The sequence below is a fragment of the Kosakonia sp. genome, assembly GCF_032104925.1.
In the GTDB taxonomy this organism is placed as follows: domain Bacteria; phylum Pseudomonadota; class Gammaproteobacteria; order Enterobacterales; family Enterobacteriaceae; genus Kosakonia.
Genome location: NZ_DAMCGF010000005.1, coordinates 1 through 56,429, shown reverse-complemented (window position 1 = coordinate 56,429; position 56,429 = coordinate 1). Strand labels below are relative to the sequence as shown.

The window sequence follows — 56,429 nt, the reverse complement described above, 5'->3', positions numbered from 1 at the left end:
ACGAGATATTATTCATTTGCTCCTGATTATTCTCACCGAACAGCCCCCAGCGCTTTGGCGTGCCACGCAGACAATGAATCTCCCGCAGTGTGTTTTTAGCCGGTGGCGCATATAACCCCCAGAGCCCGGCAGCAAGCAACATCACGCCACCGCCCGCCAGCCACGGGATAAAGACATCGGGCGAGGCCAGACAGAAGAAAAACAGTAAAAACGAGACCGAAATCAGCAGCGCTTCGCGCATGCCGTCCGGGCGGCTTAATGCATATTCTTCCGATGTTTCCCGGCGAATATTCAGCAGCTCAATTTGCTCGCTTTCTTCGCCACGGATGGCGGATTGACTCGACGAGACGCGTTCCAGTTCACCGCCGCGCTCTTCGCTCATGTATTCGCTAAGCGTATGCCCGTTAAGCGAAATAACCAGCGGCATTGAGTCGGTGCGGATCAGTTCAACATTGTTTTCGTCGGTAATGTACTGCTCCCATGAAGGGGGCAAGTGCACTTCGACGGAATCAAGGTAGTAGCGCCATTTATTCGGGGCGTCAGTGGTGATGCCATAGCGGGTGATCGGGTGCGTGACATACAGCACCGTGTTGCTATGTGCGTTAAGGCTGATGGAGACAGGGGCGGCAGTCGCGCCCGTCGGGGCGAGATTGTTTTGCGTGCGGGAGAGCGTTTCCAGATAGCGTTCCGCCGTTTCACGCTCTTCAGGTGTTAATTTACGGGTAGTCGCGCCGGTGAATGCCTGCAAATAAGGCAGTCGATACCGACGTTGCGACCTGAACCTGAAAATCCATCCGGCGAGGAATGCGCAGGCCAGCATAGCAGCGAAAAAAATCAAAATGGTGCTCATGCTTTCCCCATCTTACTTTTTCTAACAGGTGTAGTCAGTTGCACCCTTCCCGTAACAATCTAATGTGGTTGGCCTTTTAAGCAAGCAATTAACTTGAGTATTTTTAAGCGCATACCAATGTCAAAGAGAATAGCAAAACCACCCTAACGGGAATATCAGCAAATTCTTAGTTTTATTTCAAGCTATTGACTTTTGGGTTAAATTGGGAATTGATTTCGAAGAGGTTGCAGGAATGTAAATTAGCGGCAAAGTACATTGCCCAAACAGTGCGTAGTGTCGCACAATAACGAAAGTTTCTCTGCAAAGACCGATAATAATGAGCGAATCATTGCAAAAACCCACCATTCTTAACGTAGAAACGGTCGCGTCTTCACGACTTTTTAACGTAGAACGTGTGGATCTGGAATTCAGTAACGGCGTGCGCCGTGTTTATGAACGTATGCGCCCCTCTACGCACGAAGCCGTGATGATTGTGCCAATTGTTGACGATCACCTAATCCTGATCCGCGAATATGCGGTTGGCACTGAATCCTACGAACTGGGATTTTCCAAGGGTCTTATCGATCCGGGTGAGAGTATATACGAAGCAGCGAACCGTGAACTAAAAGAAGAAGTCGGATTTGGCGCAAAAGAGCTTACTTTTCTGAAAAAACTCAGTATGGCGCCTTCTTACTTCTCCAGCAAAATGAACATTATCGTGGCAGAAGATCTCTATCCTGAGTCGTTGCCGGGTGATGAACCAGAACCGCTACCGCAGGTACGCTGGCCGCTGAAGCATTTGATGGACCTGCTGGAAGATCCTGATTTCAACGAAGCCCGCAATGTCAGCGCGCTGTTTTTGGTTCGCGAATGGCTAAAAGGCCAGGGGCGGCTCTGAACGCACAAAAGAATAAATGAAAAGGGCGCATTCGCGCCCTTTTTGCTGTCTGTCAGCCGGGACAAGCCTGGCTCCGAGTTAAAACAGCTCGTGAGACTCACCGTTATCCATTAACGTGGTGCCCACTTCATGGACGGCTTGCTGCGTTGGCTGCGTCCCTTCGATAAAGTACTCCTGGCGGCTGCTACCACCGTTCGCCAGTTGGCCGGTGCTGCGGTCGATATTCACCGTCACTATGCCCGGTGGCGGGGTTAATGGCTCTTCAGGAACCCCATCCAGCACGACTTTCATATACGCATCCCAGGCAGGTTGTGCGCTTTTCGCACCGCCTTCGTAGCCGGAAATCTGATCTTTAATCGCGCCGGAGGCGGTAGTACGCCCCAAATCCCTGCGATGATCGTCAAAGCCGATCCAAACGGAGGTCACCACACCCGGGCCATAACCCGAGAACCAGGCATCTTTCGAACTGTTCGTGGTCCCGGTTTTACCGCCAATATCATTGCGTTTGAGATCACGTCCTGCGCGCCAGCCTGTGCCCTGCCAGCCGGGCTCGCCAAAGATGTTACTGTTCAGCGCGCTTTTGATCAAAAACGACAGCGGAGTGCTGATAACATGTGGCGCGTACTCTTCGGCGCCGCTTCTTTGCACCAGCGCCTGGTTGGCTTGCTCAAGCTGCGGCTGCGGTACGGCTGCGTTCTGCTGCTCTTGTGAGGTGGCGACGTTTTCCATGTCTTTGTTTTCCAGCACGTTCGATTTCGGCGTATCGCCGTAAATCACCGGAATATCACAATCGGCACAGGCGATTTTCGGACGTACTTCAAACAGCACGTTGCCCTGATCGTTTTCGATTTTGGTAATGAAATACGGATCGATCAGGAAACCACCGTTCGCCATCACCGAATAACCGCGGGCAACCTGCATTGGTGTAAAGGAAGCAGAGCCCAGCGCCAGCGATTCGGTGTGAACAATGTTTTGCGCCGGGAAGCCGAAACGCTGCAGATATTCCGCCGCGTAATCCACACCCATTGCGCGCATTGCACGCACCATCACCACGTTTTTAGACTGCCCCAAACCCTGGCGTAAACGAATCGGACCGGCATACTCGTCCGGCGAGTTTTTTGGTCGCCAGTCGGAGCCTGCGCCCGCGTCCCAGCGGGAAATTGGCGCATCATTCAGAATGCTCGCCAGCGTCAGGCCCTTATCCATTGCTGCGGTGTAAAGGAACGGCTTGATGTTAGAACCCACCTGGCGCAGCGCCTGTGTCGCGCGGTTAAACTTGCTTTGGTTGAAATCGAAGCCGCCCACGAGCGCCAATACGGCGCCGTTACGTGGGTTGATGGAAACCAGCGCCGAGTTAACGTCCGGCACCTGTGCCAGCCACCACGCGTCATCCACCTGGCGAACCCAAATCTGCTGTCCGGCCTGCACCACGTCGGTGACTTTGCGCGGCGTTGCGCCTTGTTGCGTATCGGAACGATAAGGACGCGCCCAGCGCATGCCTTCCATGCGCAAAGAGACCGAGGTGCCATCGGCCATCATCGCCGTCGCTTCTTGCGGATTGGCACTGGTCACCACTGCTGGCGAGAGCGGGCCATAAGACGGCAGCGTTTTCAGGGAATCGGTGATTTTTTTACTGTCCCACGCCGCTTCGCCCACTTTCCACAACACATTCGACGGGCCGCGATAACCGTGGCGCATGTCGTAATCCATCACGTTATTACGCACGGCGGCCTGCGCGGCCTGCTGCACTTTACGGGTGATGGTGGTGTAAACGCGGTAGCCATCTTCGTAGGCTTTATCGCCATAGCGATTGACCAAATCCTGGCGCACCATTTCGGAAAGGTAAGGCGCGGAAAAAGCGATTTCCGGCGCATGGTAATTGGCATCGATAGCTTCGCCGCGCGCTTGATCATACTGCTGCTCGGTGATGTAGCCTTCGCTCTCCATACGTGCCAGCACCACATTACGGCGCGCGGTAGCGCGATCAAGTGAATAGAGCGGGTTAAACGTAGACGGTGCTTTCGGCAGACCGGCAATCACCGCCATTTCACTCAGCGTTAACTGATCGACCGATTTCCCAAAGTACACCTGTGCTGCAGCGCCCACGCCGTACGCACGGTAACCGAGGTAGATCTTATTGAGATAAAGCTCAAGGATCTCATCTTTGCTCAGCAACTGTTCAATGCGGATCGCCAGGAAGACCTCTTTAAGCTTACGCATCAGCGTGCGTTCCGGACTTAAGAAGAAGTTACGTGCCAGCTGTTGGGTAATCGTACTTGCGCCCTGCGACGCACGTCCGGAAAACATCGCCACGCTGGCGGCGCGGAAAATCCCCACCGGGTCAACACCGTGATGTTCATAAAAACGGCTATCTTCCGTGGCGATAAACGCTTTAACCATTTCAGGCGGGATTTGATTCAACGTCAGCGGAATACGGCGTTTTTCACCATATTGCGCGATCAATTCGCCGTCAGCGCTATAGACCTGCATCGGAATTTGTAGCCGCACGTCTTTCAGCGTGGCGACGTCAGGTAGCTGTGGCTCAATATATTTGTACAGACCGTAAATCGAGCCTGCTCCCAGCAGAATGCAACATACTGCAAGGATGAATAAATACTTTACGAACTTCACTGGAGATTTCCCATTTAGAGTCATTTGGGCAGTTTATAAACAACCGCGCGGTAGTATAAAGGCAAGCCTGATGCATTGATATAGCGTCATCCAGCGAGACGATAAGGAGATCGGGAATTATGGCATTCAGGCACTGGCAAATTGGTTTGCATATTCAACAAGATGGCATCTTCATTGTCGCCCTTGCCGCCGGGCGTCGCGGCCAGGCGCTGCGCCGTTGGTGGCACCTTCCGCTATCCCCTGGCGTCGTGGTGCAGGGGCGAATAAAAGCGCCAGAAGAACTGCTCAATGTTTTGCGGCCCTGGCGGCAAACCCTACCGCAACGCCATTGCGTACGCATGGCATTTCCTGCGGGGCAAACCCTGCAAAAAAAGCTGCCGCGACCGGCAGTCACGCTGCGCGAACCTGCTTTAACAAGCTGGGTTTCGCAGGCAATGGCGCGTGAACTGGAGATGGCAGAAAACGATCTCTGTTTCGACTTCACCGAAGATGAACCCGGCAAAGCGTACGGCGTTACTGCTGCACAAAATAAAGATGTGGCGTCACTGCTGGAGATAGCACAGACATTATCTCTTCATCTTTCCTCTATTACCCCGGATGCCAGTGCATTACAGCCATTGTTACCCTGGCTTACTCCACCGGCTCGTTGTCTGGCGTGGTGTGATGAGCGCCAGTGGCTGTGGGCCACGAGAGAGAGCTGGGGGCGACGTGCGCGCGAAGAGGCTGAAAATGCCGCCCGGCTTGCCGCCGTGCTTGGGCTGCCCGCAGACGAAATCGCGCAGTGTGGCGGGATGCCCGGAGGATTTGACTGCTGGAGCGCGATCCCGTCGCGCCAGGCACCATTACCCGATAGCGGAGAACGCTACGCGATAGCGCTGGGACTGGCTGTTGCCAGGGGATACTGATGCAGCCCGTCGTGAATTTTCTCCCCTGGCGGCGTCAAAAGCGGTTGCGCTGCATTCGTCGCTGGTGCGCGGTTTTTATCGCAACAGCGGTGGTGATTGTGCCAGGCGGCGCATTATGGCGGGCATCCGCTGTGGCTGGTCTGCGCCAGGCCACGCTGTGGCAGCAATCTGATGCCGCCTTACTTGCAGGGTTGCACGCCGCCGAGCAGCCGTTGCAGCTTCGACACCAGCGCTGGCAGCAGGAGCAGGCGCAGCGATTACGGCTTCAGCGTACCGAGGCGTGGCGACAGACGTTGCTTACCCTGGCGGAAAATCTGCCGCCCAATGCCTGGCTTACTGCTCTGCGCTGGCAGCAAAACCAGCTTGAAATCACTGGCCTGGCCGGCTCTTTTAACGCATTAAGCGAGCTTGAGCAACGGTTGCAGAAAACGGCAGGGTTTCAGCTGCAACCCGCAGGCACCGTAGAGCGTGATGCGCAGGGGCGCTGGCAATTCCACTACCAACTGAACCGGGAGCGTGATGATGCTCAACCCTGATGTTTGGTTTGCTTTATCACTACGAACGCGGGTGCTTTGTTGGCTACTCAGCTCACTTTGCGCGCTGGCACTTTTATGGTGGCTGGCGATAAGTCCAGTCAAAGAGACGCAAATGCGGCTGGTTGATCAACAACAGCAACAAAACATGAAGCTGCGCGCGCAGTGGCAAAAGTTACATGCGCTGGTGCCGCCGTCAGAATCCGTGATCTTGCCGCAACGTCGGGCATTTAGCCCGCTGGATTTTCAGTCGCAGGGGCGCCAGCTTGCCCGCTGGCAGCCTGCTCAGGGTGGTGGAGAGTTAGTGCTTGCGACCGGCTGGGAAGGCGTGGTTGAGACGTTTTCACTGCTAACGGCGAGCGGCATGCTGGTTCCTGCGTTTTCATTAATGGCCGGTGAAGGCGCGCTGAATTTTACGTTGCGAGTGGAGCAGGACAATGCGAATTAGTCGTCTGTTACTGGCCGCGCTGCTCAGCCTGTTTCTGTGCGGCATGCGCGACCCTTTCCAGCCACCGCAGGATATCTGCCGAACTGCCCAGCTCAGCAACTGGCATTTTCACGGCGCGGTGGCGGGGGATCAACCGATAGGGATCGTGCGTGATGCCGCCGGGCGCTGGTATCGCCTTATTGTCGGCGAAACGCTGCCCACCGGATGGCGCGTTGTCGCCATTCACCAGGACGAAATGCTGATTGAGATTGGCGAAGAGTGCACACCAGCGCAATGGCGCTGGCAACGAGAAGGAACTCAACATGCGAAAATGGATAGCGAGCGCGATGCTCTTTAGCTTGCCGCTTGCCGGCGCGCAGACATCACGTGTCGTCACAATGACCGTCGACGACGTGCCTGTCACCCAGGTATTGCAGGCGCTGGTTGCGCTGGAGAAGCAGAACATGGTGATTTCACCTGAGGTCAGCGGCACGGTGTCGCTGAATCTCAAAGAGGTCCCCTGGCAGCAGGCGCTCCAAACCGTTGCCGCCAGTGCCGGATTAACGTTACACCAGCAGGGCAACATCTGGCAGGTTCATACGACGGCATGGCGGCAGCAAAAGCAGGCGGAGCAGGAGGCGGCTCAGCGCCAGCGCAAGCAGAACATACCCTTGCAAACACGCAGTTTTGTGTTGCGCTATGCCGACGCGGTAGAGCTGGCAAAAGCCGGAGAAAAACTGCTCAGCCCACAAGGGGCGATGACGGTTGATGTGCGGCTTAACCGGTTACTGGTGCGTGATAATAAAGAAGGGCTCGCCGCACTGGAAAAATGGGTCACGCAGATGGATCTACCGGTCGAGCAGGTAGAGCTGGCGGCTTATATCGTCACCATCAATGAAAAAAGCCTACGCGAGTTGGGGGTGAAATGGGGACTGGCGCAGGATAAACCCGCAGCGCGTGGGCGACTTAGCGGTGTTTCTGCCGATCTCTCGGTTCCGGATGCCAGTACGCGCGTCAGCTTTAATATCGGCAGTATCAACGCCCAACTGCTGGAGCTGGAGTTGTCAGCCCTTGAGCAAAAACAGCAGCTTGAAATTATCGCCAGCCCACGCTTGTTGGCTTCTCACCGCCAGCCGGCGAGTATTAAGCAGGGGAGCGAAATACCTTATCAGGTTGCCAGCGGCGATAGCGGTAGCACGGCGGTAGAATTTAAAGAGGCGGTGCTGGGGATGGAAGTTACACCGACGGTGCTGCCCGATAACCGTGTGCGGCTGAAGCTGCGCATTAGCCAAAATATGCCAGGCCAGGTGCTACAGCAAGCAGGGGGCGAGGCGATGGCGATTGACAAGCAGGAAATTGAAACGCAGGTAGAGGTTAAAAGCGGCGATACGCTGGCGCTTGGTGGGATCTTCTCACAAAAGAACTCCGCCGACAGGGCGCAGGTTCCTGGTTTAGGCTCAATTCCAGGTATCGGCAGGTTATTTCGCCAGGACGCCAAAGATAATGAGCGGCGCGAGCTGGTGGTGTTTATTACGCCCAGGTTGGCGGCGGTACATTAAATCTGCCGTAACTCCCCCTTTTTCAATGGAACTTGGTTCATGTGTTTGACGTGAGACATGATTTAGCTTACAAGGAGTACCGATTTGAGCGTCAGTGGTCTCCGTCGAACAATGAGCAGCATGAAGGATTGCGTGTTTATTCAGTTGCCAAACAAGCCGGAGTACTGAGATAATTTTCGATCTGACTCTCGCACTATCGCATATGAGGTTTCAGTTCATGTCCTGCTACGCCGAGTCTTTGCGAAGCGGGTTTATCATCAACGAATAGTCTTAGTAGTACCGAAAAAATGGCAGAGAAACGCAATATCTTTCTGGTTGGGCCTATGGGTGCCGGCAAAAGCACTATTGGGCGTCAGTTAGCTCAACAACTCAATATGGAATTTTACGATTCTGATCAAGAGATTGAGAAACGAACCGGAGCTGATGTGGGCTGGGTCTTCGATGTTGAAGGTGAAGAAGGCTTCCGCGATCGCGAAGAAAAAATCATCAATGAGCTGACGGAAAAACAGGGCATCGTACTGGCGACCGGCGGTGGCTCTGTGAAGTCTCGCGAGACCCGTAATCGTCTCTCCGCCCGTGGCGTAGTGGTTTACCTGGAAACCACTATCGAAAAGCAATTAGCTCGCACTCAACGTGACAAAAAACGCCCGCTTCTGCAGGTGGATACACCGCCGCGCGAAGTACTGGAAGCGTTGGCCGACGAACGTAATCCGTTGTATGAAGAGATTGCCGACGTGACCATTCGCACCGACGATCAGAGTGCTAAAGTGGTGGCAAACCAGATTATTCATATGCTGGAAAGCAACTAATTCTGGCTTAATTCACACGCCTGCGGGTTTAAGCAACTAAGGTGGATGTCGCGTCATGGAGAGGATCACAGTCACTCTCGGGGAACGTAGTTACCCTATCACCATCGCGGCTGGTCTGTTTAACGATCCAGCTTCCTTCTCGCCCCTGAAGTCTGGTGATCAGGTTATGCTGGTCACCAATGAAACACTGGCTCCGCTCTATCTTGATAAAGTCCGCCATGTTCTTGAACAGGCTGGCGTGAAAGTGGATAGCGTGATTCTGCCGGATGGCGAGCAGTACAAAAGCCTTGCGGTGATGGACACGGTCTTTACCGCATTGTTGCAAAAACCCCATGGGCGCGATACCACACTGGTCGCGCTGGGCGGTGGAGTGGTGGGCGATTTGACCGGCTTCGCGGCCGCCAGCTATCAGCGCGGTGTGCGCTTTATTCAGGTGCCGACCACGCTCCTTTCTCAGGTTGATTCCTCTGTTGGCGGCAAAACAGCGGTGAACCACCCCCTCGGCAAAAACATGATCGGCGCGTTTTATCAGCCTGCGTCGGTGGTTGTCGATCTTGATTGTCTGGCTACGCTTCCTGCCCGCGAATTATCGTCCGGCCTCGCGGAAGTGATCAAATACGGCATTATTCTCGACGGCGAGTTCTTTGACTGGCTGGAACAGAACATGGATGCGTTGCTGCGCCTTGATGGTCCGGCGATGGCGTACTGTATTCGCCGTTGTTGTGAGCTGAAAGCAGAAGTTGTTGCTGCTGATGAGCGGGAAACAGGCTTACGTGCTTTACTGAATCTGGGGCATACCTTCGGCCACGCTATTGAAGCGGAAATGGGCTACGGGAACTGGTTGCACGGTGAAGCTGTCGCGGCAGGTATGGTGATGGCGGCGCATGCATCTGAACGTCTTGGCCAGTTCAGCAAAGCGGATACGCAGCGTATAAAAGCGCTGCTGAAACGCGCAGGTTTGCCGGTACAAGGCCCGCAGGAGATGTCTGCGCAGGCTTATTTACCGCACATGATGCGCGATAAAAAAGTGCTGGCGGGAGAGATGCGTTTAGTGCTCCCGTTGGCAATAGGGAAGAGTGAAGTTCGCGGCGGAGTGCCGCACGACGTAGTACTTGGCGCTATTGCTGATTGCCAGCAGGCGTAACTATTAGAAAGGTCTGGTCACGCACCGCGTGGCGTTTAACTTCGGGCGGGATGCATGATGTGGCATACGCCTTTGTGTGGGGTGTTAAATGGATGAATTCAAACCAGAAGACGAGCTGAAACCCGATCCCAGCGATCGTCGTACTGGTCGTTCTCGCCAATCTTCCGAGCGTGTCGATGAACCGCAAATCAACTTTGATGATGTTGATGTCGATGCGGACGAACGCCGCCCTTCTCGCAGCCGCCGGGCGCGTGATGAGCGTGAAGAAGAGAGCTATGAAGAAGATGAAAACGCGTATGACGAGGAGCGCGAAGAGCGCCGTCCGCGTAAACGTAAGAAAGCGGCAGCCGCGAAACCCGCTTCCCGTCAATATGTGATGATGGGCGTCGGCATTCTGGTTCTGCTTCTGTTAATCATCGGCATCGGTTCCGCGCTGAAATCCCCCGCACCGACAACGAGTAATGAACAAAACGCACCGGCGGAGAAAAGCATCGATCTCTCTGCGGGCAATAACAACGCCAGCAATACCGGTGCCGCAGATCAGGCAAATGGCGCACAGCCAGCACCTGCTCAGCAACCCACTTCAGGCAATGCACCTGCGCAGCAGGATGTCTCGCTGCCACCGATTTCTTCTACACCATCACAAGCTGAAGCTCCTGCCGCGCCTGCGGGCCAGCAGCGTGTTGAAGTGCAGGGCGATCTGAATAACGCACTGACTCAGCCACAAAATCAGTCGCAGATGGATAACGCGGTGAATTCGACGCTGCCAACTGAACCTGCAACAGTTGCGCCGGTACGTAACGGCAATGGCGCTGCTGCGCGTCAGCAACAATCTGCTGCAGCTCAAAGCCATACCGCTGCGCCGCGTGCTGAACGCAAACAGATGGTGATCGAGCCGAAGGCGGTTGCTAAAGAGCCAGTGGCGAAAGCAGAACCGAAAGCCGAATCCAAACCGGTTGCTCAGCCGCCGAAACGCACTGAAACCGCCGCGACCTCGCCGGTAAAAGCGCCTGCGGTAACATCGTCACCAGTGCAAACTCAGGCTAAAGCCGCGACTGCACCTGCAGCCAGCGCCGCGCCTGCGGCAAGCGCTGCTGCCGCCACCGGGAATGTTGGAGCGTTAAAATCTGCGCCGGGTAACCACTACACGCTGCAGCTGAGCAGTTCCTCGAACTCTAACAACCTGAATGCATGGGCGAAGAAAGAGAATCTGAAAAACTTCGTGGTTTACCAGACAACGCGTAACGGCCAGCCGTGGTACGTGCTGGTGAGCGGTGTGTACGCATCTAAAGACGATGCGAAACGCGCTGTCGCGGCGTTGCCGGCAGACGTACAGGCGAAAAATCCCTGGGCCAAACCGATACATCAGGTTCAGGCCGATCTGAAGTAATGTATAAAGCGCAGGATGCTGTCGGAGCTTTCTCCACAGCCGGAGAGAGTGTAAGTAATCAGTCAGCATGAAAAAGAATCGCGCTTTTTTGAAATGGGCAGGGGGGAAATACCCCCTGCTGGACGATATCGGAAGGCATCTGCCGCAGGGTGAATGCCTTATCGAGCCGTTCGTCGGCGCGGGTTCGGTGTTTCTCAACACGTCGTTCTCCCGCTATATCCTCGCTGATATCAACAGCGATTTGATTAGCCTCTATAACATCGTTAAAGACCAGCCTGACGAGTATGTGCGCCAGGCGCGGGCGTTGTTTGCCCCTGCGACAAACCAGTCCGTGGTTTACTATCAGCTACGCGAAGAGTTTAACCAGTGCCAGGATCCTTTCCGGCGTGCGCTGCTGTTTTTATACCTCAATCGCCATGGCTACAACGGCCTGTGCCGCTATAATTTGCGCGGTGAATTCAACGTGCCGTTCGGGCGTTATAAGAAACCCTATTTCCCGGAAGCGGAGTTGTATCACTTCGCCGAAAAAGCGCAGAATGCCTTTTTTTACTGCGAGTCTTACGCAGATAGCATGGCGCGCGCGGACGAGAACTCCGTGGTCTACTGCGATCCGCCTTACGCCCCGCTATCGGCGACGGCCAATTTTACGGCGTATCACACCAACAGTTTCAGTCTTGAGCAGCAGGCGCATTTGGCGGCGATTGCCGAAAGCCTGGTGCAAAACCGGATCCCGGTATTGATTTCCAACCACGACACGCTATTAACGCGTGAGTGGTACAGTCAGGCAAAATTGCACGTGGTAAAAGTGCGGCGCAGTATCAGCAGTAACGGTGGTACACGTAAAAAGGTGGATGAGCTGCTGGCACTCTATCGCCCGGCTCCGCGATAATTCGCATTCACCGCGCTGCCTGCCGAACCCTACTTTCTCAAGGAGATGCGGATGAAACAGTATTTGATTGCCCCTTCGATTCTGTCGGCTGATTTTGCACGCCTCGGCGAAGATACCGCCGCCGTACTGGCTGCAGGTGGTGATGTGGTGCATTTCGACGTGATGGATAACCATTACGTGCCGAATTTGACCATTGGCCCGATGGTGCTCAAAGCGCTGCGTAATTATGGCATCACCGCGCCTATTGATGTTCACCTGATGGTGAAACCGGTTGATCGGCTGATCCCGGACTTCGCCGCCGCTGGCGCAAGCATTATCACCTTTCATCCCGAAGCCTCCGAACACGTCGATCGCTCCCTGCAGCTCATCAAAGAACACGGTTGTAAAGCGGGACTGGTGCTTAACCCGGCAACACCGCTCAGCTACCTGGACTACGTGATGGATAAACTGGACGTGATCCTGCTGATGTCGGTAAACCCCGGCTTTGGCGGCCAGTCTTTCATTCCACACACGCTGGATAAGCTGCGTGAAGTGCGTCGTCGCATTGATGCCTCAGGCTTTGATATCCGTCTCGAAGTCGACGGAGGTGTGAAGGTGAGCAATATCGGTGAAATTGCCGCAGCGGGCGCGGATATGTTTGTCGCAGGCTCGGCAATTTTCGATAAACCGGATTACAAACAGGTTATTGATGAAATGCGTAGTGAACTGGCAAAGGTAAGTCATGAATAAAATGCAGTCGATTCAGGGTATTGCTTTTGATCTCGACGGTACGCTGGTGGATAGCGCGCCGGGTCTGACCGCTGCTGTTGATAGCGCGCTGTATGCGCTTGAGTTACCGCAGGCGGGCGAAGCGCGCGTTGTCACCTGGATTGGTAACGGCGCGGATGTGTTGATGGAGCGGGCGTTTAACTGGGCTCGGCAGGAGCGCACCAGCCAGCGCGCGGCGCAAGGTAAGCCGGATGTGGGTCACGACATTCCACAAGAAGAGCAGATACGCATGCTGCGTAAGTTGTTCAACCGTTATTACGAAGAGACGGTGGAAGAGGGCAGTTTTCTGTTCCCGGACGTGGCACAAACACTGGCAGCTCTGCATGCTAAAGGCTTGCCACTGGCGCTGGTGACCAATAAGCCGACGCCGTTCGTGGCACCGCTGCTGGAGGCGCTGGGTATTGCGCAATATTTCACCTTTGTGATCGGCGGCGATGATGTGGTAAACAAAAAGCCGCACCCGGAACCGTTGCTTCTGGTGTGCAAAAAGCTCAATATTCAACCTCATGAATTGCTCTTCGTCGGTGATTCGCGCAATGACATCCTGGCGGCAAAAGCGGCTGGAAGCGTCTGTGTCGGTATGACTTACGGTTATAACTACGGCGAAGCGATTACCGCCAGTGAGCCGGACTACGTGTTCGATCACTTCAAAGATTTACTGCCCGCACTCGGGCTTTCGCACAGTGAAAATCAGGAAACGAAAAATGACTAAGCCCATCGTCTTTAGTGGCGCACAGCCCTCAGGTGAATTAACCATTGGTAACTATATGGGTGCGCTGCGTCAGTGGGTGAACATGCAGGACGACTATCACTGTATCTACTGCATCGTTGACCAGCACGCGATTACCGTGCGCCAGGATCCGCTAGCGCTGCGTAAGGCGACGCTGGACACGCTGGCTCTTTACCTGGCGTGCGGCATCGATCCGCAAAAAAGCACCATCTTCGTTCAGTCCCATGTGCCGGAGCATGCACAGCTCGGCTGGGCGCTGAACTGCTACACCTATTTCGGTGAACTGAGCCGCATGACTCAGTTCAAAGACAAATCTGCGCGCTATGCGGAAAACATTAACGCCGGTCTGTTTGATTACCCGGTGCTGATGGCGGCAGACATTCTGCTGTATCAAACCAACCAGGTGCCGGTGGGTGAAGACCAGAAACAGCATCTGGAACTGAGCCGCGATATCGCCCAGCGTTTTAACGCGATTTATGGCGATATCTTTAAAGTGCCTGAGCCGTTTATTCCAAAATCTGGCGCACGCGTGATGTCGCTGCTGGAGCCGACCAAGAAGATGTCCAAGTCGGACGATAACCGCAACAACGTTATCGGCCTGCTGGAAGATCCGAAATCGGTGGTGAAAAAAATCAAACGCGCGGTGACCGACTCCGACGAGCCGCCTGTGGTTCGCTACGACATCGCCAACAAAGCCGGTGTTTCCAACCTGCTGGATATTCTCTCTGCCGTAACCGGCCAGAGTATTGCCGAGCTGGAACAGCACTTTGAAGGCAAAATGTATGGTCATCTGAAAGGGGAAGTGGCGGATGCCGTTTCCGGCATGCTGACCGAGCTGCAAGAGCGTTATCATCGCTATCGCAATGATGAAGCCTTCCTGCAACAGGTGATGAAAGACGGCGCGGAAAAAGCCAGCGCGCGGGCATCGGAAACCCTGAAGAAAGTCTACGAAGCGATTGGTTTCGTTGCTAAACCGTAATCGTTGACACCATTAAAAAGGGCAGGTTTACCTGCCCTTTTTCTGTTTTTAAAACCATTTAAGCTTATCGCGCAGCCCCACTACGCGACCAACGATGATCAGCGCCGGGCTTTGCACCTGATGTGCCAGTTCGCCCAGTTGCGTCAAATCACCACTCACGACTTTCTGTTGTACCGAGGTGCCGTTTTCCACCAGCGCTACCGGCATATCTGCCTGCATTCCATGCTCTATTAATTGCGCCTGAATCGTCGCAGCCTGATTCAGCCCCATATAGAACACCAGCGTTTGCTTTTCCGCAGCCAGATTGGCCCAGTCCAGCTCACCACCGGTTTTCAGGTGCCCCGTCACCAGCCGCACGCTTTGTGCGTAATCTCGGTGAGTTAACGGAATGCCGGAGTAGGCCGAACAGCCGGATGCCGCCGTAATGCCTGGCACCACCGAAAAAGGGATACCCGCGTGGCAGAGCGTTTCCAGCTCTTCGCCGCCGCGACCGAAAATAAACGGGTCGCCGCCTTTGAGCCGGACAACTCGCTTACCGCTTTGCGCTTCGCGCAGCAGGATCTGATTGATCTCCTCCTGCGGTACACAGTGATAGCCCGCGCGTTTGCCAACAAACACCCGGTCAGCGTCGCGGCGCACCAGGTTCATGATCTCATCGGAAACCAGCCGGTCATACACCACCACATCGGCTTGCTGGATCTGCTGCAAACCTTTTAAGGTCAGTAGCCCGGCGTCGCCAGGCCCCGCGCCAACCAGTACCACTTCACCACGATTATCCAGTGGCTCGGCCAGCAGTTGTTCGGTTATTTTTTCCACGGCGTTGGTGTCCTGGTTCGCCAGGGATTGCGCCAGTCGGTCGTTGACAAACAATTTTTCCCAGAAGCGGCGACGCTCGCTCATGCTGGCGAACTGTTTCTTGACCCGGCTGCGTAGTTTGCCTGCGTAATGGGCGACGTGGCCCAGATGCTGCGGTAACAGCGATTCGAGTTTTTCACGCAGCAGACGCGCCAGCACTGGCGATGTGCCGCCAGAAGAGACCGCCACCATCAACGGCGAGCGGTCAATGATTGACGGCATGATAAAGCTCGCCTGTTTGGGCGCATCGACAACGTTACAGAAGATACGGCGCTGCTCTGCGGCATCGCTGACGCGCTGATTAACCGCTTCGTCATCCGTTGCGGCAATCGCCAGCCAACACGCGTCTAACAGCGTTTCGCTAAATTCGCCTTCAACCAGCGTCAGCATGCCTTCTTCGGCCCAGACGGTGAACTGAGGAACAAACGTGAGCGCGTTAACGGTAAGCCGTGCACCCGCATCCATTAACAGCCGGGCTTTACGTTCTGCGACATCGCCTCCACCGACAAGCAGGCACCGGCGATCGCGTAGCTGGCAAAAAATTGGCAAATGGTCCACGACATTACCTCAACATTTTAGTTATTCGCTGTAGCCTGGCTTGCCACGCGGGTGACCGCAGAAGGACGCTCAGATTTCGGCGTAGCATACCAGTAACCTAACCCCATAAATACCGCACCAGAGAGAGTATTGCCAAGCGTTACCCACAGCAGGTTATGACCGATACCAGAGAGGGTATACGCCTCGCTGTGATGACCAAACCAGGAGAGGGCAAAGAGCGTCATATTGGCGATGGAGTGTTCGTAACCCGAGGCGATAAACGCCAGCAGACACCACCAGATAGCGAGGAATTTTGCTGCGCCTTCGGTACGGATTGCCATCCAGATAGCCAGGCACACCAGCCAGTTACACAGCGCCCCCTTAAAGAACAACACCGTTGCTGGCGCACTGGTTTTCGCCAGCGCTACCGCATGCACCAGACTCGTATCCACCGGTAACAGACTGCCGCCGCCCCAGCTATACAGTAACGCGACGAACACTGAGCCGAGCAAATTACCGAGCCAGGTTTGCGGCAAAATAGCCCACATTTGCCCGTGGCTGATGGTGCCCGCTTTGACGCCCAGCGTCAGAAACATGGTGTGACCGGTAAACAATTCAGAACCGGCGATAATCACCAGTGTTAAGGCGATACCGAACGTCGCGCCCATCACCAGCGGGCGCAATGTTGGATCAAGCAGGTTACCAAGGGTAAAAATCAGGATGATGCCGAGGCCAACATAAGCGCCCGCCATGGCAGAGCTTATCCAGAAACCCAGCGGATTTTGTGAAGAGAGGCGAGCGATACGCGCAGCATTAGCCGCGCACTTATTAATAGTGTCGGTAAACATGATGTTGATTATCCAAAGTTAAAAGAAAATGTTTAAAAGGAAAAAATGAAAACGAAAAAGTGAAACAGCGGGAGCATTGCGCCCCCGCAGGGGTATTACGCTTTAATCTGTACTTCGCCGTCTTTCACGCGCGCATCGAAATGCGCGACAGAGCGGCTTTCATCTTCCATGCATACGCCGTCGCGCAGGCGGAAGCGCTGTTTTTTCAGCGGGCTGGCAACCCATAACTCGCCCTGATGTTCAGCGATAAGGCCGCGAGAGAGCACGCTGGACTCAAAAAACGGGTCGATATTGCTGATGGCATACACTTGATCATCATGGCGCGGGCGGAAAATCGCGACTTGCTGACCTTTCACCAACGCACACACACCGGTCGCCGGGATGATGTCGTCGATTTTGCAGACCGTGTTCCACTGGCTCATGCGTTATCCTCCACTAACACCACCGGAATTCGTTCATACGGGGTTGCCGGGCGATGTTGCTGACGCTCTGGCACTACCTGCACGTTCGGATCGCGGCGGTCGCTGTTGATAAAGTGTTTGAAGCGAAGCTGCGCAGAAGGCGTGTTCACCGTTTCAGTCCATTCGCAGACTACCGCTTCACGCAGGCGGGTCATCTCTTCTTCAAGCTGCGCGTCAAAGCCCAGTTTGTCATCGATAATCACGCTCTTCAGATATTCGATGCCGCCTTCCATGCTGTCGAGCCAGGAGGCGGTACGCGTCAGTTTGTCGGCGGTACGGATGTAGAACATCATAAAGCGGTCAAGATAGTGCAGCAGGGTTTCGCGATCGAGATCCGCCGCCAGCAGGTCCGCGTGGCGCGGTTTCATGCCGCCGTTACCGCACACATACAGGTTCCAGCCTTTTTCCGTGGCGATGATCCCCACGTCTTTACCCTGTGCTTCGGCACATTCACGGGTACAGCCAGAGACGCCGAACTTCATTTTGTGCGGGGTCCGAATCCCTTTGTAGCGGTTTTCCAGCTCAACGCCGAAGCCCACACTGTCACCCACACCGTAACGGCACCAGGTCGAACCGACACAGGTTTTCGCCATACGCAGCGCTTTGGCGTAGGCGTGCCCGGTTTCAAAGCCCGCGTTAATCAACTGACGCCAGATTTCCGGCAGGTCGTCTTTTTGCGCGCCAAACAGGCCAATACGCTGAGAACCGGTGATTTTGGTGTAGAGATTGAATTCACGGGCAATACGGCCCACTTCCATCAGCCCTTCCGGGGTGATTTCGCCGCCTGCGGAGCGCGGGATCACGGAATAGGTGCCATCTTTCTGGATGTTGGCGAGGAAGTTGTCGTTGGTATCCTGCAACGGTGTGTGCTGCGGTTTCAGGATGTACTCATTCCAGCAGGAAGCCAGCAGTGAACCGATGGTCGGTTTACACACTTCGCAACCATAACCTTTGCCATATTTTGCCAGCAGTTCGTCGAAGGATTTGATGCCTTCCACGCGGATCAGGTGGTACAGCTCCTGGCGTGAGTAAGCAAAGTGCTCACACAGATTATTGGTTACTTCGATACCCTGTTTCGCCAGTTCGGCGTTCAGCACCTGGGTTACCAGTGGGATACAACCGCCGCAGCCCGTACCGGCTTTGGTTTCTGCTTTCAGCGCCGCAACGGTGTGACAGCCTTTGTTAATCGCGGCAATCAGGTCGCCTTTGGTGACGTCGAAGCAGGAGCAGATCTGCGCGCTGTCCGGCAGCTTATCCACGCCGATAGAGGGTTTACCGCCTGCCGCATGGGCCGGCAGGATCAGCGCATCCGGGTTTTCCGGCAGTTCAATAGCGTTCAGCACCAGTTGCAGCAGGTTGCCGAAATCACTGGTGTCACCCACCAGTACCGCGCCGAGCAGGGTTTTGTTATCCGGGCTGACAATCAGACGCTTGTAAACTTCTTTGCTTTCGTCGAGATAGACATAGCTGCGTGCGCCTGGCGTACGACCATGCGCGTCGCCGATACCACCAACGTCGACGCCGAGCAGTTTCAGTTTGGCGCTGAGGTCTGCACCTTCAAAGGCGTTGGCGGTGCCGAGGATATGATCCACTGCCACCTGCGCCATTTTGTAACCTGGCGCGACCAGACCGTATACGCGGTTGTTCCAACTGGCGCACTCGCCGATGGCATAGATATTCGGATCCGAGGTCTGGCAGCTATCGTTGATCACGATACCGCCGCGCTGCGCCACTTCCAGGCCGCACTGGGTCGCCAGTTTGTCGCGCGGGCGAATACCGGTGGAGAAGACGATAAAGTCGACTTCCAGTGCGCTACCATCAGCAAAATGCATGGTTTTACGCGCTTCGGTGCCTTCCTGCACAATCTCTTTGGTATTTTTGCTGGTGTGCACGCGCACACCCATGCTTTCAATTTTGCGCTTCAGTTGCTCGCCGCCCATCTGGTCGAGCTGTTCTGCCATCAGCATTGGCGCAAATTCAATGACGTGGGTTTCCACGCCTAAGTTTTTCAGCGCTCCGGCCGCTTCCAGACCGAGCAAACCGCCCCCGACGACCGCGCCGCGGCGGCTGCGACGGGCGCAGGATTCAATGGCGTTCAAATCTTCAATGGTGCGATAAACGAAGCAGTCTTGTGTTTCGGAACCTTTGATCGGCGGGATCCACGGATAGGAACCGGTAGCCATGATCAATTTGTCGTAATAAACCGTGCGTCCGGCGCTGGAGTGGATCACTTTTTCCTGACGGTTGATAGTGATAGCGCGCTCGCCGACCAGCACTTTTACGCCGTGTTTCTCGTAAAAGCCTTCGCGAACCAGCGACAGCTCTTCAGCCGTATGGTGGGAAAAATAGGAAGAGAGGTGGACGCGGTCGTAGGCTTTACGCGGCTCCTCACAGAAGACGGTAATATCGAACTGGCTGGCGTCGGCTTTATCGAGGAGATCCTCAATAAAACGGTGACCGACCATGCCGTTACCGATAATAGCGAGTTTGACTTTGCTCATTTTTGCCTCGATTTCTTTTCTACTACCACCTACCTTAACGATTCAGCTACCCGGCTTATTGATGTACATCAAATACACCTTCGCATACCACTTAATGGGTAGATATTTGATTTTTATTGGTTTTTATAAGTCGCGGATATCACTGGTTTTTATGGTTTGCGGAATTTGTGTACAAAAAAAGAGGGTTTTTGCACGCACGTCTGATACAAATTATCGGAGGGAAACAGAGGGAGTCACACTATGTCGGCAGCACCGATTTGGTTAGTTCAGAATGTGCATTTACCCGATCGCGAAGGGTTATGGCAAATCGCGATTGAGAATGGTCGCTTCGGTGAAATCACTCCGATGAATGAAACACACAGCGATAGCCTGGAAGTGCTGAATGCGCACGGTGGGCTGGCGCTACCGCCGTTTGTCGAACCGCATATTCACCTGGATACCACGCAAACTGCCGGAGAGCCGAACTGGAATCAATCCGGCACGCTGTTTGAAGGCATTGAGCGCTGGGCGGAACGCAAAGCGCTGCTGAGCCACCAGGATGTCAAAGCGCGCGCCTGGCAAACATTGAAGTGGCAAATGGCCAACGGCGTGCAGCATGTGCGGACCCATGTTGATGTTTCCGATCCCAGCCTGACGGCGCTGAAAGCCATGCTGGAAGTAAAAGTCGAGGTCGCGCCGTGGATTGATTTGCAAATCGTCGCTTTCCCGCAGGAAGGAATTCTCTCCTATCCCAACGGCGCTGCATTGCTGGAAGAGGCGCTCCAGCTTGGCGCGGATGTGGTTGGCGCGATCCCGCACTTTGAATTTACCCGCGAATATGGCGTTGAATCGCTGCACATTGCGTTCGCACTGGCGCAAAAATATGACCGCCCGTTGGATATTCACTGTGATGAAATTGACGACGAGCAGTCGCGATTTGTCGAAACCGTTGCCGCGCTGGCGCTGAAGATGGGCATGGGCCCGCGCGTCACCGCCAGCCATACCACGGCGATGCACTCTTACAATGGCGCATACACCTCGCGGCTGTTCCGTCTATTAAAGCTTTCCGGCATTAACGTTGTCGCTAACCCGCTGGTAAACATTCACTTGCAGGGGCGCTTTGACGATTATCCAAAGCGCCGGGGAATTACGCGGGTGAAAGAGCTCCTGGCGGCGGGAATAAATGTCTGCTTTGGCCATGACGATGTGTTTGATCCCTGGTATCCGCTTGGCACCGGCAATATGTTGCAGGTGCTGCATATGGGGCTGCACGTTTGTCAGCTGATGGGCTACCAGCAAATTAATGATGGGTTGCGTCTTATCACGCATAACAGCGCCAGAACGTTTGGTTTAACGCAGTACGGGATTGAAACGGGTAACCCGGCGAACATGGTCATTTTGCCCGTTGAGAGCGGTTTTGATGCGGTGCGCTGCCAGTCGCCGGTACGCTGGTCGATTCGACAAGGGCGGATCATTGCCAGCACGCAACCTGCGCAAAGCTGGATTCAGATGGATAACGGTGGTGAAGCGGTGCTTTTTAGCCGTTATCGTTCAGGTATGTAGCCTTCGTGAAGCGGGTTGTGAGCGGTCTGGCGTTACATCTGTTACTAAATACGTAAAATTAAGTAAAAGGCTGGCCTGCTGGCTGACTGCTCTTTAGAATCAAGCCACTCGCTTTCTTTACTGCTCTTCGTTAAGGAAACCTTATGGTTAAATCGACTCTGGCGGCTGTTGCGGCTGTGTTTGCCCTTTCTGCTTTTTCTTCTGCTGCGCTGGCGGCAAAAGGCGATCCTCATGTTCTGCTCACCACTTCCGCCGGTAACATTGAACTGGAGCTGAACAACCAGAAAGCCCCTGTGTCGGTGAAAAACTTCCTTGATTACGTAAATAACGGTTTCTATAACAACACCACGTTTCATCGTGTGATCCCGGGATTTATGGTGCAGGGCGGTGGTTTCAACGAACAGATGCAGCAAAAGCAGCCTAACCCGCCTATTAAAAACGAGGCTGACAATGGCTTGCGTAACACGCGTGGCACCATTTCGATGGCGCGCACTGCCGATAAAGACAGCGCAACCAGCCAGTTCTTTATCAACGTGGCTGACAACGCTTTCCTCGATCATGGCCAGCGCGACTTTGGTTATGCGGTGTTTGGTAAAGTGGTGAAGGGCATGGATGTCGCCGACAAAATTTCCCAGGTACCGACGCACGATGTCGGGCCTTACCAGAATGTTCCGTCAAAACCGGTCGTTATTCTCTCCGCGAAAGTGCTGCCGTAAGTTTCCCCGCACGGGGTATTCACCCCGTGCTTCCTGAGCTTCCCTGCGTAACCTGTCATTTCTGCTTATAATTTGGGCACCGACATGTGAAACAGGGAGGCGCTATGGCCAAAAAACTCACCGACCGGCAAAAATCCCGTCTCTGGGAACAGCAGCGCAATGCCAATTTTCAGGCCAGCCGGCGGCTGGAAAATGTCGACAGCGAACTGGTGACGCTAAGTAGCGCGGAAGCCGATGAGCGCCTTGAAGAACTGCGGAGGCACTATGAGCGATAAATTCGGCGACGGGCGCGATCCGTACCTCTATTCTGGCCTGAATGTGATGCGCAATGAGCTGGGGCTTCGCCAGGCGCAGAAACTGGAGCAGGCGGCTTATCAGTTCACCGCCTTACGCGCCGCCACACTGGATCTTGGCCCGATGGTGCGAGGCCTTCCTCATTTATGCGCCATTCACCACCATCTTTATCAGGATGTGTTCGACTGGGCCGGGCAGATCCGTGAAGTGGATATTTACGAAGGCGATACCCGGTTTTGCCACTTCGAGTATATCGAGAAAGAGGGCAATGCATTGATGCAGCAACTGGAAGATGAAGAGTGGCTGTGCGGGCTGGAAAAAGCAGCGTTTATTGAGCGGCTGGCGCACTACTACTGTGAAATCAACGTGCTGCACCCGTTTCGCCTTGGCAACGGCATCGCTCAGCGCATCTTCTTTGAACAACTGGCGCTGCACGCGGGTTTTTCACTCGACTGGCGTGGCATCGATCCTGATGAGTGGCGCGAGGCAAACCAGGCAGGCGCAATGGGCGACTTAGCGCCGCTTTGCACCATCTTCAGCAAAGTGGTGAGCGAAGCGGTCGAAAGCGAGTAAACTAGCGCGGTTTCCGACACCAGAGGCCGCTATGATCCTGCTTATCGACAATTACGACTCCTTTACCTGGAACCTGTATCAATATTTTTGTGAACTGGGGGCAAGCGTAGAGGTGCGGCGTAACGATGAGATCGCGCTTGCCGATATTGCTGCGCTGGCACCGGAAAAGATCGTGATTTCGCCCGGTCCTTGTACGCCGGATGAGTCCGGCGTTTCACTGGCGGTTATCCGCCATTACGCGGGGAAATTGCCGATTCTTGGCGTTTGTCTTGGTCATCAGGCGATTGCGCAGGTCTTTGGCGCGACTATCGTTCGTGCGGCAAAAGTGATGCACGGTAAGACATCGCCTGTCACCCACAACGGCACTGGCGTATTTAGCGGGCTTAATAATCCGTTAACCGTCACCCGTTACCATTCCCTGGTTATCGATCCGCCTACGTTACCGGCATGCTTTGAGATTACCGCCTGGAGCGATAGCGGCGAGATCATGGGCATTCGCCACCTGGAGTGGGATCTGGAAGGGGTGCAATTTCACCCGGAAAGTATCCTGAGCGAGCAGGGACATCAGTTATTGAAAAACTTCCTCGAACGCTGATTTGTGGTTGCCATTAACTGATTTTTTATGCATATTTCGTGATTATATTTTCATAATCAATGCAACGTAAAACTGGATGGGCAAGCCATGGCAACTCAGCAAGACGCGGTAACGCGTGCAAACTTCGATGACGTTATTCTGCCAATTTACGCACCGGCCGAGTTTATCCCGGTAAAGGGTAAAGGCAGCAGGGTGTGGGATCAGCAGGGTAAAGAGTACGTTGATTTTGCAGGTGGAATTGCGGTTACTGCGTTAGGACACTGCCATCCGGCGCTGGTGGAGGCGCTGAAAACGCAGGGCGAAACGCTGTGGCACACCAGCAATGTTTTTACCAACGAGCCTGCTCTGCGCCTGGCGCGTAAACTCATTGACGCCACGTTTGCCGAGCGTGTGGTGTTTATGAACTCCGGCACTGAAGCTAACGAAACAGCATTCAAGCTGGCGCGTTTTTATGCATCTACGCGTCACAGTCCATACAAAACAAAAATCATCGCGTTTCATAATGCCTTCCACGGCCGTTCGCTGTTTACCGTAAGCGTGGGCGGCCAGCCGAAGTATTCCGATGGCTTTGGCCCGAAACCGGCGGACATTATCCATGTGCCGTTTAACGATCTGCATGCGGTTAAAGCGGTGATGGACGATCACACCTGCGCGGTAGTGGTAGAGCCTATTCAGGGCGAGGGCGGCGTTACTGCCGCCACACCGGATTTCCTGAAAGGTTTGCGCGAGCTGTGCGATCAGCACAACGCTCTGCTGGTGTTCGACGAAGTGCAGTGCGGTATGGGCCGCAGCGGAGAGTTGTTTGCTTATATGCACTACGGTGTGACGCCGGATATTCTGACCAGCGCCAAAGCGCTCGGCGGCGGTTTCCCTATCAGCGCGATGCTGACTACACATGAAATTGCCAGTGTCTTCCACGCCGGTTCACACGGCTCTACTTACGGTGGCAACCCGCTGGCCTGCGCCGTCGCAGGAACCGCATTCGACATTATCAACACGGCGGAAGTGCTCAGCGGCGTGAATGAAAAACGTCAGTTGTTCGTTAAACATCTGCAGCAAATTGGCGAGAAGTTTGACCTGTTTAGCGATATTCGTGGCATGGGGCTGCTGATTGGTGCTGAGCTGAATCCGCAATATAAAGGCCGCGCGCGCGACTTCCTCTACGCCGCTGCCGATGCGGGCGTCATGGTGCTGAATGCTGGCCCGGACGTCATGCGTTTTGTGCCTTCGCTGATTATTGATGCGCAGGATATCGAAGAAGGGATGAAGCGCTTCGCGAATGCGGTGGCGAAAGTGGTCAACGGTTAAGGCGGCGGTTTAACCAAATGCCATGATGCGGGCGCTGACGCCATGCTACCGACGAAATGGTGTGCATGGTGTTCAGATGCCCGATAATCCGCTGTAAATGCTGCTCCAGCGTGCTCATTGGCCCGTGCGTTAATGCTTCCGGGGCTTCGAGAATATTCACATCGCCGGATCCTCCCGGCCCGTCATACTCCAGCCGCTGCTGGCAGCGCTGCAGGGCAATTTCGCAGGATTGCAAATAACGTTGCGCCAGCTCCGGCGTCAACATCGTATGTTCACGTGCCAGCGTCGTCATTGCATTAATATGCTCAACGATAAACTGGCTGTGCGTTACCCACAGTTTCATATCTTCCAGATAACGCGTATTGAAGCCCGGTTCCTGCATCGCCTGGTTTAGCGAGTTAAACAAAGCGTTATGCGCCTGGTTTACGCGCATGCGCTGCCAGGCAAGCGGAGTGGGCTGCGGGTTATCGCTTAAGATCAGGCGAATCGCTTCCTGATCTGTTTCCAGCGCATCGTGCGCATTCTGGCGCAGCAAGCCACTTTGCCACTGCGGCCACAGCCAGACCATGCCGCCGAAAGCGATCAGGCAACCAATCAACGTGTCGATAAGGCGGGCGACAATAAACTCCTCACCATTTAGCGTCAGCAGTTGCAAGGTGTAGACGGCGGTAATGGTAAAACCCACCATCGCCCAGCCGTAGTTTTTCCGAATAATGAGATAACTGACCAGCGTAATCATCAGCATCGCGGCCAGCGTAAAACCGAGTGGAACATGAAAGTGCAGCGTCGCCCCGGCAATCACCAGTCCCGCAATGGTGCCCGCCGCCCGGTGGACAATGCGAACGCGCGTTGCGCCATAGCCGTTTTGCGTGACAAACATCACCGTCATCATGATCCAGTAGGGTTTTGGTAAATGCAGGGCGCTGCCCATCAGGCTGGCGATACTGAGCATGACGCTGATTCGCGCGGCATTACGCAGCGCCGCAGATTTCAGTGATAAATAGCTTTTTAGCGCCGGGAAAAGGGGCAAGCGACGCTGCTTTTCCGCCATCAGATCGCGGGCATAGAGCGGGCGCTGAGTGCGCAAGACGCGCGCGATACGGCTAAAATGCCAGGCGCAGAACTGCCCGACCGGGTTATCCGGGTGCTGGCGGGCGATTTTTTCCAGCGCGCCAATCTGCTTATCCATGTTGAAGCGCGTGGGATAGCGGTGATAGAGAATGTCATCTGCCAGCACGCGCAGGCGAGCGGCGACGGTTTGCGCGTTCCAGCGGATCACCTGTTCGGCGTGGGTTTGTTCCACCAGTTTTTGCACTTCTTCCGGCTGGTGCAAACTCACCGAAATGTGCTCTTGCAAATCAATCCCTACCTGGAAAACCCGCAGTAGCCGTTTGTAATCGTTGTGTTTATTGGCAGCCAGCATATGCAGTTGTTGATAGCACTGGCTTATCATATCCACCGCTTTCTGCTGGCGGGCAAGCAAAGGCGGCAGCGCTTTTTCCGGATCGGCGTGCTGCGTCAGCAAGCTGTATTTCGCCTCGCAGTAGTCTGCCAGTTGCCGGTAGAGCAGGCTGAGCGATTCGCGCAGCGGTTGCTCGCGCCACATCCAGAACCAGAACCAGTTGAACAATCCGTACCACAGCGTGCCCAGCGCATAGATAAGTATCGGCTCCCATACCGGCATGTTACCGGCGAGGCTGAGCGTAAAGATGGCGGCAATGAGCGAAGCCGGGAGCAGGCGACCGTGCAGCGCACTGATTTCGGCGGTTACGCCTAAAACCAGCGTCAGCCCGGTGAGGATCAGCGGCAATGGAAGATCTTTCGCCAGCAATAGCTGCACCGCCAGGCTGCTGCCTGCAAACAGCGTTCCGCCAATGATCAGGCGTTTGAAAAAACGTTTATGTGGCGTATCAAGCCCGGCAATGTTGCAGCAGGCGGGAACGAGGGAAAACAGCAGACCTTGTTGCAGATGACCAGTAACCAGACCAATGGCCACAGGTAAACATAACACCAGCGTTTGTCGCAGTGCGTAGTTGATTTCGGGGTGATAAATCAGCCTGCGCCACATGAGGGAAGAAAAACGACGCAGCGCGTAAGCTGCGCCGTTTTACAGATTAACGCGTTCCGTATACGACGATGGTTTTACCGTGGGCGGAGATCAGGTTCTGATCTTCGAGCATTTTGAGAATGCGGCCCACAGTTTCACGGGAGCAACCGACGATCTGACCAATTTCCTGGCGAGTAATTTTAATTTGCATGCCGTCCGGATGGGTCATTGCATCTGGCTGTTTCGCCAGGTTTAACAGCGTTTGCGCGATACGGCCGGTTACATCCAGGAAGGCGAGGTTACCCACTTTTTCTGAAGTGACCTGCAGGCGACGCGCCATTTGCGAGGAAAGACGCATCAGGATATCCGGGTTAACCTGGATTAACTGACGGAATTTTTTGTACGAGATTTCAGCCACTTCACAAGCAGTTTTAGCGCGTACCCATGCACTGCGCTCCTGACCCTCTTCGAACAGGCCCAGTTCACCGATAAAATCTCCCTGGTTCAGGTAGGAGAGGATCATCTCTTTACCCTCTTCGTCCTTGATCAGCACTGCCACTGAGCCTTTAACGATGTAATACAGCGTTTCCGCTTTTTCACCCTGGTGAATCAGCGTGCTCTTCGACGGGTACTTATGAATGTGGCAATGAGACAAGAACCATTCAAGCGTCGGGTCTGTTTGTGGTTTGCCAAGCACCATGCGCGATTATCCTCTGTTATAAGCTGTCTCAGACACAGGATGAGCCCCTACGTCTGGGGTTGCAATCTAAGCTTCCCGCATCCAGGGAAGTGGACCGTCAGCGTCATCTGCGGTCTCTAAAGTATGATGTCATGCATACATGCGTAACATCCATTTATCTCTGTAGCATCCAGAGTGTTTTAGCATAGCTTTTACCGCCTGTCTCCTGGTGTCTCGCTTCAGCATGACGCAGGTCGCCTTCCGTTGCGAGTTTTGTTATGTACGCGTAATCTGTAAAGAAAATTGCCACTCCGGAGTGAAGAAAATGCAGGCACGTGTGAAATGGGTTGAAGGGTTAACGTTCATCGGTGAGTCCGCATCGGGCCACCAAATCCTGATGGACGGCAACTCCGGCGACAAAGCGCCAAGCCCGATGGAAATGGTGCTGATGGCGGCGGGCGGATGCAGCGCCATTGATGTGGTTTCTATTTTACAAAAAGGGCGTCATGACGTGACTGACTGCGAAGTGAAGCTGACCTCAGAGCGCCGTGAAGAAGCGCCGCGCCTGTTTACCCACATCAATTTGCACTTTATCGTCACCGGTAAAGATCTGAAGGATGCTGCGGTTTCCCGCGCGGTGGATTTATCCGCGGAGAAGTATTGCTCCGTGGCCTTGATGCTCGAAAAAGCGGTGAACATCACCCACTCTTACGAAGTTATCGAAGCCTGATGTGAAAAGCCCGGTAAGCAGCACACCACCGGGCTTTCTGCTTTATTTGATCTTTTTACCTTCCATCAGCCGTTGCACCAGCGGCGTCATAATCAACTCCATCGCCAGCCCCATTTTTCCGCCAGGTACCACCAGCGTATCCATATGCGAGATAAACGAGCCTTGCAGCATTGCCAGCAACCACGGGTAATCAATGCCTTCCAGATTACGGAAATGGATCACCACAAAACTCTCGTCCAGTGAGGGAATGCCTTTCGCGGCAAACGGATTGGACGTATCCACCGTTGGCACGCGCTGGAAGTTAATGTGCGTACGGGAAAACTGCGGCGTAATAAAATTGATGTAATCCTCCATCGAACGCACGACAGAATCCATTACCGCTTCCCGCGAATGCCCGCGCTCGCTGGTATCGCGGACAAGTTTTTGAATCCATTCCAGATTGACGATCGGCACCACGCCCACCAGCAAATCCACATGACGCGCGACATCGTTTTGCGGCGTTACCACGCCGCCGTGCAGACCTTCATAAAACAGCACATCGGTCGGCTCCGGCAGCGGTTGCCACGGCGTAAACGTGCCTGGTACCTGGTTCCAGGGAACGGCTTCATCGTAGGTATGCAGGTATTTGCGCGCCTGGCCTTTGCCGGTTTGGCCATATTCGATAAACGTCTGTTCCAGCAGGCCAAAATCATTGGCTTCCGGGCCAAAATAGCTGATATGCCGCCCAAGATCGCGGGCCTTACGGATAGCCATATCCATTTCCGGGCGGGTATAGCGATGGAAGCTGTCCCCTTCCACTTCTGCCGCGTGCATATTGAGCTGGGCGAAGATCTTACGAAAGGCGAGGCTGGTGGTGGTGGTTCCCGCGCCGCTGGAGCCTGTAACGGCGATAACCGGATGTTTGGCGGACATAGCAACTCCCTGAATAAACGATTATTTCAGTATAGCCAGCCGCCATGTACCTGTTCAGTCGTGGAACTGCCCGCGCGGCATGATATTGACCGTCTCGTGCAGTTCCGACCACACCAGTACGGCTTCGCCGCGTTGCAGCTGCCGTTTAACGTCGGCGACCTTTTGCTCAAGTGAACGCTCATGTTCACCATAATCAGTGCCTTCGCGCAAGACAAAGCTCTCAATCAGATTGTCCAGCGTCTGCGCATCAATCTCTTGCCAGGGAATAATCATCGTCTTTCCAGGTAAGCGGATAACCAATCCGGAATGCGTTTTTCCAGCCACATTTCCGGGTGGCGCAAGGTTCCGCCAACAAACCCGACATGGCCGCCGTGTTCCGTCAGTTGGTATTCAATATTCGCCGGCAAATGTCCGGCATCCGGGATCACATTGTGATCCATAAACGGGTCATCTTTCGCGTGGATAATCAGCGTCGGTTTACGAATATCCGGCAAAACCGGCATCGCGCTACAGCGGCGATAGTAATCCAGCGCGTCGGCAAAACCGTGGATTTTCGCGGTGATCAGATCGTCGAACTCGCGAATACGGCGCAGCTTACGCAGCGCCGGCAAGGTGGTTGGCAGCGAACCAGGATAAGCGCGTAATTTGCGCGCGGCGTTCGCTTTCAGCAAATTCAACAAATAGCGCTGATAAACACGGGAAAATCCCTTATCCATATGATAACTACAGGCTTCCAGCACCAACGGAGCAGAGACAATCACCGCTGCATCGACGGGCAAGTCGTCATCGGCTTTTGCCAGCAAACAACCGAGCATGTTCCCGCCGAGCGAATAACCCACCGCTGCGGTTGGCGCGGGTCCGAATTCCTGATGTAACCAGTGCAGGAACCAGGTGCCATCTTCGGTTTCGCCCGAGTGATAAATCCGGTTCAGACGATTCGGGATGCCGCTACAGCCGCGAAAATGCATGACCACGCCAAGCCAGCCGCGCTGTTTCGCCGCATGCACCAGTCCATGCGCATATGGGCTGTGCAGGCTGCCCTCCAGTCCATGGAAAACCACCAGCCGCGGTTTATGTTTCGCCTGATTCGGCTCTTCGCTCCATGCCAAATCAACAAAGTCACCATCCGGCAGCTCAAGGCGCTGCCACCAGGGTTCAAACTGGAGGCGTCGACGTAAAATGCGTGGCAGCATCGTTTGTAGATGCGGATTACGCGCACCTGGCATTGGATGAAAGTTAAGCGAGTCTCCCTGATTTTCAAGGAAATTTGCAGGTGTAATATCTGCCATCTTGTCAATAAACGTAAGTAAATAGACGATTATTATACTTGTTAATAAATGGGCTGTTTAATACTTTGCTGCTGTTGTACCGTATATGCCTTTGCAGTCGGCCCGATAACTTTCTAAGAAATCTATTACTTTCATTGGATTACTGCCGTCTGCTTTTAAATCATTGAGGATGTATTAGATGACAGACAATACCTCGCGTGACCTTGCAGCGTCACCGTCCCTGGGCCAAACCATCAACGACTTACCCGGTAGTAAAGATTTAACGCCAGCCGAACAGACGCAAATCCAAAATATTGTCGACGAGATTAATATTAACGACCCGGTGTTTTCGCTCTCTTTTGGCGCGAAAACTATGAATAGCATTTCGCAATTCTCTGATTCGCTGATGCAAGAAGTTCGCGCAAAAGACGCGGGTGTTATCGGTGCGCAACTGACTGACTTACTGATGAAAATCAAACAGGTAGATATCAGTCACTTTGAGCAGAAACCGGGCTTTCTTGCCTCGCTTCCGCTGCTGGGTTCGCTGTTTAATCGTATTGAGCGCACCATGCTGGAGTATCAGACGCTGGCGAAGCAAGTCGATACCATCACCGAAAAACTCAATCAGGCAATGGTGGATCTGCTGCGAAATATCTCTGTACTGGAGATCCTCTTTGAACGTAACCGCGATGTTTTCCAACAAATCACGCTGCATATCATTGCCGGTAAGCAAAAGCTTGAGGAGATAAAGCGGAATGAAGTGCCCGCATTACAAGCTCAGGCGTCTGATCCAATGAACGCACAGCGTTTGCGCGACCTGATGGAGGGTATCCAGCGTTTTGAACGTCGTCTGCATGACTTAATGCTGTCGCGCACCATTGCTATGCAGAGCGCCCCGCAAATTCGTCTGATGCAAAGTAACAGCCAATCGCTGGCGGAAAAGATCCAGAGCAGCATCCTCTCCACCATTCCTGTCTGGAAGAGCCAAATAGCGCTGTCGATGTCGCTACAGACTCAGCGTCAGGCAGCGAAACTGCAAAAAGACGTTGCTGATACCACCAATGACCTGCTTCGTCGTAATGCGGAAATGTTGCAAACCGGCACCCTGGAAACGGCGCGAGAAGTTGAACGCTCTATTGTCGATATCGAGACTTTGCGCGACGTACAGTCACGCCTGCTGAACACCCTTGAAGAGTCAGTGAAAATTGCCTCTGATGCGCGCCAACGTCGTGCAGAAGTAGAAAAAGAGCTGGTTACGATGGAAAACGAAATGCGCACTCGCCTGGCTGACATTGCCAGCAGCAAGGCTGCACAGCCGTAAGAGAAACGGAATAAGTTATGTTACAGAAATTACTCCTCCCCTTTGATCACATACGTGACAGCCGATGGATGCGCGTTTTTTTCCATTTGTTCATTTTCATTCTGGCAATGATGTTTCCCTCCTTCTTTAGTGCCATACCTACAGACGTCCAGCCCACGTTGCTGGAGAACGCACAGTGGAAAGGTGCATTAAGTACGCTGTACTGGTTTGCGTTCATCATCTTATGCAGGGGGCTTATTTACGATCGCTCCTCACTGGTTATGGGCATCATCGCTGGAACAATATGGTTATTTTTTGGTGATGCGGCAGCCATGCCTTTCTGGGCGGCAATAACAACGCTGGTTTTTCATTTTTGCCGAAGCCGACACAGTCTCATGAATGTTCATGGGTGGTATCTTTTCGTCGGCGTACTTATGTTTATGGCCTACCAAAAACTTTTTGTTTTCAACGTACCTCCCCTTTTCCTGATCCTGTATGGCCTGATGTTCGTTTCCCTCTTTTTAATAAAAAAATATGCGCAGTACATTGAAGTGCGTAACCAGCAGCGGCTCAAAATCAAACAAGCCCAGGTTAAGTTTGAAGAGCAGCGCGAGCAGGAAGTAAAAAGTGCGTTGAGTAGGCAGATTTCTCGTCTGGAAGGCATCGGTCATCTACCTGTCGCATTAAAAAAAGAGCTGAACGTCATTACTAACACCGCGCGGTTAATTGAACTTTGTATGCAGAGAGATGAACGGGATGAACAGCCAGGACGGTTATTTCTTGAGCGTTATTTACCGATGGTTGAAACGATTGTTACTAAAGGGCTCTCACTCTCCAACCAATTGAAAGAAGATCAGCAGCAACAGTCGCTTAACGAGCAACTGGAGGCGTTAAGAACGTTAGGTCTTGCCTTTCAGGAGAAGCACCAGGAGCTGTTAATAAACGATCAAACTGATTTAAAAACAGAACTCTCCACACTGGATAAAATGCTAAAAACCGACGGTTACCGCAAGTGACCCTCGTGTGGCGCCCGCACTTTTGCGGGTGCCGATAGCGTTACCCATCCGCCAACAAATTCCGCGAAAACAGATGTATGTCGACGCCAGGTTTGCGCCGCCATAAACGCGCTTTACGCGCGCCGGTCGCCACGCTTTCTCCGGTCTCTTCAAACATGCCGGAGGCTTCAAAGCGGCGAATCAAACTTTTACGCTGAATCGGCTGACCAAGGATTATCTCCGTCGCTTCCTGCAATTGCGCCTGGGTAAAGCTCTCTGGCAAACAGTAAACCGGCAGTAACGAATACATGGTTTTCTGCCGCAGCCGGTGCAGCGCCGCCTGAATAATTGCCCGATGATCAAAAGCCAGCTCAATGGTATCTAGCTCACTCACCGGCACCCATTTCGCATCGCTAACGCTTGCGATATGCGGCGCGCAGGAGACCCACGAAATCAGCGCAAACCAGGCGATGGTCAGGCTCCAGCCACGCGGATCGCGCTGCGGCCCGGAAAAGGTATCCAGCTGTTCCAGCCACGATGGGGAAACGCCGGTTTTTTCCGTCAGTTTGCGCAGCGCCGTGGCGCGCGTGGAATCATCCTGCGCCATATCGATAAATCCGCCGGGTAATCCCCAGCGCCCTTGCTGCGGCTGGCTGGCTCGCTGAACCAATAACACGCAAAGCACCTGCTGATGCAGCGTAAACAGCACGCTATCCACCGTCACCAGCGGTGAGGGGAAACGGCTGGCATCATACGTTTTCAGATACTCTGCTTCACTGATCATCGCTTACTCGCTCCTTTTTACACGCCACAAGTTTATCAGCCTGCCCTGGTGCGGCAAGTTAACTTTTATCTGATTAATTTTCAAAGAGTTAACTATTTAATTTATGAATACATAAAAAAACGCTTGCCTAATAAGTGTCTTATAGACAATATTAAAAGTGTCCAAAGGACATTAATCATTGCGTCGAGGTGAAAGATGGCGAGCAGAATCGAATTATTCATTGATAACGAACAGGTTGCACTGAGCCATGGCGTTTTTCCGGACGGAGCTGTCTGGCTCAAAGTGACCGGTAAACTTCCTTCATTCGGCCAACAGATGCGGGTGCGTGTTGCGGCGATGCGCGATATGAACGACTTTATGCTGCTGGCACAATTGGTCGACGCCGTTCGTCACGCCGCCGATATCACAGTGAGCCATCTGGAGCTGGCGTGGTTGCCGTGGGCGCGTCAGGACAGGCATATGGTGCCCGGCGACAGTTTCGCGCTGAAAGTGTTCGCCAACTTCCTCAACACACTCAATTTCAACAAAGTTTTTGTAATCGACCCGCACAGCGACGCCGCTGCCGCAGCCATCACTAACTGCGTAGCCATTGCGCAGGAAAGCTGCTTAATGCAGAGCGAAACCCTGCGTCGCGCCATTAGCAAAGGCGAGCTGATGCTGGTCGCGCCGGATGCCGGTGCGCTGAAGAAAATCCATAACGTGGCAAAAGCCAGTGGCGCGCAAGAGTACGCCATCCTCACGAAAGAGCGTGATGTCGCCACCGGAAACCTGACCGGCTTTGCGTTGGTGGCTGGTGATGTGGCGGGAAAAGATGTGCTGATTGTTGACGACCTTTGCGATGCAGGCGGCACATTTATTGGTTCAGCCCAGGTGCTGCGCGATGCCGGTGCCCGCAGTGTTAGCCTGTATGTCACGCACGGTGTCTTTTCCAAAGGGGTTGAGAACCTGCTCAATAACGGTATCGACGCGATTTACACCACCACATCCTTCACCTCGCCTACGCTTGCGGATCCGCGAGTTGAACTGATCGACATTGACGCTATTTTTCGCGCCTGAGGGAGACAACATCATGAATATCAATCCGATTCTGGCTATCGACGGTTACAAAGTTTCACACCGCGTGCAGTACCCGCTGGGGACAACGCAGGTTTACTCCAATTTCACGCCGCGCAGCGACCGCTTTTTCCAGTCGCCGGTAGCCGACGGCAAGCTGGTGTTCTTCGGTCTGCAGGGTTTCCTGAAGTGGTTTATGGTCGATCTTTTCAACGACGGCTTTTTTGCCCGCCCGGAAGAGGAAGTCGTTAACGAATACAAGCAGGTGATGGATAACTATCTCGGCAGGGACGCCGTGGCGGTCGATCACATTCGCGCGCTGCACCGTTTGGGCTATCTGCCGCTGCACATTAAATCGCTGGATGAAGGCAGCAAAGTGCCGATGAAAGTGCCGGTTCTGACCATTACCAATACCCAGGATGAGTTTTTCTGGCTGGTGAACTACCTGGAAACGGTGCTTTCCGCCGAGCTATGGAAAGCCTCCACCAATGCCACCATTGCGCACCACTACCGGAAAATTTGCGAACAATGGGCGGCAAAGACCTGCACGGATTTGTCGCACCTCGATTTCCAGTGCCACGACTTCTCGTTTCGCGGCATGGCTGGCCTGCACGATACGGCGCAGGCGGGCGCGGGGCATTTACTGAGTTTTAAAGGCACCGACAGCATTCCCTCACTGCTGTATGCCCGCGATCACTATACCGGTGGAGAAGCGTATTTTATTGGCGCCAGCATTCCGGCGACCGAGCACAGCGTGATGTGCATGGGAGAACACGACCACGAAATCGAAACGTTCCGCCGTCTGATTGCCGACCTCTACCCGCAGGGATTTGTTTCTATCGTCTCCGATACCTGGGACTACTGGCGCGTATTGACGGAATATACCCGCGAACTGAAACAGATCATTCTGGGCCGTGACGGGCGCGTGGTGTTCCGTCCGGACAGCGGTGATCCGGTAGAGATCCTTTGTGGTACAGGCGCGGATGATGACACGCGGGCAGAACGTAGCCCGGAGGAGAAAGGCTCGGTCGAAGTGCTGTGGGAAATCTTTGGCGGCACGGTCAATGAGAAGGGCTACAAAGTGCTGGATCCGCATGTCGGCCTGATTTACGGCGACTCCATTACCCTGGCGCGCGCCAATGAGATCCTGCGCCGTCTGGAAGCCAAAGGCTTCGCCAGCTCTAACGTGGTGTTCGGCGTCGGCTCATTTACCTATCAGTACAACACCCGTGACACCTTTGGTTTTGCGATGAAAGCGACCTGGGGCGCGGTCAACGGTGAAGGACGGATGATCTTCAAAGAGCCGAAAACCGATAACGGCCTGAAACGCTCGGCGCGCGGGTTATTGCGCGTGGATCGCGATGCGCAAGGCGAACTGCAACTGCACGATGAGCAGAGCTGGGAGCAGGAAAAAGGCGGGGAGCTGAAAACCCGCTTCCTCGACGGCAAGCTCTACCAGACCGAACATTTTGAACAGATTCGCCAGCGCCTGGCGAACCAGCATTAATCCTCAGCTGGCGGTACGCTCGTACCGCCAGCGCCATAAACCTTTCTTTCGATGTCGAAATTGACGCACATCACAATTACTTTCCTTTGATTATTACTCTCAGGCTAATGATTTAGCCGCCTCCTTAATTGATGGCTTTCGCATCACGGCGCACACTGAGTTCAGTGTTAAGCAAGTCAAAATGATGAGCTGAATCAGGAGGTTAATAATGTTATCTGGGCAAACGCCAGCACAGGTATGGAACACGCGGCGCAGCGAGAAACAGCGCCGCCTGGCGTCCATTCCCGTGCAGGGCAAGGTACTGCCGACCGGCGACCTTGTCGCCATGCTGGAAAAGCTGATTGCACCGGGCGACCGTGTGGTGCTGGAAGGGAACAACCAAAAACAGGCGGATTTCCTCTCGCGAACACTTGCCGAAGTCAATCCGCAGAAAGTCCACGACCTGCATATGATTATGCCGAGCGTCGGGCGCAGCGAACATCTGGATATTTTTGAAAAGGGCATTGCCCGCAAGCTGGATTTCTCCTTCTCCGGCACCCAGAGTCTGCGCATCTCGCAACTGCTGGAAGATGGCCTGCTGGAAATCGGCGCGATCCATACTTACATCGAACTTTACTCCCGCCTGTACGTTGACCTGTGTCCGAATGTGGCGCTGATTGCCGGTTATAAAGCGGACCGCAAAGGTAACCTTTACACCGGCCCAAGTACGGAAGATACCCCGGCGCTGGTGGAAGCCGCCGCCTTCCGCGACGGCATCGTTATCGCCCAGGTCAATGAGTTGGTAGATGACGAATGTGACCTGCCGCGTGTTGATATCCCCGGTTCCTGGATCGACTACGTAGTGGTCGCCGACAAACCGTTCTTTATCGAGCCGCTGTTTACCCGCGACCCGCGCCTCATCAAGCAAGAACACATTCTGATGGCGATGATGGCGATCAAAGGCATCTACGCCGAGCATCAGGTGCAGTCGCTCAACCACGGTATCGGCTTTAACACCGCGGCGATTGAATTGCTGCTGCCGACCTACGGTGAGCAGCTCGGCCTGAAAGGCAAAATCTGCAAACACTGGACGCTGAACCCGCACCCGACGCTGATCCCGGCGATTGAAAGCGGCTGGGTGGAAAGTGTGCACTGCTTCGGCGGCGAGTTGGGGATGGAAGAGTACATCCGTGCCCGCCCGGACGTGTTCTTCACCGGTTCCGACGGCTCCATGCGTTCCAACCGCGCGTTCTGCCAGTTAGCAGGTCAGTACGCGGTCGATATGTTTATCGGCTCGACGTTACAAGTCGATGGCCTGGCAAACTCCTCGACCGTGACGCGCGGTCGTCTCTCGGGCTTTGGTGGTGCGCCAAATATGGGCCATGACCCGCACGGTCGCCGCCACGCAACACCGGCCTGGCTGAACATGATCACCGAACCTGACCCGATGCAGCGCGGTAAAAAACTGGTAGTGCAGATGGTGGAAACTTTCCAGGCCGGTGCGAAACCCACCTTTGTGGAAAAACTCGACGCCGTGGACGTGGCGAAAACCTCCGGCATGCCGCTGGCTCCGGTGATGATTTATGGCGATGACGTGACGCACGTGCTGACCGAAGAGGGGATTGCTTACCTCTATCGCGCTGAAAGCCTTGAAGAGCGCCGGGCGATGGTCGCGGCGGTGGCGGGGATCACCGATATCGGTCTGGGCGTTGACGCCAAACGTGTCGCCCAGCTTCGCCAGAGCGGCAAAGTGGTCTACCCGGAAGATATGGGCATTCGCCGCACAGACGCCACCCGTTCACTGCTGGCTGCCAGCAGCGTAGCGGATCTGGTGGAGTGGTCCGGCGGGCTGTACAACCCACCTGCGAAATTCCGGAGCTGGTAATGAAACTTCTGCCACGGATTGACGCTGAAGGCGGTGCCGAATGGTTGGCGCGAACCGCCACACTGTGTCTGATTGACGAAGCACGATTAAGCCCGAAGCCCGGTCTGGTGGACAGCCGGGGGAACGGCGCGCATCACGATTTAACGCTCGAACTGATGGAGCGTTCCGCGCATAGCCTGACCCCCACGTTTCAGGCGCTGGCGCAACAAAGCTGGCGGCGGCCAGCGGATGTGGCGCTCAGACAAACCATTGGGCGATTAGGTCGGGAAGGTGAGCAGCAGATGATGGCGGCCACCGGTGGCGTGAATACCCATCGCGGCGCGATCTGGGCATTGGGGCTGCTGGTGAGCGCGGTCGCCATGTCGGGCGGTAGCGCACCGGCACAGGCGATTGCCGCCACGGCCGCGAAGCTGGCGCAACTGCCGGATGACGCAGCGCCGAAGCTCTTCAGTAAAGGGCTGCGCGCCACGCACCGTTACCGGGTGCCGGGCGCACGTGAGGAGGCGCAACAAGGCTTTCCGCACATCATCAAGCTGGCGCTACCACAGTTGCAGCACAGCCGCCAGCGCGGCAGCAACGAAGCGCAGGCCAGGCTTGATGCGCTGATGGCCATCATGACCTCGCTCAGCGATACCTGCGTGCTTTCCCGCGCGGGTCTGGAGGGGCTGGATGCGATGCGCCAGGGGGCGAGTGCGGTGCTGCAAGCCGGGGGCGTTGCGTCGAAGGCCGGTCAGCAAGCGTTAGCCGAACTGGATGCGCGGATGCTGGCGCTGAACGCGTCGCCGGGCGGCGCGGCAGATTTACTCGCGGCGACACTGTTTCTCGATCGCATGACCACGCCTTATTTAGCGAATTAAGAGGAAGTTATGGAACACATTACGATAACCGTGCCTGCTGGCCGCGCAATACGCGGTAAAGCGCTGGCGGGCGTTGTGGGCTCCGGGGATATGGAGGTGTTATTCACCGCCGACCAGGGGCAAACACTGACAATTGAGATCACCACCTCCGTGGATAACAGCCGTGGACGCTGGGAAGCGTTGTTCAACCGTCTCGGTCTGGTAAGCACGCTGCCTGCGGGCCAGCTTGTGATCCACGATTTCGGCGCGACGCCCGGTGTGGCGCGCATCCGTATCGAACAGGTATTCGAAGAGGTGAGCTATGCGTGACGATCGCAGTTTTATCGAACTCAAAGCGCGCCAGCGCGCACAGGCACTGCTCGATGACGGCAGCTACCGCGAATTGCTGGATCCGTTTGAAGGCATTATTTCGCCATGGTTAGGCCCGCAGGGCATTGTGCCGCAGGCCGATGACGGCATGGTGGTCGCCAAAGGCACCATCAACGGTCAGCCGGCGGTTGTGGTGGCGATTGAAGGCGCGTTCCAGGGCGGCAGCATGGGCGAAGTTTCCGGCGCGAAAATGGCGGCGGCACTTGAGCTGGCGGCGGAAGATAACCGTAACGGCATCCCGACTCAGGCGGTGCTGTGCCTCGAAACCGGCGGCGTGCGCTTGCAGGAAGCCAACCTTGGGTTGGCGGCGATTGCCGATATTCACGCGGCGATTGTTGACCTGCGCCGTTACACGCCGGTTATCGGCATCGTTGCCGGTACGGTTGGCTGCTTCGGCGGGATGTCTATCGCCGCTGCGCTCTGTAGCTACCTGATTGTGACGCGCGAAGCCCGTCTTGGTCTGAACGGCCCGCAGGTTATCGAACAGGAAGCCGGGATTGAAGAGTACGACTCCCGCGACCGTCCGTTTATCTGGAGCATGACCGGCGGCGAAGTGCGTTATCGCAGCGGGCTGGTGGATGCGCTGGTCGGCGATGGCATCCATGCGGTGAAACAGGCGATGAATGAGGCGATTGCCAAAGGCGTACCGGCCAAACATCGCACCGATAACTACGACGATTATCTGCAACGTCTGACCCACTTCGACACCCGCAAACAAGCGGATGCCGAACAGATCAGCGCGTTGTTTGCCGGGGAGGGGAAAGCATGAGTACGACAGTAAGCCGCGGCGCGTTATGGCTGGAAAAACTGGCGCCGAATGCAACACGTCTGAGCGGGCTGTGCCCGTCTGTGCAGGCAGCCGATGGCAAGGTTAATGGCGAAGCGGTGCGTTTCATTGCCGTGGTGCCGGATGCCAACAACCATTATCCGCGTGCGGCAAAAGGTGAAGTCGGTCTGCTGGAGGGCTGGACGCTGGCGAAAGTGGTGAGCGAAACCGTTGCTGCCGATGCCAACAACAGCGTGAAGCGCCCAATCATTGCGGTGATTGATGTGCCAAGCCAGGCCTATGGTCGTCGTGAAGAAGCCTTTGGTATTCACCAGGCGCTAGCCGGTGCGGCTGCGGCTTACGCCAATGCGCGGCTGGCTGGGCATCCGGTGATTGGTTTGATCGTCGGTAAAGCGATGTCCGGGGCGTTTCTGGCCCACGGTTACCAGGCGAACCGCCTGATCGCCTTTAACGATGCCGGTGTGCTGATCCACGCCATGGGCAAAGAGTCGGCGGCGCGCATTACCTTGCGTACCGTGGAAGCGCTGGAAAAACTGGCGGCCACCATTCCGCCGATGGCTTATGACATCAGTAACTACGCGACACTGGGGCTGCTTGCCGATCTGCTGAACATCAGCAACCCGGACGCGCCGTCAGACGCCGACCTGGCGCAGGTGCAGAGCACCTTACACCAGGCCATCAACGACGCTCGTCAGGACACCACGTTGAAAAACCGTCTGGGTGCCGACAACCGCCGCAGCTCCGCTCTTGTGCGCGAACGCATGAAAGCGAGCTGGTAAGTAAAAAGAAACCTGCCAGATAGCAACGCATGGGCGCGCACGCCGCGCTCATGCGCTACTGAAAATAATAACCATCGCGCTAGTGCTATTTCTTTTTCTTTTAAAGGCTTACAGGTGATTTATGACTTACGTAATTGTTCATGCCCTCGCACCGATATTCGTCATCATGTTGCTGGGTTTCTGGGCGGGAAAGGCCAAAATGGTCGACAACAAAAACGTTTCCTTGCTGAATATCTTTGTAATGGATTTTGCTCTGCCCGCTGCGCTGTTTAGCGCTACTGTGCAGACGCCGTGGACCGGGATCATCGCGCAGTCACCGCTGATTCTGGTGCTGACCCTCTCCATGTGGATTACCTATGCCGCCATCTATTTTCTGGCGACCTCGGTTTTCAAAAAATCGCCGCAGGATGCCGCCGTACTGACGCTGACTGTCGCGCTGCCGAACTACGCCGCGCTCGGCCTGCCAATTCTGGGCAGCGTGCTGGGTGAAGGTTCGTCGACATCGCTCTCCGTTGCAGTTTCCATCGCCTGTGGTTCCGTGCTGATGACGCCGTTCTGCTTACTGATCCTTGAGCGTGAAAAAGCGCGAGCCGCGGGTGACAACACCGGTTCTACGCTGGCCATGCTGCCGGTACTGATGTGGCGCTCGGTGAAAAAACCGATTGTCTGGGGGCCGCTGCTGGGCGTGGTGCTCTCCGCTATCGGTATCAAAATGCCGGAACTGGTACTGGCATCCATCAAACCGCTTGGTCTCGCTGCGACGGCTGCGGCGCTGTTCCTGACCGGTGTGATCCTCTCGGCGAGAAAACTGGCGATTAACACCATGGTTATTTCTGCCACCATCACCAAACTGCTGATCCAACCAGCGATTGCGTGGGGGATTGTGCTGGTGTTGGGTCTGCACGGTTCGGTGGCAATCACCGCTATCCTGATGATTGCCCTGGCGGCAGGTTTCTTCGGTGTGGTATTTGGTAACCGCTTTGGCGTGCAATCGCCGGATGCAGAAGCCGTGCTGCTGTTGAGCTCTGTGCTCTGTATCCTGTCGCTGCCGCTGTTTATCTCGCTGACTTCAGGAATGTAATCATGACCGCAACATTACGCCCGCACGATCTGCTCTGGCTTCGCGCACAAGATGCGCTGGAAGGGGTAACCGAACCCTGGGTCGCAGAGATCTGGCACGCCGGTTTACCGGTGGTGGTGCGGCGTGATGTTGCCCAAAACGGACGCATCCCCGTTGGCGTACGCGGCCTGCGCCGCGACCAGCGCGCGGCGGGGTGGGTAAAGCCTGAACAGGTTATCCGTGTGGCCTCACCCGAACAACTGGTCGCACCGCAAGAACTGCCGCGTTCGCCGTTTATCTCCCAGCCGCCGGTACAACTGGCGCTGCAACTGGCGCAGTTTAGCTGGCCGTGGACGTGGGGAGTGACCGGCAGCAGCGGTTATGCGCTGGCGACCGGCATTCCGGTTATCCATGCGACCAGCGATCTCGACTTGCTGATCCGCGCGCCGGAACCGCTCTCCACCCGCGATCTGGCCCGCTGGCAACAGCAGCTTAGCGGCGGGCTTTGCCGGGCGGATACCCAGGTGGAAACGCCGAACGGCGGCTTTGCCTTAGCCGAGTGGCTGCGTGACGGGCGGGTGATGCTGAAAACCAACCACGGGCCGCGTATGGTGAGCGATCCGTGGCAAAGGGAGGATTCATGAAAATCATCTTTACTTTTCCGGGGCAGGGGACACAACGCCCGGGAATGTTACAAGCGCTTCCCGGCAGTGAAATGGACCAGGCCCGTGACCTGCTGGGCGCGGAAATCGACACCCTCGATACCGCCGAATCGCTAAAGCATACCCGCGCGGTACAACTGGCGCTGCTGATTGCCGGTGTCGCCTGGGCGCGCGAATTACAGCGGCGGGGCGTGCAAGCGGATATCACCAGCGGCCTGTCAATTGGCGCTTATCCGGCGGCGGTCGTGGCCGGCGCGCTCGATTTTCAGGATGCGCTGCGCCTGGTGGCCTTGCGTGGTGATTTGATGGAACAGGCGTATCCGCACGGTTACGGGCTGACGGCGATCATGGGGCTGACGTTGCCCACGGTGGAAACGCTGATCGAAGGCAGCGGAGCCTATATCGCTAATCTCAATGCCGAAACGCAGATTGTTATTGCCGGCAGCGATGAGGCGATGGCGCAGGTAGCGCAACAGGCATTAGCAAAAGGAGCCAGCAAGGCGCAGCGCCTCGCGGTCAGCGTACCTTCCCACTGTGCATTGCTGGAAAAACCCGCCGAAAAACTGGCGCAGGCGTTTGCAGATGTGACGCTCCGCCGCCCGCAGTGCGCTTATTTAAGCGGTAGCACCGGGCGCGTGTTGTGGCAGCCGGAGAAAATCGCTGACGATCTGGCGTGGAATATGGCGCGCACCGTGCGTTGGCAGGAGGCGGTCGTTGCCGCTAATGAACGTGACGCGCGGCTGGCAATTGAAATGCCGCCGGGCGGTATTCTGACTTGCCTGACCCGGCAAGCCACGTGGAACGGCGAAAGCATTTCGCTGGAGCGCAGCGGTGTGGATGTGGCGGTACATCTGGCGAATCGCCTCAGGATGCAGGCGTAATGTTTTCTTGCAGGCTGCGGGCGTACATGCGGCCTTCCGCCGCCAGCGCCAGCAAGTTGGGATCGCGCTCGCGATTGCGGGAAAAGACAATGGCGATCAACTGCTGCATTTGATACGGCTCGGCGAGGCGCAACATTTGCACTGATCCTTCGTAGACTTTCTTCATTCTTCCCGGTATCAGCGTAAAGCCGACGCCCGCCTGCACCAGGCTCAGCATAGAGAAGATGTCATTGACGCGGGTGACAATTTCCGGCTCAAAACCGGCAATATGAAACGCTTCCTGAAAACCGGCATAGGTGGCGAAGCCTTCGGCCAGCGAGACAAATTTTTGCGTGCGGTAGTCGCGCAGATCGGCCAGCGTATCGGTTTCAAGCGTGGCGCTCGCTGGTGCGGCAAGGAAGATGTCGTCATGAAACAGCGGCAGAACTTCGAGGTTGTTGCGGTCGATTTCGCTTTCTGAAATGGAGATCAAAATCGCGTCGAGCCTGCCTTCCTCAAGCATCTGCAACAGCGCTTCGTTCGAGCCCATCGTCAGATCCATCTCCAGATCCGGACGCCGCAATTTCATTCCCATTATCAGCCGCGGTACGGTTTCCTGCGTCAGGGAGTAGAGCGTGCCAACGCGCAACCGCCCCTGCCCAACGCCGGCAGTTTTACGCGCCTCATCCAGCCCACGCTCCATTAACTGCGTCACTTCCTGGCAATACTCCAACAACGTCCACGCGGCAGGCAGCGGGATCAGGTTACGGCCTTTATGGGCAAACAGCGGACAACGGACATTTTCTTCCAGCGTGTGCAGCGCACGGTGCACGCTCACGCCGCTGAGATTGAGCGCTTCGGCGGCACGCGCAATATTGCCTTTTTCCATAAAGGTCATGAAGATGCCCAGCTTGCGAAACGTAATGTCGTTGGTGATATCCAGATTCATAAGCTCTCCCGCCGCCGTTGTTGCGTGTTACTCCCCTTGCAACATGGCTTCCAGTTGCTCGTGCGCTTCCAGCCAGGCCATCTCGCACGCTTCGAGACCCGATTTTGCCGCCGCCTGCTGTTGCAGACAGGTGGTGAGCTCTGCTTTACGGCTTTGATCGTAAAGCCCGCTATCACCGAGTTTCTCTTCGGCCTGAGCAAGCTGAGCGTTGAGTTTTTCCATCTCTTTTTCCAGCCGGGCAATCTCTTTTCGCAGCGGCTGAGTTTGCGTGCGCAGCTCGGCTTCCCGGCGCTTCTGATCTTTGCGCGCCTGAGCGCTGTTGGCGCTCTCTTTTACCGTATCCGCAGGCTGGCTCTCCTGTTTTTGCACGTCGCTCAGCCACTGCTGATAATCTTCCAGATCGCCTTCGAACGGCTCTACTTTGCCGTCGTGCACCAGGTAGAGATCGTCTGTGGTTGAGCGAATCAGGTGGCGGTCATGCGACACGACCACTAACGCGCCTTCAAACTCAATCAGCGCTTCGGTCAGTGCCTGGCGCATATCGAGATCGAGGTGGTTGGTCGGTTCATCGAGCAGCAGCAGGTTTGGACGCTGCCAGACGATCAATGCCAGCACCAGACGCGCTTTTTCCCCGCCGGAGAAGCGTTCGGTTATTTCCGTGACTTTATCGCCCTGGAAACCAAAGCCGCCCAGGTAATCGCGCAGTTTCTGCTCCAGCTCCTGCGGTGCGAGGCGCGCCAGGTGCTGCAACGGCGATTCGTCAGCGCGTAAAAATTCCAGTTGATGCTGGGCGAAGTAACCGAGCTTAATACCTTTCGCCAGCCCGATTTCACCGCTCTGCGCCGCCAGTTCACCGGCCAGCAGTTTGATAAGCGTGGATTTACCCGCGCCGTTACGCCCCAGCAGGCCAATGCGCGAACCCGGCACCAGGTTGAGCTTAATGGCGTTCAGAATGGTGCGATCGCCGTAACCGGCGCTCACTTTTTCCATCTTTAATAGCGGGTTAGGCAGACTTTCCGGCGGGCGGAAACTGAAGTGGAACGGGTTATCAACATGCGCCGGGGCAATCAGCTCCATACGCTCAAGCATTTTGATACGGCTTTGCGCCTGCTTCGCCTTGCTGGCTTTTGCTTTGAAGCGGTCGATAAAACTTTGCAGATGGGCAACGCGCTGCTGCTGGCTTTCGTAAGTGGCCTGCTGCTGAGCAAGGCGTGTGGCGCGCTGGCGCTCAAACGAGCTGTAGTTGCCGGTATATTCGAACAGGCTTTGCTGCTCAATATGCAGAATTTTGTCCACCACCGGATCGAGAAAATCACGGTCGTGGGAAATCAGAATCAGCGTCCCTTGGTAGCTTTTCAGCCATTTTTCCAGCCAGATCACCGCATCGAGATCGAGGTGGTTGGTCGGTTCATCAAGCAGCAGTAAGTCGGAGCGGCAAATCAGCGCCTGCGCGAGGTTTAAACGCATACGCCAGCCACCGGAGAAGTCGCTTACCGGGCGCTCCAGTTGCTCGTTGCTGAAACCCAGACCGTGCAGCAGACTGGACGCGCGCGCGCGAATGGTCCACGCGTCGATGGCGTCCAGTTTGCCGTGCACGGTGGCGATGGCGTGACCATCGTTACGTTCGTTGGCGGCGTTCAGTTCGGCTTCAAGCTGGCGGTATTCGCGATCGCCATCGATTACATAGTCTATAGCCGCTTCATTCAGCGCTGGCGTTTCCTGGTTCACCCATGCCAGTTGCCAGGTGCCGGGAAACGTGAAGCTGCCTCCGTCGGCACCGATCTCGTTTTTCAATAGCGACAGCAGCGTTGATTTGCCGCAGCCGTTTTTACCCACCAGGCCTACTTTCTGGCCCGGGTTAATGGTGGCTGTGGCGTTATCCAGCAGGACACGCACGCCGCGACGAATTTGTAACGAGGAGAAAACAATCATAAGGCGCCGTATGTTCAGACTATGTTAATTTGTCATTATGATAATGTAAGAGTGCGGCCAAAAGACGCACCGGGGCCGCAATGGTAGCCCAAAATGAAGATGATAGACAAAATCATTCTGGCAGCGCCCACAGGCCGCTCGCCAGAGTTTGACACCCGGGAGGGGAATGATGTCGCAGACAGCGAAAGTGTTGCTGCTGTATGCCCATCCGGAATCACAGGACTCGGTGGCTAACCGGGTTTTGCTTAAGCCGGCAACGCAGCTGCAAAATGTCACGGTGCACGATCTTTATGCCCGTTACCCTGACTTTTTTATCGATATTCCTTATGAACAGGCGTTGCTGCGTGAGCATGACGTCATTGTGTTTCAACATCCGTTATATACCTACAGTTGCCCGGCGCTGCTCAAAGAGTGGCTTGATCGTGTGTTAAGCCGTGGCTTTGCCAGCGGCATTGGCGGGAACCAACTCGCGGGAAAGTATTGGCGTAGCGTGGTCACCACCGGGGAACCGGAGGCCGCGTATCGCCACGATGGGCTTAACCGCTACTCCATGAATGATATTTTGCGCCCGTTTGAGCTGACTGCCGCCATGTGCCGCATGCACTGGTTAAGCCCGATTATTGTGTACTGGGCGCGCCGGCAACAGCCGCAGGAGTTGGCGAGTCACGCCAAAGCGTATGGTGACTGGCTGGCGTCACCGTTGCCTGTGGGAGGCCGTTAATGGAAGGTTCCGCGCTTTTACTGGCCGGTGTGTTATTTCTTTTTGCGGCGGTGGTCGCTGTTCCGCTTGCCGCGCGTTTAGGGATTGGCGCGGTGCTCGGCTACCTGCTTGCGGGTATCGTGATTGGCCCGTGGGGGCTGGGGTTTATCAGCGATGTTGATGAAATCCTCCATTTCTCCGAGCTGGGCGTGGTGTTTCTGATGTTTATCATCGGGCTGGAGCTGAACCCGCGAAAACTTTGGGAACTTCGGCGCTCCATCTTTGGCGTCGGCGCGGCGCAGGTGCTGCTGAGTGCGGCGATCCTCGCCGGGCTGCTGATGCTGACGCAATTTTCCTGGCAGGCGGCGGTGATTGGCGGTATCGGCCTGGCGATGTCTTCCACCGCGATGGCGCTGCAACTGATGCGCGATAAAGGCATGAACCGCAGCGAATCCGGCCAACTGGGATTTTCGGTGCTGCTGTTTCAGGATTTAGCAGTGATCCCGGCGCTGGCGCTAGTGCCGTTGCTGGCGGGCAATGGTGATGAGCATCTCGACTGGATGAAAGTCGGCATGAAAGTGCTGGCGTTCGCGGGCATGTTGATTGGCGGGCGTTATTTGCTGCGGCCTGTGTTCCGCTTTATTGCCGGTTCCGGCGTGCGTGAAGTGTTTACCGCCGCGACGTTACTGTTGGTGCTTGGCTCGGCGCTGTTTATGGATGCACTGGGGTTATCGATGGCGCTGGGAACCTTTATCGCCGGTGTGTTGCTGGCCGAAAGTGAATATCGCCACGAGCTGGAGATCGCCATCGAGCCTTTTAAGGGGCTGTTGCTGGGGCTGTTTTTTATTTCCGTTGGCATGGCGCTGAACCTTGGGGTGCTCTATACCCATCTGTTATGGGTGGTACTGAGCGTTGCGGTACTGGTGGCGGTGAAATCACTGGTGCTGTACGGGCTGGCGCGAATATACGGTTTGCGCAGTTCGGAGCGTATGCAGTTCGCCGGTGTGTTAAGCCAGGGGGGTGAATTCGCGTTTGTCTTGTTCTCCTCGGCGTCTTCTCAGCGCTTGTTCCAGAACGATCAAATGGCGCTGCTGCTGGTCACCGTCACGTTGTCGATGATGACCACACCGCTGCTGATGCGCGGCGTGGATAAACTGCTCTCCCGGCGTTTTAACACCCCGGAAGATGAAGATGAGACTCCATGGGTGGAAGACGACAAACCGCAGGTGATTGTGGTGGGGTTTGGGCGTTTTGGTCAGGTGATTGGCCGCTTGTTAATGGCGAACAAGATGCGCATTACCGTGCTTGAGCGCGATATCAGCGCCGTCAACCTGATGCGTAAATATGGTTATAAGGTCTATTACGGGGATGCAACCCAAGTGGAGCTGCTGCGCTCGGCGGGCGCGGAAGCGGCGCAATCGATCGTCATCACCTGTAATGACCCGCTGGATACGATGAAGCTGGTGGAGATTTGCCAGCAGCATTTTCCGAACCTGGCAATCCTGGCTCGCGCCCGTGGGCGTGTGGAAGCACATGAACTCCTGCAGGCCGGTGTGACGCAGTTTTCCCGCGAGACCTTCTCCAGTGCGCTGGAGTTAGGACGCAAGACGCTTATTTCGCTGGGGATGCATCCGCATCAGGCTCAGCGTGCGCAACTGCACTTTAAACGTTTAGATATGCGTATGCTGCGCGAGCTGATGCCGGTGCATACCGATACGATGCAAATTTCCCGTGTCCGCGAAGCGCGGCGCGAGCTGGAGGAGATTTTCCAGCGTGAAATGCAGCAAGAGCGTCGCCAGCTGGATGGCTGGGACGAGTTTGAATAAGGGGAATCGAATGGCTGTACGAAAACGTTTTATCGCCGGGGCGGTTTGCCCGGCATGCCAGGCGAAGGACTCAATGGCAATGTGGCGTGAGAATAATGTCGATATTGTTGAGTGCGTTAAGTGTGGGCACCAGATGCGTGAAGCGGATAAAGAAGCCCGCGAGCATGTTCGCAAAGATGAGCAAGTGATTGGCATTTTTCATCCGGACTAGCGAGATCGGGCAGCTTTTTTTAAGCTAAAGGGTACACGGGTGCAGAATTCCGCTACAATCTGCGCCAGTAATTTTCCCACGCTCAGGAGATATCATGAAAGTAGCAAAAGACCTGGTGGTCAGCCTGGCCTATCAGGTACGTACAGAAGACGGTGTATTGGTTGATGAGTCTCCGGTGAGTGCGCCGCTGGACTACCTGCACGGTCACGGTTCCCTGATCTCTGGTCTGGAAAACGCGCTGGACGGTCACGAAGTCGGCGACAAATTCGATGTGGCTGTTGGCGCGAACGACGCTTACGGTCAGTACGACGAAAACCTGGTGCAACGCGTACCGAAAGACGTCTTTATGGGCGTTGACGAGCTGCAGGTTGGCATGCGCTTCCTGGCGGAAACCGACCAGGGCCCGGTACCGGTAGAAATCACCGAAGTGGAAGACGACCACGTTGTTGTTGACGGCAACCACATGCTGGCTGGCCAGAATCTGAAGTTCAACGTTGAAGTTGTCGCTATCCGCGAAGCAACCGAAGAAGAGCTGGCTCACGGCCACGTTCACGGTCCGCATGGTCACGATCATGACCACGACCACGATCACGACGGTTGCTGCGGCGGCCACGGTCACGATCACGGCCATGACCACGGGAAAGGTGGTTGCGGCGGTAACGGTGGCTGCGGCTGCCACTAATACGCGTCGTCTTTCGCGTCGCAGGGGCGTTGGCTTCGCTTTTAAACCCCGGTCGCATAGTTTTCTGTGCTCCCGGGGATTTTCAAGTTTGCCGCCTGCCTGCAACACGAAATCCATAGCGTCAGTGATGAGCGGGGAAACCCGCTTTTTTTACGCCTTAATAATGGGGCGGCGGCGTCTCTTCTGAAGGGGAGGCCATGTGCGAAGGCTGGCTGGCTTTGAGCTTTTCTGCCATTAACCGCAGATGTTCGCGCAGCTTCGCCATTTCCAGTTCATGGGCGACAACCGTCTGGTTCAATTCCTCAATGGTCTTCTCCTGAAAAGCCAACCGGCTTTCCAGTTCCGCCAGTCGCGCTTCTATTGTTAACTCATGCATACATCACCTCTGGATTGCGTCCGGCCCGATTTTCATTAAACGGGCGAATTTTACTGAACTTTGCTGCCAGGTACAGCTCTGGCAAAGAAAAGCAGAAACTTATTTAAACAAAAATAGTCAGAAAACAGGTGAATTCAGGTGGTGTCCTTATGTTGATTTCCACCGCAACGCTTTATAGTACGTCTCTTACTTTTTGTTTAACCCTGGGGCGAGATGCCCCGGCCCCTGGAGAAATGGATGAAATCACTGTTTAAAGTCACGCTGCTGGCGACCACGATGGCCGTCGCCCTTCACGCACCGATCTCTTTCGCTGCCGATGCTGCTGCAAAGAAAGAACCGGCTGCAGCAGCTGACAGCAAAGCGGCATTTAAAAATGACGACCAGAAATCCGCCTATGCGCTGGGCGCTTCGCTGGGCCGCTACATGGAAAACTCGCTGAAAGAGCAGGAAAAACTGGGCATTAAACTGGATAAAGCTCAGCTGATCGCTGGTGTTCAGGACGCGTTTGCCGATAAGAGCAAACTGAGCGACCAGGAGATCGAACAAACCCTGCAAGCGTTTGAGACCCGTGTGAAAACTGCCGCGCAGGATCGCATGGAAAAAGACGCTGCTGACAACGAAGCGAAAGGCAAAGCCTTCCGTGACACCTTCGCTAAAGAGAAAGGTGTGAAAACGTCCGATACCGGTCTGCTGTACAAAGTAGAGAAAGAAGGTACCGGCGATGCGCCGAAAGACAGCGACACGGTTGTTGTGAACTACAAAGGTACGCTGATCGACGGTAAAGAGTTCGATAACTCTTACACCCGTGGTGAGCCGCTCTCTTTCCGTCTTGATGGTGTTATCCCTGGCTGGACTGAAGGCCTGAAAAACATCAAGAAAGGCGGCAAGATCAAACTGGTTATCCCGCCGGCACTGGCTTACGGGAAAACTGGCGTTCCGGGTATTCCGGCTAACTCCACGCTGGTATTCGATGTAGAGCTGTTGGATATCAAGGCCGCGCCGAAAGCCGATGCTGCAGCACCGAAAGCTGACGCCCCGGCGGCAGATGCTGCTCCGGCAGCCGGTGATAAAGCTGCTGATGCGAAAGCCGCAGACACCAGTAAGAAATAAAATTTGCAATAACGCCGCCTTCGGGCGGCGTTTTTTTTTGCAGCAGGGATATAATTCTGGAAAGCTTAACCTACGATGTATTAATTTATATCCCCATATAAATACTGAGCCTGCCCTGAAAACATAACGACAGGTTCCTGAAAAGGAGTGTTTTTTTTCATGTCCAGGTCGCTATTAACCAACGAAACCAGTGAGCTTGATTTACTGGATCAACGTCCTTTCGATCAGACCGACTTCGATATCCTGAAATCCTATGAAGCGGTGGTGGACGGGTTAGCGATGCTCATTGGTAGCCACTGTGAAATCGTTTTGCACTCCCTGCAAGATTTGAAATGTTCCGCAATCCGTATTGCCAATGGCGAACACACAGGGCGTAAAATTGGCTCGCCCATCACCGATCTCGCCCTGCGCATGCTGCATGATATGACCGGTGCCGACAGCAGCGTATCGAAGTGCTACTTCACGCGTGCGAAAAGCGGTGTGCTGATGAAGTCCGTCACTATTGCTATCCGTAACCGCGATCACCGCGTGATTGGCCTGTTGTGCATCAACATGAACCTTGATGTGCCGTTCTCACAGATCATGAGCACCTTTGTGCCGCCGGAAACGCCTGATGTTGGCTCTTCGGTGAACTTTGCTTCCTCGGTGGAAGATCTGGTCATGCAAACGCTGGAGTTCACCATTGAAGAGGTCAACGCGGATCGTAACGTTTCCAACAACGCCAAGAATCGCCAGATCGTACTGAACCTCTACGAGAAGGGGATCTTTGATATCAAAGATGCTATCAACCAGGTCGCCGATCGTCTCAATATTTCCAAGCACACCGTTTACCTCTATATCCGCCAGTTCAAAAGCGGCGATTTTTCCGTACAGGATCGTTAATGCGTTTTGCCCTGATGGTCACCGGCCCGGCGTATGGTACACAACAGGCCAGCAGCGCGTACCAGTTTGCGCAGGCGCTACTGGATGCCGGGCATACACTAGCCAGCGTTTTTTTTTATCGCGAAGGGGTGAGCAATGCCAACGCGCTCACTGCGCCCGCCAGTGATGAATTTGACCTGGTTCGCGCCTGGCAACGCCTGCATGAGGAACATCAGGTCGAGCTGCATATCTGCGTTGCCGCCGCATTGCGTCGCGGCATTGTTGATGATGCCGAAGCACAACGTCTGGCGCTGCCTGGTGCAAACCTGCAAGCCGGTTTTTCACTGACCGGGCTTGGCGCGCTGGCGGAAGCCGCGCTCTCTTGCGATCGGGTGGTGCAATTCTGATGCAACGTATCGCCTTTGTGTTTTCTTCAGCGCCGCATGGCTCCTCTTCTGGTCGCGAAGGGCTGGATGCGTTGCTGGCGACTTCTGCGTTTACCGACGATATCGGCGTGTTTTTTATTGGTGATGGTGTATTCCAGTTGCTGGCCAATCAGCGGCCGGATGGGGTATTAGCGCGCGATTACATCGCGACGTTTAAAGTTCTGCCGCTTTATGACATCGAACAGTGCTGGCTGTGTGCAGATTCGCTACGTGAGCGTGGGTTAGGCGAGGAGACAACCTTTGTGTTGCCGGCTCAGCGCCTGGAACCGGACGCGCTGCGCGAAAAGCTCGATAGCTACACCGTCGTTCTGACCTTTTGAGGCATTTATGCTGCATACCTTGTCCCGCTCTCCCTGGCAGTGTGATATGGCGTCGATGCTCCGTTTGCTGCGCCCCGGCGACGATCTGCTGCTGCTTTCAGATGGCGTAACGGCGGCCTTGCAAAACGGGCGCTATGTTGAGTTATTGCTAAACGCCCCCATAACTGTGCACGCGCTGAAAGAAGATATCGATGCCCGTGGTCTGGGTGGTCAAATTTCAAGCAGCGTTGTCAGGGTTGGCTATACTGATTTCGTTAGCCTGACGGTGAAAAACGCTGTTCAGATGCATTGGTAATGTGTGATCGCTGTATATTTCTTGACACCTTTTAAGCACAGCCATAAAATTCTGCGTCCTCATATTATATGAGGTCGTTTTATTACGTGTTTACGAAGCAAAAGCTAAAACCAGGAGCTATTTAATGGCAACAGTTAACCAGCTGGTACGCAAACCACGCGCTCGCAAAGTTGCAAAAAGCAACGTGCCTGCGCTGGAAGCATGCCCGCAAAAACGTGGCGTATGTACTCGCGTATATACTACCACCCCGAAAAAACCGAACTCCGCACTGCGTAAAGTATGTCGTGTTCGTTTGACCAACGGTTTTGAAGTGACTTCCTACATCGGTGGTGAAGGTCACAACCTGCAGGAGCACTCCGTGATCCTGATCCGTGGCGGTCGTGTAAAAGACCTCCCGGGTGTTCGTTACCACACTGTACGTGGCGCGCTCGACTGCTCCGGTGTTAAAGACCGTAAGCAATCTCGCTCCAAATACGGCGTGAAACGTCCTAAGGCTTAATGGTTCTCCGTTAAGTAAGGCCAAACTGTTTTAACTTTAATGTCAAACTAAACTCTTAGAGTTTTGGACAATCCTGAATTAACAACGGAGTATTTCCATGCCACGTCGTCGTGTTATTGGTCAGCGTAAAATTCTGCCGGATCCGAAGTTCGGATCAGAACTGCTGGCTAAATTTGTCAATATCCTGATGGTAGACGGTAAAAAATCTACTGCAGAAGCAATCGTATACAGCGCGCTTGAGACCCTGGCTCAGCGTTCTGGTAAAAATGAACTGGAAGCTTTCGAAGTAGCTCTCGAAAACGTGCGCCCGACTGTCGAAGTTAAGTCTCGCCGCGTTGGTGGTTCTACTTATCAGGTTCCGGTTGAAGTTCGTCCGGTTCGTCGCAATGCTCTGGCAATGCGTTGGATCGTTGAAGCTGCTCGTAAACGCGGTGATAAATCCATGGCTCTGCGCCTGGCGAACGAACTTTCCGATGCTGCGGACAACAAAGGTACTGCAGTTAAGAAACGTGAAGACGTTCACCGTATGGCCGAAGCCAACAAGGCGTTCGCACACTACCGTTGGTAATCCCTTCGGAGTTTTAGTCACATGGCGGGCGCTTCAAGCAAGTGGCCCGCCGTTTGGCAACTTAAATCTGAACGCCTAAAGAGACAAACGAGGAATCAAATGGCTCGTACAACACCCATCGCACGCTACCGTAACATTGGTATCAGTGCGCACATCGACGCCGGTAAAACCACGACTACCGAACGTATTCTGTTCTACACCGGTGTAAACCACAAAATCGGTGAAGTTCATGACGGCGCCGCAACCATGGACTGGATGGAGCAGGAGCAGGAGCGTGGTATTACCATTACCTCCGCAGCGACTACTGCATTCTGGTCTGGTATGGCGAAGCAGTATGAACCGCATCGCGTAAACATCATCGACACCCCGGGGCACGTTGACTTCACCATCGAAGTAGAACGTTCCATGCGTGTTCTTGACGGTGCGGTAATGGTTTACTGCGCCGTTGGTGGTGTTCAGCCGCAGTCTGAAACCGTATGGCGTCAGGCAAACAAATATAAAGTTCCGCGCATTGCGTTCGTTAACAAAATGGACCGCATGGGCGCTAACTTCCTGAAAGTTGTTGGTCAGATCAAAACCCGTCTGGGCGCGAACCCGGTTCCGCTGCAGCTGGCAATTGGTGCTGAAGAAGGTTTCACCGGTGTTGTTGACCTGGTGAAAATGAAAGCCATCAACTGGAACGATGCAGACCAGGGCGTTACCTTCGAATACGAAGATATTCCGGCTGAGATGCAGGATCTGGCTGACGAATGGCACCAGAATCTGATCGAATCCGCTGCTGAAGCTTCTGAAGAGCTGATGGAGAAATACCTGGGTGGTGAAGAACTGACTGAAGAAGAGATCAAAAAAGCTCTGCGTCAGCGTGTTCTGAACAACGAAATCATCCTGGTAACTTGTGGTTCTGCATTTAAGAACAAAGGTGTTCAGGCGATGCTGGATGCGGTAGTTGACTACCTGCCGTCCCCGACTGACGTACCTGCGATCAACGGTATCCTGGACGATGGTAAAGATACTCCGGCTGAGCGTCACGCAAGTGATGAAGAGCCGTTCTCTGCGCTGGCGTTCAAAATCGCTACCGACCCGTTCGTTGGTAACCTGACCTTCTTCCGTGTTTACTCCGGTGTGGTTAACTCTGGTGATACCATCCTGAACTCCGTGAAAGCTGCACGTGAGCGTTTCGGTCGTATCGTTCAGATGCACGCTAACAAACGTGAAGAGATCAAAGAAGTTCGCGCTGGCGACATCGCTGCTGCTATCGGTCTGAAAGACGTGACCACTGGTGACACCCTGTGTGACCCGGATCATCCGATCATTCTGGAACGTATGGAATTCCCGGAACCGGTAATTTCCATCGCGGTAGAACCGAAAACCAAAGCTGACCAGGAAAAAATGGGTCTGGCTCTGGGCCGTCTGGCGAAAGAAGACCCGTCATTCCGCGTATGGACTGATGAAGAATCTAACCAGACCATTATCGCCGGTATGGGTGAGCTGCACCTCGACATCATCGTTGACCGTATGAAACGTGAATTCAACGTTGAAGCGAACGTCGGTAAACCTCAGGTTGCTTACCGCGAAGCGATTCGTGCGAAAGTTACCGATATCGAAGGTAAACACGCTAAGCAGTCTGGTGGTCGCGGTCAGTACGGTCATGTTGTTATCGACATGTACCCGCTGGAGCCGGGCTCTAACCCGAAAGGTTACGAGTTCATCAACGACATCAAAGGTGGTGTAATTCCTGGCGAATACATCCCGGCCGTTGATAAAGGTATCCAGGAACAGCTGAAATCTGGTCCGCTGGCGGGTTACCCGGTAGTTGATCTCGGTGTGCGTCTGCACTTCGGTTCTTACCACGACGTTGACTCCTCTGAACTGGCGTTTAAACTGGCTGCGTCTATTGCCTTTAAAGATGGCTTTAAGAAAGCGAAACCAGTTCTGCTTGAGCCGATCATGAAGGTTGAAGTAGAGACTCCGGAAGAGAACACCGGTGACGTAATCGGTGACCTTAGCCGTCGTCGCGGTATGCTGCGCGGTCAGGAATCTGAAGTTACTGGCGTTAAGATCCACGCTGAAGTTCCGCTGTCTGAAATGTTCGGATATGCAACTCAGCTGCGTTCTCTGACCAAAGGTCGTGCGTCTTATACTATGGAATTCCTGAAGTATGATGATGCGCCGAACAACGTTGCTCAGGCCGTAATTGAAGCCCGTGGTAAATAAGCCGCAGGGTTAAAACCAAAGTCCCGTGCTCTCTCCAAAGAGGGAGAGCACTATAGTAAGGAATAAAGCCGTGTCTAAAGAAAAATTTGAACGTACAAAACCGCACGTCAACGTCGGTACTATCGGCCACGTTGACCATGGTAAAACTACTCTGACTGCTGCAATCACTACCGTTCTGGCTAAAACCTACGGTGGTTCTGCTCGCG

General features: G+C 54.7%; 60 protein-coding genes (1 of these 60 running past the window's edge). 45 read left to right on the top strand and 15 right to left on the bottom strand.

All coding sequences use genetic code 11. The features are described from left to right. Positions 1-850 carry the 5' end (the start) of an intracellular growth attenuator family protein gene (locus RT644_RS11905; protein ID WP_313626793.1) on the bottom strand. It extends 1,289 nt beyond the left edge of the window, so only the first 850 of its 2,139 coding nucleotides appear in the window; it begins with the start codon at positions 848-850; its stop codon lies beyond the left edge, outside the window. 316 nt (positions 851-1,166) lie between these two features. Here RT644_RS11905 and nudE point away from each other — a divergent pair, with 316 nt between their 5' ends. Then, the gene (gene nudE / locus RT644_RS11900; protein WP_020455546.1) at positions 1,167-1,727 is read left to right on the top strand and encodes an ADP compounds hydrolase NudE; all 561 of its coding nucleotides are present in this window, start codon (positions 1,167-1,169) and stop codon (positions 1,725-1,727) included. A gap of 78 nt (positions 1,728-1,805) precedes the next feature. Here the strand turns inward: nudE and mrcA are convergent, their stop codons facing one another. Further along, positions 1,806-4,358 (bottom strand): peptidoglycan glycosyltransferase/peptidoglycan DD-transpeptidase MrcA, encoded by a 2,553-nt coding sequence (gene mrcA, locus RT644_RS11895; RefSeq protein ID WP_020455545.1) that lies wholly within the window; start codon positions 4,356-4,358, stop codon positions 1,806-1,808. 119 nt (positions 4,359-4,477) lie between these two features. On the opposite strand from mrcA, the gene RT644_RS11890 reads away from it, so the two are divergent. The 12 genes from RT644_RS11890 (at position 4,478) to trpS (ending at position 14,491) form a co-directional block, all read left to right on the top strand. Beyond that, positions 4,478-5,263 (top strand): DNA utilization protein HofM, encoded by a 786-nt coding sequence (locus RT644_RS11890; RefSeq protein WP_160268461.1) that lies wholly within the window; start codon positions 4,478-4,480, stop codon positions 5,261-5,263. Beyond that, positions 5,263-5,799 carry a PilN domain-containing protein gene (locus tag RT644_RS11885; protein ID WP_160268462.1) on the top strand — a complete coding sequence of 179 codons (537 nt, stop codon included), beginning with the start codon at positions 5,263-5,265 and terminating at the stop codon, positions 5,797-5,799. The genes RT644_RS11890 and RT644_RS11885 overlap by 1 nt, the downstream gene beginning before the upstream one ends. Positions 5,800-5,911: 112 nt before the next feature. Next, positions 5,912-6,244, top strand: a complete 333-nt coding sequence (locus RT644_RS11880) for a hypothetical protein (protein WP_313626788.1) — start codon at positions 5,912-5,914, stop codon at positions 6,242-6,244. Continuing rightward, positions 6,234-6,581, top strand: coding sequence for a HofP DNA utilization family protein (locus tag RT644_RS11875; RefSeq protein WP_313626786.1), 348 nt, complete (start codon positions 6,234-6,236; stop codon positions 6,579-6,581). Before RT644_RS11880 ends, RT644_RS11875 begins: the two co-directional genes overlap by 11 nt. Further along, complete coding sequence (gene hofQ, locus RT644_RS11870; RefSeq protein WP_071925237.1) at positions 6,547-7,782, top strand: DNA uptake porin HofQ; 1,236 nt, start codon at positions 6,547-6,549, stop codon at positions 7,780-7,782. Before RT644_RS11875 ends, hofQ begins: the two co-directional genes overlap by 35 nt. Before the next feature lie 287 nt (positions 7,783-8,069). Next, positions 8,070-8,591, top strand: coding sequence for a shikimate kinase AroK (gene aroK, locus RT644_RS11865; RefSeq protein WP_017459852.1), 522 nt, complete (start codon positions 8,070-8,072; stop codon positions 8,589-8,591). A 55-nt stretch (positions 8,592-8,646) separates the two neighbouring features. Continuing rightward, on the top strand, positions 8,647-9,735 hold the full coding sequence (aroB, locus tag RT644_RS11860; protein WP_269232172.1) for a 3-dehydroquinate synthase: 1,089 nt from the start codon (positions 8,647-8,649) through the stop codon (positions 9,733-9,735). 88 nt (positions 9,736-9,823) lie between these two features. Next, positions 9,824-11,125, top strand: a complete 1,302-nt coding sequence (gene damX, locus RT644_RS11855) for a cell division protein DamX (RefSeq protein ID WP_313626784.1) — start codon at positions 9,824-9,826, stop codon at positions 11,123-11,125. A gap of 67 nt (positions 11,126-11,192) precedes the next feature. Then, positions 11,193-12,014, top strand: coding sequence for an adenine-specific DNA-methyltransferase (dam, locus tag RT644_RS11850; protein ID WP_020455537.1), 822 nt, complete (start codon positions 11,193-11,195; stop codon positions 12,012-12,014). Between the two features lie 51 nt (positions 12,015-12,065). Beyond that, positions 12,066-12,743 carry a ribulose-phosphate 3-epimerase gene (rpe, locus tag RT644_RS11845; RefSeq protein WP_020455536.1) on the top strand — a complete coding sequence of 226 codons (678 nt, stop codon included), beginning with the start codon at positions 12,066-12,068 and terminating at the stop codon, positions 12,741-12,743. Then, a complete protein-coding gene (gene gph / locus RT644_RS11840; protein ID WP_313626783.1) occupies positions 12,736-13,494 on the top strand; it encodes a phosphoglycolate phosphatase in 759 nt (252 codons plus the stop codon). The genes rpe and gph overlap by 8 nt, the downstream gene beginning before the upstream one ends. After that, complete coding sequence (trpS, locus tag RT644_RS11835) at positions 13,487-14,491, top strand: tryptophan--tRNA ligase (RefSeq protein WP_020455534.1); 1,005 nt, start codon at positions 13,487-13,489, stop codon at positions 14,489-14,491. The genes gph and trpS overlap by 8 nt, the downstream gene beginning before the upstream one ends. 48 nt (positions 14,492-14,539) lie before the next feature. Here the strand turns inward: trpS and cysG are convergent, their stop codons facing one another. The 4 genes from cysG to nirB form a co-directional block, all read right to left on the bottom strand. Continuing rightward, positions 14,540-15,904 carry a siroheme synthase CysG gene (cysG, locus tag RT644_RS11830; protein ID WP_313626782.1) on the bottom strand — a complete coding sequence of 455 codons (1,365 nt, stop codon included), beginning with the start codon at positions 15,902-15,904 and terminating at the stop codon, positions 14,540-14,542. A gap of 17 nt (positions 15,905-15,921) precedes the next feature. Continuing rightward, on the bottom strand, positions 15,922-16,731 hold the full coding sequence (gene nirC / locus RT644_RS11825) for a nitrite transporter NirC (protein WP_044489510.1): 810 nt from the start codon (positions 16,729-16,731) through the stop codon (positions 15,922-15,924). 95 nt (positions 16,732-16,826) lie between these two features. Further along, on the bottom strand, positions 16,827-17,153 hold the full coding sequence (gene nirD, locus RT644_RS11820; protein WP_020455530.1) for a nitrite reductase small subunit NirD: 327 nt from the start codon (positions 17,151-17,153) through the stop codon (positions 16,827-16,829). After that, the gene (nirB, locus tag RT644_RS11815) at positions 17,150-19,693 is read right to left on the bottom strand and encodes a nitrite reductase large subunit NirB (RefSeq protein WP_020455529.1); all 2,544 of its coding nucleotides are present in this window, start codon (positions 19,691-19,693) and stop codon (positions 17,150-17,152) included. The genes nirD and nirB overlap by 4 nt, the downstream gene beginning before the upstream one ends. 240 nt (positions 19,694-19,933) lie before the next feature. Here nirB and RT644_RS11810 point away from each other — a divergent pair, with 240 nt between their 5' ends. The 6 genes from RT644_RS11810 (at position 19,934) to RT644_RS11785 (ending at position 24,721) form a co-directional block, all read left to right on the top strand. Continuing rightward, positions 19,934-21,235, top strand: a complete 1,302-nt coding sequence (locus tag RT644_RS11810; protein ID WP_313626781.1) for a cytosine deaminase — start codon at positions 19,934-19,936, stop codon at positions 21,233-21,235. Positions 21,236-21,378: 143 nt separating this feature from the next. Next, on the top strand, positions 21,379-21,951 hold the full coding sequence (gene ppiA / locus RT644_RS11805; RefSeq protein WP_017459864.1) for a peptidylprolyl isomerase A: 573 nt from the start codon (positions 21,379-21,381) through the stop codon (positions 21,949-21,951). 104 nt (positions 21,952-22,055) lie between these two features. After that, entirely contained in the window at positions 22,056-22,226 is a 171-nt protein-coding gene (locus RT644_RS11800; RefSeq protein WP_020455527.1) for a YhfG family protein, read from the top strand. Further along, on the top strand, positions 22,216-22,818 hold the full coding sequence (locus RT644_RS11795) for a putative adenosine monophosphate-protein transferase Fic (RefSeq protein ID WP_313626779.1): 603 nt from the start codon (positions 22,216-22,218) through the stop codon (positions 22,816-22,818). Before RT644_RS11800 ends, RT644_RS11795 begins: the two co-directional genes overlap by 11 nt. Before the next feature lie 31 nt (positions 22,819-22,849). Next, entirely contained in the window at positions 22,850-23,413 is a 564-nt protein-coding gene (pabA, locus tag RT644_RS11790; RefSeq protein WP_020455525.1) for an aminodeoxychorismate synthase component 2, read from the top strand. Positions 23,414-23,500: 87 nt separating this feature from the next. Then, the gene (locus tag RT644_RS11785) at positions 23,501-24,721 is read left to right on the top strand and encodes an aspartate aminotransferase family protein (RefSeq protein ID WP_313626778.1); all 1,221 of its coding nucleotides are present in this window, start codon (positions 23,501-23,503) and stop codon (positions 24,719-24,721) included. Here RT644_RS11785 and RT644_RS11780 read toward each other — a convergent pair. Next, positions 24,711-26,789, bottom strand: coding sequence for a YccS/YhfK family putative transporter (locus RT644_RS11780; protein ID WP_313626777.1), 2,079 nt, complete (start codon positions 26,787-26,789; stop codon positions 24,711-24,713). The two genes, RT644_RS11785 and RT644_RS11780, sit on opposite strands and share 11 nt — an antisense overlap. A gap of 46 nt (positions 26,790-26,835) precedes the next feature. Then, on the bottom strand, positions 26,836-27,468 hold the full coding sequence (gene crp / locus RT644_RS11775; protein ID WP_000242758.1) for a cAMP-activated global transcriptional regulator CRP: 633 nt from the start codon (positions 27,466-27,468) through the stop codon (positions 26,836-26,838). A 304-nt stretch (positions 27,469-27,772) separates the two neighbouring features. Between crp and RT644_RS11770 the strand changes: the two genes are divergently transcribed. Then, positions 27,773-28,177 (top strand): OsmC family protein, encoded by a 405-nt coding sequence (locus RT644_RS11770; RefSeq protein ID WP_020455522.1) that lies wholly within the window; start codon positions 27,773-27,775, stop codon positions 28,175-28,177. A gap of 42 nt (positions 28,178-28,219) precedes the next feature. On the opposite strand, the gene RT644_RS11765 is transcribed toward RT644_RS11770, so the two are convergent. The 3 genes from RT644_RS11765 to RT644_RS11755 are packed head-to-tail and all read right to left on the bottom strand — an operon-like array spanning position 28,220 to position 30,378. After that, entirely contained in the window at positions 28,220-29,089 is an 870-nt protein-coding gene (locus tag RT644_RS11765; RefSeq protein WP_020455521.1) for a phosphoribulokinase, read from the bottom strand. A gap of 54 nt (positions 29,090-29,143) precedes the next feature. Then, positions 29,144-29,362, bottom strand: a complete 219-nt coding sequence (locus tag RT644_RS11760) for a YheU family protein (RefSeq protein ID WP_017459872.1) — start codon at positions 29,360-29,362, stop codon at positions 29,144-29,146. After that, complete coding sequence (locus tag RT644_RS11755; RefSeq protein WP_044489509.1) at positions 29,359-30,378, bottom strand: hydrolase; 1,020 nt, start codon at positions 30,376-30,378, stop codon at positions 29,359-29,361. The genes RT644_RS11760 and RT644_RS11755 overlap by 4 nt, the downstream gene beginning before the upstream one ends. Positions 30,379-30,556: 178 nt before the next feature. Between RT644_RS11755 and RT644_RS11750 the strand changes: the two genes are divergently transcribed. Together RT644_RS11750 and RT644_RS11745 are read left to right on the top strand one after the other, a co-directional pair. Then, a complete protein-coding gene (locus tag RT644_RS11750) occupies positions 30,557-31,678 on the top strand; it encodes a toxic anion resistance protein (protein ID WP_269232185.1) in 1,122 nt (373 codons plus the stop codon). Positions 31,679-31,695: 17 nt separating this feature from the next. Then, complete coding sequence (locus tag RT644_RS11745) at positions 31,696-32,673, top strand: hypothetical protein (RefSeq protein WP_020455518.1); 978 nt, start codon at positions 31,696-31,698, stop codon at positions 32,671-32,673. Between the two features lie 40 nt (positions 32,674-32,713). On the opposite strand, the gene RT644_RS11740 is transcribed toward RT644_RS11745, so the two are convergent. Beyond that, positions 32,714-33,436 carry an NUDIX hydrolase gene (locus RT644_RS11740; protein ID WP_020455517.1) on the bottom strand — a complete coding sequence of 241 codons (723 nt, stop codon included), beginning with the start codon at positions 33,434-33,436 and terminating at the stop codon, positions 32,714-32,716. Positions 33,437-33,631: 195 nt separating this feature from the next. Between RT644_RS11740 and prs the strand changes: the two genes are divergently transcribed. The 10 genes from prs (at position 33,632) to mdcH (ending at position 43,255) form a co-directional block, all read left to right on the top strand. After that, on the top strand, positions 33,632-34,492 hold the full coding sequence (gene prs / locus RT644_RS11735) for a ribose-phosphate diphosphokinase (protein WP_313626774.1): 861 nt from the start codon (positions 33,632-33,634) through the stop codon (positions 34,490-34,492). A gap of 13 nt (positions 34,493-34,505) precedes the next feature. Next, a complete protein-coding gene (locus RT644_RS11730) occupies positions 34,506-35,996 on the top strand; it encodes a nicotinate phosphoribosyltransferase (RefSeq protein WP_313626773.1) in 1,491 nt (496 codons plus the stop codon). 208 nt (positions 35,997-36,204) lie between these two features. Further along, a complete protein-coding gene (gene mdcA, locus RT644_RS11725; RefSeq protein WP_045507892.1) occupies positions 36,205-37,860 on the top strand; it encodes a malonate decarboxylase subunit alpha in 1,656 nt (551 codons plus the stop codon). Beyond that, the gene (locus RT644_RS11720; RefSeq protein WP_020455513.1) at positions 37,860-38,717 is read left to right on the top strand and encodes a triphosphoribosyl-dephospho-CoA synthase; all 858 of its coding nucleotides are present in this window, start codon (positions 37,860-37,862) and stop codon (positions 38,715-38,717) included. Before mdcA ends, RT644_RS11720 begins: the two co-directional genes overlap by 1 nt. Before the next feature lie 9 nt (positions 38,718-38,726). Then, positions 38,727-39,026 carry a malonate decarboxylase acyl carrier protein gene (gene mdcC, locus RT644_RS11715; protein ID WP_313626772.1) on the top strand — a complete coding sequence of 100 codons (300 nt, stop codon included), beginning with the start codon at positions 38,727-38,729 and terminating at the stop codon, positions 39,024-39,026. Further along, entirely contained in the window at positions 39,019-39,855 is an 837-nt protein-coding gene (locus RT644_RS11710; RefSeq protein WP_097406518.1) for a biotin-independent malonate decarboxylase subunit beta, read from the top strand. Before mdcC ends, RT644_RS11710 begins: the two co-directional genes overlap by 8 nt. Continuing rightward, positions 39,852-40,652, top strand: a complete 801-nt coding sequence (gene mdcE / locus RT644_RS11705; RefSeq protein ID WP_160268483.1) for a biotin-independent malonate decarboxylase subunit gamma — start codon at positions 39,852-39,854, stop codon at positions 40,650-40,652. The genes RT644_RS11710 and mdcE overlap by 4 nt, the downstream gene beginning before the upstream one ends. Before the next feature lie 121 nt (positions 40,653-40,773). After that, the gene (locus tag RT644_RS11700; protein ID WP_097406520.1) at positions 40,774-41,733 is read left to right on the top strand and encodes an AEC family transporter; all 960 of its coding nucleotides are present in this window, start codon (positions 40,774-40,776) and stop codon (positions 41,731-41,733) included. Between the two features lie 2 nt (positions 41,734-41,735). Beyond that, positions 41,736-42,356, top strand: a complete 621-nt coding sequence (locus RT644_RS11695; RefSeq protein ID WP_313626769.1) for a malonate decarboxylase holo-ACP synthase — start codon at positions 41,736-41,738, stop codon at positions 42,354-42,356. Next, positions 42,353-43,255 carry a malonate decarboxylase subunit epsilon gene (gene mdcH / locus RT644_RS11690; protein WP_313626768.1) on the top strand — a complete coding sequence of 301 codons (903 nt, stop codon included), beginning with the start codon at positions 42,353-42,355 and terminating at the stop codon, positions 43,253-43,255. The genes RT644_RS11695 and mdcH overlap by 4 nt, the downstream gene beginning before the upstream one ends. On the opposite strand, the gene RT644_RS11685 is transcribed toward mdcH, so the two are convergent. Next, on the bottom strand, positions 43,239-44,183 hold the full coding sequence (locus tag RT644_RS11685) for a LysR family transcriptional regulator (RefSeq protein ID WP_313626766.1): 945 nt from the start codon (positions 44,181-44,183) through the stop codon (positions 43,239-43,241). The genes mdcH and RT644_RS11685 overlap by 17 nt on opposite strands. Before the next feature lie 27 nt (positions 44,184-44,210). Next, the gene (locus RT644_RS11680; RefSeq protein ID WP_313626764.1) at positions 44,211-46,115 is read right to left on the bottom strand and encodes an ABC transporter ATP-binding protein; all 1,905 of its coding nucleotides are present in this window, start codon (positions 46,113-46,115) and stop codon (positions 44,211-44,213) included. A gap of 166 nt (positions 46,116-46,281) precedes the next feature. Between RT644_RS11680 and kefG the strand changes: the two genes are divergently transcribed. The 4 genes from kefG (at position 46,282) to slyD (ending at position 49,534) form a co-directional block, all read left to right on the top strand. Beyond that, positions 46,282-46,836: a glutathione-regulated potassium-efflux system ancillary protein KefG gene (kefG, locus tag RT644_RS11675; protein ID WP_071925236.1), complete on the top strand. Its 555-nt coding sequence runs from the start codon at positions 46,282-46,284 to the stop codon at positions 46,834-46,836. Next, on the top strand, positions 46,836-48,641 hold the full coding sequence (gene kefB / locus RT644_RS11670; RefSeq protein WP_313626762.1) for a glutathione-regulated potassium-efflux system protein KefB: 1,806 nt from the start codon (positions 46,836-46,838) through the stop codon (positions 48,639-48,641). Before kefG ends, kefB begins: the two co-directional genes overlap by 1 nt. Positions 48,642-48,651: 10 nt before the next feature. After that, a complete protein-coding gene (locus tag RT644_RS11665; protein WP_017459891.1) occupies positions 48,652-48,852 on the top strand; it encodes a YheV family putative zinc ribbon protein in 201 nt (66 codons plus the stop codon). Between the two features lie 94 nt (positions 48,853-48,946). After that, a complete protein-coding gene (gene slyD / locus RT644_RS11660) occupies positions 48,947-49,534 on the top strand; it encodes a peptidylprolyl isomerase (protein ID WP_017459892.1) in 588 nt (195 codons plus the stop codon). A 157-nt stretch (positions 49,535-49,691) separates the two neighbouring features. Here slyD and RT644_RS11655 read toward each other — a convergent pair whose 3' ends face one another. After that, the gene (locus RT644_RS11655) at positions 49,692-49,910 is read right to left on the bottom strand and encodes a protein SlyX (RefSeq protein ID WP_020455503.1); all 219 of its coding nucleotides are present in this window, start codon (positions 49,908-49,910) and stop codon (positions 49,692-49,694) included. Positions 49,911-50,147: 237 nt separating this feature from the next. Between RT644_RS11655 and fkpA the strand changes: the two genes are divergently transcribed. From fkpA to RT644_RS11610, 9 genes are all read left to right on the top strand, one after another. Continuing rightward, on the top strand, positions 50,148-51,020 hold the full coding sequence (gene fkpA, locus RT644_RS11650; protein WP_020455502.1) for an FKBP-type peptidyl-prolyl cis-trans isomerase: 873 nt from the start codon (positions 50,148-50,150) through the stop codon (positions 51,018-51,020). A 159-nt stretch (positions 51,021-51,179) separates the two neighbouring features. Next, positions 51,180-51,902 carry a transcriptional regulator gene (locus RT644_RS11645; protein ID WP_017459895.1) on the top strand — a complete coding sequence of 241 codons (723 nt, stop codon included), beginning with the start codon at positions 51,180-51,182 and terminating at the stop codon, positions 51,900-51,902. Further along, positions 51,902-52,288, top strand: coding sequence for a sulfurtransferase complex subunit TusD (gene tusD, locus RT644_RS11640; protein WP_313626761.1), 387 nt, complete (start codon positions 51,902-51,904; stop codon positions 52,286-52,288). Before RT644_RS11645 ends, tusD begins: the two co-directional genes overlap by 1 nt. Then, entirely contained in the window at positions 52,288-52,647 is a 360-nt protein-coding gene (tusC, locus tag RT644_RS11635) for a sulfurtransferase complex subunit TusC (protein ID WP_313626760.1), read from the top strand. The genes tusD and tusC overlap by 1 nt, the downstream gene beginning before the upstream one ends. A gap of 7 nt (positions 52,648-52,654) precedes the next feature. Next, a complete protein-coding gene (gene tusB / locus RT644_RS11630; protein ID WP_045507925.1) occupies positions 52,655-52,942 on the top strand; it encodes a sulfurtransferase complex subunit TusB in 288 nt (95 codons plus the stop codon). Between the two features lie 124 nt (positions 52,943-53,066). After that, entirely contained in the window at positions 53,067-53,441 is a 375-nt protein-coding gene (gene rpsL / locus RT644_RS11625) for a 30S ribosomal protein S12 (protein ID WP_003023654.1), read from the top strand. A 97-nt stretch (positions 53,442-53,538) separates the two neighbouring features. Continuing rightward, entirely contained in the window at positions 53,539-54,009 is a 471-nt protein-coding gene (gene rpsG, locus RT644_RS11620) for a 30S ribosomal protein S7 (RefSeq protein ID WP_007369802.1), read from the top strand. A 99-nt stretch (positions 54,010-54,108) separates the two neighbouring features. After that, on the top strand, positions 54,109-56,223 hold the full coding sequence (fusA, locus tag RT644_RS11615; protein WP_020455498.1) for an elongation factor G: 2,115 nt from the start codon (positions 54,109-54,111) through the stop codon (positions 56,221-56,223). Between the two features lie 70 nt (positions 56,224-56,293). Next, the coding region (locus RT644_RS11610) for a GTP-binding protein (protein WP_009484166.1) at positions 56,294-56,429 on the top strand (136 nt) is incomplete at its 3' end.

Bases quoted from the DNA above. Each gene is read 5' to 3' on its own strand.
- dam (WP_020455537.1), top strand. From the start codon at position 11,193: ATGAAAAAGAATCGCGCTTTTTTGAAATGGGCAGGGGGGAAATACCCC.
- rpsL (WP_003023654.1), top strand. From the start codon at position 53,067: ATGGCAACAGTTAACCAGCTGGTACGCAAACCACGCGCTCGCAAAGTT.
- pabA (WP_020455525.1), top strand. From the start codon at position 22,850: ATGATCCTGCTTATCGACAATTACGACTCCTTTACCTGGAACCTGTAT.
- rpe (WP_020455536.1), top strand. From the start codon at position 12,066: ATGAAACAGTATTTGATTGCCCCTTCGATTCTGTCGGCTGATTTTGCA.
- RT644_RS11780 (WP_313626777.1), bottom strand. From the start codon at position 26,789: ATGTGGCGCAGGCTGATTTATCACCCCGAAATCAACTACGCACTGCGA.
- RT644_RS11730 (WP_313626773.1), top strand. From the start codon at position 34,506: ATGAATATCAATCCGATTCTGGCTATCGACGGTTACAAAGTTTCACAC.
- RT644_RS11710 (WP_097406518.1), top strand. From the start codon at position 39,019: ATGCGTGACGATCGCAGTTTTATCGAACTCAAAGCGCGCCAGCGCGCA.
- RT644_RS11890 (WP_160268461.1), top strand. From the start codon at position 4,478: ATGGCATTCAGGCACTGGCAAATTGGTTTGCATATTCAACAAGATGGC.
- RT644_RS11685 (WP_313626766.1), bottom strand. From the start codon at position 44,183: ATGAATCTGGATATCACCAACGACATTACGTTTCGCAAGCTGGGCATC.
- RT644_RS11770 (WP_020455522.1), top strand. From the start codon at position 27,773: ATGCAGGCACGTGTGAAATGGGTTGAAGGGTTAACGTTCATCGGTGAG.
- fkpA (WP_020455502.1), top strand. From the start codon at position 50,148: ATGAAATCACTGTTTAAAGTCACGCTGCTGGCGACCACGATGGCCGTC.
- RT644_RS11665 (WP_017459891.1), top strand. From the start codon at position 48,652: ATGGCTGTACGAAAACGTTTTATCGCCGGGGCGGTTTGCCCGGCATGC.
- RT644_RS11695 (WP_313626769.1), top strand. From the start codon at position 41,736: ATGACCGCAACATTACGCCCGCACGATCTGCTCTGGCTTCGCGCACAA.
- RT644_RS11885 (WP_160268462.1), top strand. From the start codon at position 5,263: ATGCAGCCCGTCGTGAATTTTCTCCCCTGGCGGCGTCAAAAGCGGTTG.
- RT644_RS11655 (WP_020455503.1), bottom strand. From the start codon at position 49,910: ATGCATGAGTTAACAATAGAAGCGCGACTGGCGGAACTGGAAAGCCGG.
- RT644_RS11765 (WP_020455521.1), bottom strand. From the start codon at position 29,089: ATGTCCGCCAAACATCCGGTTATCGCCGTTACAGGCTCCAGCGGCGCG.
- nudE (WP_020455546.1), top strand. From the start codon at position 1,167: ATGAGCGAATCATTGCAAAAACCCACCATTCTTAACGTAGAAACGGTC.
- RT644_RS11750 (WP_269232185.1), top strand. From the start codon at position 30,557: ATGACAGACAATACCTCGCGTGACCTTGCAGCGTCACCGTCCCTGGGC.
- tusC (WP_313626760.1), top strand. From the start codon at position 52,288: ATGCAACGTATCGCCTTTGTGTTTTCTTCAGCGCCGCATGGCTCCTCT.
- RT644_RS11700 (WP_097406520.1), top strand. From the start codon at position 40,774: ATGACTTACGTAATTGTTCATGCCCTCGCACCGATATTCGTCATCATG.
- RT644_RS11880 (WP_313626788.1), top strand. From the start codon at position 5,912: ATGCGGCTGGTTGATCAACAACAGCAACAAAACATGAAGCTGCGCGCG.
- RT644_RS11875 (WP_313626786.1), top strand. From the start codon at position 6,234: ATGCGAATTAGTCGTCTGTTACTGGCCGCGCTGCTCAGCCTGTTTCTG.
- RT644_RS11760 (WP_017459872.1), bottom strand. From the start codon at position 29,362: ATGATTATTCCCTGGCAAGAGATTGATGCGCAGACGCTGGACAATCTG.
- RT644_RS11800 (WP_020455527.1), top strand. From the start codon at position 22,056: ATGGCCAAAAAACTCACCGACCGGCAAAAATCCCGTCTCTGGGAACAG.
- damX (WP_313626784.1), top strand. From the start codon at position 9,824: ATGGATGAATTCAAACCAGAAGACGAGCTGAAACCCGATCCCAGCGAT.
- ppiA (WP_017459864.1), top strand. From the start codon at position 21,379: ATGGTTAAATCGACTCTGGCGGCTGTTGCGGCTGTGTTTGCCCTTTCT.
- fusA (WP_020455498.1), top strand. From the start codon at position 54,109: ATGGCTCGTACAACACCCATCGCACGCTACCGTAACATTGGTATCAGT.
- mdcC (WP_313626772.1), top strand. From the start codon at position 38,727: ATGGAACACATTACGATAACCGTGCCTGCTGGCCGCGCAATACGCGGT.
- RT644_RS11755 (WP_044489509.1), bottom strand. From the start codon at position 30,378: ATGGCAGATATTACACCTGCAAATTTCCTTGAAAATCAGGGAGACTCG.
- mdcE (WP_160268483.1), top strand. From the start codon at position 39,852: ATGAGTACGACAGTAAGCCGCGGCGCGTTATGGCTGGAAAAACTGGCG.
- kefG (WP_071925236.1), top strand. From the start codon at position 46,282: ATGATGTCGCAGACAGCGAAAGTGTTGCTGCTGTATGCCCATCCGGAA.
- trpS (WP_020455534.1), top strand. From the start codon at position 13,487: ATGACTAAGCCCATCGTCTTTAGTGGCGCACAGCCCTCAGGTGAATTA.
- nirB (WP_020455529.1), bottom strand. From the start codon at position 19,693: ATGAGCAAAGTCAAACTCGCTATTATCGGTAACGGCATGGTCGGTCAC.
- mdcH (WP_313626768.1), top strand. From the start codon at position 42,353: ATGAAAATCATCTTTACTTTTCCGGGGCAGGGGACACAACGCCCGGGA.
- RT644_RS11720 (WP_020455513.1), top strand. From the start codon at position 37,860: ATGAAACTTCTGCCACGGATTGACGCTGAAGGCGGTGCCGAATGGTTG.
- RT644_RS11785 (WP_313626778.1), top strand. From the start codon at position 23,501: ATGGCAACTCAGCAAGACGCGGTAACGCGTGCAAACTTCGATGACGTT.
- RT644_RS11680 (WP_313626764.1), bottom strand. From the start codon at position 46,115: ATGATTGTTTTCTCCTCGTTACAAATTCGTCGCGGCGTGCGTGTCCTG.
- slyD (WP_017459892.1), top strand. From the start codon at position 48,947: ATGAAAGTAGCAAAAGACCTGGTGGTCAGCCTGGCCTATCAGGTACGT.
- mdcA (WP_045507892.1), top strand. From the start codon at position 36,205: ATGTTATCTGGGCAAACGCCAGCACAGGTATGGAACACGCGGCGCAGC.
- hofQ (WP_071925237.1), top strand. From the start codon at position 6,547: ATGCGAAAATGGATAGCGAGCGCGATGCTCTTTAGCTTGCCGCTTGCC.
- tusD (WP_313626761.1), top strand. From the start codon at position 51,902: ATGCGTTTTGCCCTGATGGTCACCGGCCCGGCGTATGGTACACAACAG.
- RT644_RS11795 (WP_313626779.1), top strand. From the start codon at position 22,216: ATGAGCGATAAATTCGGCGACGGGCGCGATCCGTACCTCTATTCTGGC.
- RT644_RS11810 (WP_313626781.1), top strand. From the start codon at position 19,934: ATGTCGGCAGCACCGATTTGGTTAGTTCAGAATGTGCATTTACCCGAT.
- rpsG (WP_007369802.1), top strand. From the start codon at position 53,539: ATGCCACGTCGTCGTGTTATTGGTCAGCGTAAAATTCTGCCGGATCCG.
- nirD (WP_020455530.1), bottom strand. From the start codon at position 17,153: ATGAGCCAGTGGAACACGGTCTGCAAAATCGACGACATCATCCCGGCG.
- nirC (WP_044489510.1), bottom strand. From the start codon at position 16,731: ATGTTTACCGACACTATTAATAAGTGCGCGGCTAATGCTGCGCGTATC.
- gph (WP_313626783.1), top strand. From the start codon at position 12,736: ATGAATAAAATGCAGTCGATTCAGGGTATTGCTTTTGATCTCGACGGT.
- crp (WP_000242758.1), bottom strand. From the start codon at position 27,468: ATGGTGCTTGGCAAACCACAAACAGACCCGACGCTTGAATGGTTCTTG.
- RT644_RS11645 (WP_017459895.1), top strand. From the start codon at position 51,180: ATGTCCAGGTCGCTATTAACCAACGAAACCAGTGAGCTTGATTTACTG.
- RT644_RS11745 (WP_020455518.1), top strand. From the start codon at position 31,696: ATGTTACAGAAATTACTCCTCCCCTTTGATCACATACGTGACAGCCGA.
- tusB (WP_045507925.1), top strand. From the start codon at position 52,655: ATGCTGCATACCTTGTCCCGCTCTCCCTGGCAGTGTGATATGGCGTCG.
- aroK (WP_017459852.1), top strand. From the start codon at position 8,070: ATGGCAGAGAAACGCAATATCTTTCTGGTTGGGCCTATGGGTGCCGGC.
- RT644_RS11740 (WP_020455517.1), bottom strand. From the start codon at position 33,436: ATGATCAGTGAAGCAGAGTATCTGAAAACGTATGATGCCAGCCGTTTC.
- prs (WP_313626774.1), top strand. From the start codon at position 33,632: ATGGCGAGCAGAATCGAATTATTCATTGATAACGAACAGGTTGCACTG.
- kefB (WP_313626762.1), top strand. From the start codon at position 46,836: ATGGAAGGTTCCGCGCTTTTACTGGCCGGTGTGTTATTTCTTTTTGCG.
- aroB (WP_269232172.1), top strand. From the start codon at position 8,647: ATGGAGAGGATCACAGTCACTCTCGGGGAACGTAGTTACCCTATCACC.